The 57,671-nt window shown below is 35.5% G+C and carries 53 protein-coding genes and 16 tRNA genes (1 of these 69 running past the window's edge); 13 read left to right on the forward strand and 56 right to left on the reverse strand.

Annotated elements, in window-relative coordinates:
* Nucleotides 1-645: 645 nt before the first annotated feature.
* The gene (locus tag RAH34_RS17000) at nt 646-867 is read right to left on the reverse strand and encodes a phosphate ABC transporter substrate-binding protein (RefSeq protein ID WP_306596911.1); all 222 of its coding nucleotides are present in this window, start codon (nt 865-867) and stop codon (nt 646-648) included.
* 769 nt (nt 868-1,636) lie between these two features.
* A complete protein-coding gene (locus RAH34_RS17005; RefSeq protein WP_306596912.1) occupies nt 1,637-3,154 on the reverse strand; it encodes a TROVE domain-containing protein in 1,518 nt (505 codons plus the stop codon).
* 435 nt (nt 3,155-3,589) lie between these two features.
* On the opposite strand from RAH34_RS17005, the gene RAH34_RS17010 reads away from it, so the two are divergent.
* On the forward strand, nt 3,590-4,042 hold the full coding sequence (locus tag RAH34_RS17010; protein WP_306596913.1) for a VOC family protein: 453 nt from the start codon (nt 3,590-3,592) through the stop codon (nt 4,040-4,042).
* Between the two features lie 83 nt (nt 4,043-4,125).
* Here RAH34_RS17010 and RAH34_RS17015 read toward each other — a convergent pair whose 3' ends face one another.
* Genes RAH34_RS17015 through RAH34_RS17025 form a run of 3 tightly spaced genes read right to left on the reverse strand, consistent with a single transcriptional unit; the run spans nt 4,126 to nt 8,468 of the window.
* Nucleotides 4,126-5,469, reverse strand: coding sequence for an SWIM zinc finger family protein (locus tag RAH34_RS17015; protein ID WP_306596914.1), 1,344 nt, complete (start codon nt 5,467-5,469; stop codon nt 4,126-4,128).
* Nucleotides 5,470-5,472: 3 nt separating this feature from the next.
* Entirely contained in the window at nt 5,473-8,169 is a 2,697-nt protein-coding gene (locus tag RAH34_RS17020; RefSeq protein WP_306596915.1) for a DUF6493 family protein, read from the reverse strand.
* Between the two features lie 5 nt (nt 8,170-8,174).
* Nucleotides 8,175-8,468: a hypothetical protein gene (locus RAH34_RS17025; protein ID WP_306596916.1), complete on the reverse strand. Its 294-nt coding sequence runs from the start codon at nt 8,466-8,468 to the stop codon at nt 8,175-8,177.
* 824 nt (nt 8,469-9,292) lie between these two features.
* Here RAH34_RS17025 and RAH34_RS17030 point away from each other — a divergent pair.
* From RAH34_RS17030 to RAH34_RS17045, 4 genes are read left to right on the forward strand one after another with little or no spacing between them, the layout of a single operon-like run.
* Nucleotides 9,293-9,718: a MarR family winged helix-turn-helix transcriptional regulator gene (locus RAH34_RS17030; protein ID WP_114820866.1), complete on the forward strand. Its 426-nt coding sequence runs from the start codon at nt 9,293-9,295 to the stop codon at nt 9,716-9,718.
* Between the two features lie 7 nt (nt 9,719-9,725).
* Entirely contained in the window at nt 9,726-10,064 is a 339-nt protein-coding gene (locus RAH34_RS17035) for a GIY-YIG nuclease family protein (RefSeq protein WP_306596917.1), read from the forward strand.
* A 4-nt stretch (nt 10,065-10,068) separates the two neighbouring features.
* Nucleotides 10,069-10,506, forward strand: a complete 438-nt coding sequence (locus RAH34_RS17040; protein WP_306596918.1) for a DUF1330 domain-containing protein — start codon at nt 10,069-10,071, stop codon at nt 10,504-10,506.
* On the forward strand, nt 10,507-11,391 hold the full coding sequence (locus RAH34_RS17045; RefSeq protein WP_306596919.1) for an alpha/beta fold hydrolase: 885 nt from the start codon (nt 10,507-10,509) through the stop codon (nt 11,389-11,391).
* Nucleotides 11,392-11,456: 65 nt separating this feature from the next.
* Here the strand turns inward: RAH34_RS17045 and RAH34_RS17050 are convergent, their stop codons facing one another.
* The 32 genes from RAH34_RS17050 to RAH34_RS17205 form a co-directional block, all read right to left on the reverse strand.
* Nucleotides 11,457-12,008, reverse strand: coding sequence for a 3'-5' exonuclease (locus RAH34_RS17050; protein ID WP_114820870.1), 552 nt, complete (start codon nt 12,006-12,008; stop codon nt 11,457-11,459).
* A gap of 109 nt (nt 12,009-12,117) precedes the next feature.
* The gene (locus RAH34_RS17055; protein WP_306596920.1) at nt 12,118-12,660 is read right to left on the reverse strand and encodes a 3'-5' exonuclease; all 543 of its coding nucleotides are present in this window, start codon (nt 12,658-12,660) and stop codon (nt 12,118-12,120) included.
* Between the two features lie 80 nt (nt 12,661-12,740).
* Nucleotides 12,741-13,304: a metallophosphoesterase family protein gene (locus tag RAH34_RS17060; RefSeq protein ID WP_306596921.1), complete on the reverse strand. Its 564-nt coding sequence runs from the start codon at nt 13,302-13,304 to the stop codon at nt 12,741-12,743.
* Between the two features lie 188 nt (nt 13,305-13,492).
* Nucleotides 13,493-14,509, reverse strand: coding sequence for an RNA ligase, Rnl2 family (locus RAH34_RS17065; RefSeq protein ID WP_306596922.1), 1,017 nt, complete (start codon nt 14,507-14,509; stop codon nt 13,493-13,495).
* Nucleotides 14,510-14,524: 15 nt separating this feature from the next.
* Nucleotides 14,525-14,896 (reverse strand): cyclic-phosphate processing receiver domain-containing protein, encoded by a 372-nt coding sequence (locus RAH34_RS17070; protein ID WP_114820874.1) that lies wholly within the window; start codon nt 14,894-14,896, stop codon nt 14,525-14,527.
* 50 nt (nt 14,897-14,946) lie between these two features.
* A complete protein-coding gene (locus RAH34_RS17075) occupies nt 14,947-15,432 on the reverse strand; it encodes a ribonuclease H-like YkuK family protein (protein ID WP_114820875.1) in 486 nt (161 codons plus the stop codon).
* A 78-nt stretch (nt 15,433-15,510) separates the two neighbouring features.
* Nucleotides 15,511-15,581: transfer RNA gene (locus RAH34_RS17080), tRNA-Trp, on the reverse strand.
* A gap of 8 nt (nt 15,582-15,589) precedes the next feature.
* Nucleotides 15,590-15,661: transfer RNA gene (locus RAH34_RS17085), tRNA-Gln, on the reverse strand.
* A gap of 97 nt (nt 15,662-15,758) precedes the next feature.
* A tRNA-Phe gene (locus tag RAH34_RS17090) sits at nt 15,759-15,831 on the reverse strand.
* A gap of 85 nt (nt 15,832-15,916) precedes the next feature.
* Nucleotides 15,917-15,992 (reverse strand) — tRNA-Leu (locus RAH34_RS17095).
* Between the two features lie 98 nt (nt 15,993-16,090).
* Nucleotides 16,091-16,164: transfer RNA gene (locus RAH34_RS17100), tRNA-Leu, on the reverse strand.
* Nucleotides 16,165-16,552: 388 nt separating this feature from the next.
* Nucleotides 16,553-16,624 (reverse strand) — tRNA-Glu (locus RAH34_RS17105).
* Between the two features lie 77 nt (nt 16,625-16,701).
* Nucleotides 16,702-16,788: transfer RNA gene (locus tag RAH34_RS17110), tRNA-Tyr, on the reverse strand.
* Between the two features lie 196 nt (nt 16,789-16,984).
* Nucleotides 16,985-17,066, reverse strand: a tRNA-Cys gene (locus tag RAH34_RS17115).
* 217 nt (nt 17,067-17,283) lie between these two features.
* Nucleotides 17,284-17,355 (reverse strand) — tRNA-Asn (locus RAH34_RS17120).
* A gap of 4 nt (nt 17,356-17,359) precedes the next feature.
* A tRNA-Ile gene (locus RAH34_RS17125) sits at nt 17,360-17,433 on the reverse strand.
* A gap of 5 nt (nt 17,434-17,438) precedes the next feature.
* Nucleotides 17,439-17,510 (reverse strand) — tRNA-Glu (locus RAH34_RS17130).
* Between the two features lie 6 nt (nt 17,511-17,516).
* A tRNA-Pro gene (locus tag RAH34_RS17135) sits at nt 17,517-17,588 on the reverse strand.
* A 68-nt stretch (nt 17,589-17,656) separates the two neighbouring features.
* Nucleotides 17,657-17,730: transfer RNA gene (locus RAH34_RS17140), tRNA-Arg, on the reverse strand.
* 7 nt (nt 17,731-17,737) lie between these two features.
* Nucleotides 17,738-17,811 (reverse strand) — tRNA-Lys (locus RAH34_RS17145).
* Between the two features lie 68 nt (nt 17,812-17,879).
* Nucleotides 17,880-17,953, reverse strand: a tRNA-Arg gene (locus RAH34_RS17150).
* Nucleotides 17,954-17,961: 8 nt separating this feature from the next.
* Nucleotides 17,962-18,029: transfer RNA gene (locus RAH34_RS17155), tRNA-His, on the reverse strand.
* A gap of 62 nt (nt 18,030-18,091) precedes the next feature.
* Nucleotides 18,092-18,217, reverse strand: a complete 126-nt coding sequence (locus tag RAH34_RS17160) for a hypothetical protein (protein WP_262510849.1) — start codon at nt 18,215-18,217, stop codon at nt 18,092-18,094.
* A gap of 387 nt (nt 18,218-18,604) precedes the next feature.
* On the reverse strand, nt 18,605-18,733 hold the full coding sequence (locus RAH34_RS17165; RefSeq protein ID WP_047428305.1) for a hypothetical protein: 129 nt from the start codon (nt 18,731-18,733) through the stop codon (nt 18,605-18,607).
* A gap of 493 nt (nt 18,734-19,226) precedes the next feature.
* Nucleotides 19,227-20,249, reverse strand: coding sequence for a hypothetical protein (locus RAH34_RS17170; protein ID WP_114820971.1), 1,023 nt, complete (start codon nt 20,247-20,249; stop codon nt 19,227-19,229).
* On the reverse strand, nt 20,242-21,939 hold the full coding sequence (locus RAH34_RS17175) for an APC family permease (protein WP_306596923.1): 1,698 nt from the start codon (nt 21,937-21,939) through the stop codon (nt 20,242-20,244). Before RAH34_RS17175 ends, RAH34_RS17170 begins: the two co-directional genes overlap by 8 nt.
* Complete coding sequence (locus tag RAH34_RS17180; RefSeq protein ID WP_306596924.1) at nt 21,929-24,307, reverse strand: hypothetical protein; 2,379 nt, start codon at nt 24,305-24,307, stop codon at nt 21,929-21,931. The genes RAH34_RS17175 and RAH34_RS17180 overlap by 11 nt, the downstream gene beginning before the upstream one ends.
* The gene (locus RAH34_RS17185; RefSeq protein WP_114820880.1) at nt 24,298-25,041 is read right to left on the reverse strand and encodes a hypothetical protein; all 744 of its coding nucleotides are present in this window, start codon (nt 25,039-25,041) and stop codon (nt 24,298-24,300) included. Before RAH34_RS17185 ends, RAH34_RS17180 begins: the two co-directional genes overlap by 10 nt.
* Nucleotides 25,014-26,147, reverse strand: coding sequence for an AAA family ATPase (locus tag RAH34_RS17190; protein WP_306596925.1), 1,134 nt, complete (start codon nt 26,145-26,147; stop codon nt 25,014-25,016). The genes RAH34_RS17185 and RAH34_RS17190 overlap by 28 nt, the downstream gene beginning before the upstream one ends.
* A gap of 12 nt (nt 26,148-26,159) precedes the next feature.
* Entirely contained in the window at nt 26,160-26,741 is a 582-nt protein-coding gene (locus tag RAH34_RS17195; RefSeq protein WP_306596926.1) for a DUF4919 domain-containing protein, read from the reverse strand.
* On the reverse strand, nt 26,728-27,363 hold the full coding sequence (locus RAH34_RS17200; protein WP_306596927.1) for a hypothetical protein: 636 nt from the start codon (nt 27,361-27,363) through the stop codon (nt 26,728-26,730). The genes RAH34_RS17195 and RAH34_RS17200 overlap by 14 nt, the downstream gene beginning before the upstream one ends.
* Before the next feature lie 263 nt (nt 27,364-27,626).
* Nucleotides 27,627-28,019 (reverse strand): VOC family protein, encoded by a 393-nt coding sequence (locus tag RAH34_RS17205; RefSeq protein WP_114820883.1) that lies wholly within the window; start codon nt 28,017-28,019, stop codon nt 27,627-27,629.
* A gap of 253 nt (nt 28,020-28,272) precedes the next feature.
* On the opposite strand from RAH34_RS17205, the gene deoD reads away from it, so the two are divergent.
* Entirely contained in the window at nt 28,273-28,983 is a 711-nt protein-coding gene (gene deoD, locus RAH34_RS17210; protein WP_306596928.1) for a purine-nucleoside phosphorylase, read from the forward strand.
* A gap of 52 nt (nt 28,984-29,035) precedes the next feature.
* On the opposite strand, the gene RAH34_RS17215 is transcribed toward deoD, so the two are convergent.
* From RAH34_RS17215 to RAH34_RS17225, 3 genes are all read right to left on the reverse strand, one after another.
* On the reverse strand, nt 29,036-29,821 hold the full coding sequence (locus tag RAH34_RS17215) for a TatD family hydrolase (RefSeq protein WP_306596929.1): 786 nt from the start codon (nt 29,819-29,821) through the stop codon (nt 29,036-29,038).
* A gap of 274 nt (nt 29,822-30,095) precedes the next feature.
* Nucleotides 30,096-30,746 (reverse strand): hypothetical protein, encoded by a 651-nt coding sequence (locus tag RAH34_RS17220; RefSeq protein WP_306596930.1) that lies wholly within the window; start codon nt 30,744-30,746, stop codon nt 30,096-30,098.
* 3 nt (nt 30,747-30,749) lie between these two features.
* Entirely contained in the window at nt 30,750-31,463 is a 714-nt protein-coding gene (locus RAH34_RS17225; RefSeq protein WP_306596931.1) for a DUF434 domain-containing protein, read from the reverse strand.
* 268 nt (nt 31,464-31,731) lie between these two features.
* Here RAH34_RS17225 and RAH34_RS17230 point away from each other — a divergent pair, with 268 nt between their 5' ends.
* Entirely contained in the window at nt 31,732-32,571 is an 840-nt protein-coding gene (locus RAH34_RS17230; protein ID WP_306596932.1) for a DUF4822 domain-containing protein, read from the forward strand.
* 93 nt (nt 32,572-32,664) lie between these two features.
* On the opposite strand, the gene RAH34_RS17235 is transcribed toward RAH34_RS17230, so the two are convergent.
* The 11 genes from RAH34_RS17235 to RAH34_RS17285 form a co-directional block, all read right to left on the reverse strand.
* On the reverse strand, nt 32,665-33,714 hold the full coding sequence (locus RAH34_RS17235; RefSeq protein WP_114820887.1) for an MBL fold metallo-hydrolase: 1,050 nt from the start codon (nt 33,712-33,714) through the stop codon (nt 32,665-32,667).
* Between the two features lie 163 nt (nt 33,715-33,877).
* Nucleotides 33,878-34,516 (reverse strand): hypothetical protein, encoded by a 639-nt coding sequence (locus RAH34_RS17240; RefSeq protein WP_306596933.1) that lies wholly within the window; start codon nt 34,514-34,516, stop codon nt 33,878-33,880.
* Nucleotides 34,517-34,827: 311 nt separating this feature from the next.
* Nucleotides 34,828-36,579 (reverse strand): alkaline phosphatase, encoded by a 1,752-nt coding sequence (locus RAH34_RS17245; RefSeq protein ID WP_373427993.1) that lies wholly within the window; start codon nt 36,577-36,579, stop codon nt 34,828-34,830.
* Between the two features lie 237 nt (nt 36,580-36,816).
* A complete protein-coding gene (locus RAH34_RS17250; RefSeq protein WP_306596935.1) occupies nt 36,817-39,003 on the reverse strand; it encodes a peptidase domain-containing ABC transporter in 2,187 nt (728 codons plus the stop codon).
* A 9-nt stretch (nt 39,004-39,012) separates the two neighbouring features.
* Entirely contained in the window at nt 39,013-39,930 is a 918-nt protein-coding gene (locus RAH34_RS17255) for a hypothetical protein (protein ID WP_114820891.1), read from the reverse strand.
* A 10-nt stretch (nt 39,931-39,940) separates the two neighbouring features.
* Entirely contained in the window at nt 39,941-41,296 is a 1,356-nt protein-coding gene (locus RAH34_RS17260; protein WP_114820892.1) for a radical SAM/SPASM domain-containing protein, read from the reverse strand.
* 56 nt (nt 41,297-41,352) lie between these two features.
* On the reverse strand, nt 41,353-41,493 hold the full coding sequence (locus tag RAH34_RS17265; RefSeq protein WP_306596936.1) for a hypothetical protein: 141 nt from the start codon (nt 41,491-41,493) through the stop codon (nt 41,353-41,355).
* A gap of 146 nt (nt 41,494-41,639) precedes the next feature.
* On the reverse strand, nt 41,640-41,840 hold the full coding sequence (locus RAH34_RS17270) for an ecotin (protein ID WP_114820894.1): 201 nt from the start codon (nt 41,838-41,840) through the stop codon (nt 41,640-41,642).
* 339 nt (nt 41,841-42,179) lie between these two features.
* Nucleotides 42,180-42,413 (reverse strand): ecotin, encoded by a 234-nt coding sequence (locus RAH34_RS17275; protein ID WP_306596937.1) that lies wholly within the window; start codon nt 42,411-42,413, stop codon nt 42,180-42,182.
* Between the two features lie 55 nt (nt 42,414-42,468).
* Nucleotides 42,469-42,660: an ecotin gene (locus tag RAH34_RS17280; protein WP_162800910.1), complete on the reverse strand. Its 192-nt coding sequence runs from the start codon at nt 42,658-42,660 to the stop codon at nt 42,469-42,471.
* Nucleotides 42,661-42,710: 50 nt separating this feature from the next.
* Nucleotides 42,711-44,837 carry an outer membrane beta-barrel family protein gene (locus RAH34_RS17285; RefSeq protein WP_306596938.1) on the reverse strand — a complete coding sequence of 709 codons (2,127 nt, stop codon included), beginning with the start codon at nt 44,835-44,837 and terminating at the stop codon, nt 42,711-42,713.
* Nucleotides 44,838-45,047: 210 nt separating this feature from the next.
* On the opposite strand from RAH34_RS17285, the gene RAH34_RS17290 reads away from it, so the two are divergent.
* From RAH34_RS17290 to RAH34_RS17315, 6 genes are all read left to right on the forward strand, one after another.
* A complete protein-coding gene (locus RAH34_RS17290; RefSeq protein ID WP_306596939.1) occupies nt 45,048-46,778 on the forward strand; it encodes an AraC family transcriptional regulator in 1,731 nt (576 codons plus the stop codon).
* Nucleotides 46,779-46,978: 200 nt separating this feature from the next.
* A complete protein-coding gene (locus RAH34_RS17295; RefSeq protein WP_162800912.1) occupies nt 46,979-47,122 on the forward strand; it encodes a hypothetical protein in 144 nt (47 codons plus the stop codon).
* Nucleotides 47,123-47,297: 175 nt separating this feature from the next.
* A complete protein-coding gene (locus tag RAH34_RS17300; protein WP_306596940.1) occupies nt 47,298-49,412 on the forward strand; it encodes a CocE/NonD family hydrolase in 2,115 nt (704 codons plus the stop codon).
* The gene (locus RAH34_RS17305) at nt 49,412-51,607 is read left to right on the forward strand and encodes a lantibiotic dehydratase family protein (RefSeq protein ID WP_306596941.1); all 2,196 of its coding nucleotides are present in this window, start codon (nt 49,412-49,414) and stop codon (nt 51,605-51,607) included. Before RAH34_RS17300 ends, RAH34_RS17305 begins: the two co-directional genes overlap by 1 nt.
* 5 nt (nt 51,608-51,612) lie before the next feature.
* Nucleotides 51,613-52,470 carry a thiopeptide-type bacteriocin biosynthesis protein gene (locus RAH34_RS17310; protein WP_306596942.1) on the forward strand — a complete coding sequence of 286 codons (858 nt, stop codon included), beginning with the start codon at nt 51,613-51,615 and terminating at the stop codon, nt 52,468-52,470.
* A 270-nt stretch (nt 52,471-52,740) separates the two neighbouring features.
* A complete protein-coding gene (locus RAH34_RS17315) occupies nt 52,741-52,815 on the forward strand; it encodes a hypothetical protein (protein WP_306597012.1) in 75 nt (24 codons plus the stop codon).
* 82 nt (nt 52,816-52,897) lie between these two features.
* On the opposite strand, the gene RAH34_RS17320 is transcribed toward RAH34_RS17315, so the two are convergent.
* The 5 genes from RAH34_RS17320 to RAH34_RS17340 all read right to left on the reverse strand — a co-directional run.
* On the reverse strand, nt 52,898-54,073 hold the full coding sequence (locus tag RAH34_RS17320; protein ID WP_114820974.1) for an MFS transporter: 1,176 nt from the start codon (nt 54,071-54,073) through the stop codon (nt 52,898-52,900).
* Between the two features lie 222 nt (nt 54,074-54,295).
* The gene (locus RAH34_RS17325; protein ID WP_306596943.1) at nt 54,296-54,943 is read right to left on the reverse strand and encodes a 4'-phosphopantetheinyl transferase superfamily protein; all 648 of its coding nucleotides are present in this window, start codon (nt 54,941-54,943) and stop codon (nt 54,296-54,298) included.
* Between the two features lie 67 nt (nt 54,944-55,010).
* The gene (locus tag RAH34_RS17330) at nt 55,011-55,739 is read right to left on the reverse strand and encodes a thioesterase II family protein (RefSeq protein WP_306596944.1); all 729 of its coding nucleotides are present in this window, start codon (nt 55,737-55,739) and stop codon (nt 55,011-55,013) included.
* 10 nt (nt 55,740-55,749) lie between these two features.
* Complete coding sequence (gene serS / locus RAH34_RS17335; RefSeq protein WP_306596945.1) at nt 55,750-57,006, reverse strand: serine--tRNA ligase; 1,257 nt, start codon at nt 57,004-57,006, stop codon at nt 55,750-55,752.
* Nucleotides 57,007-57,030: 24 nt separating this feature from the next.
* Nucleotides 57,031-57,671, reverse strand: partial view of an SDR family oxidoreductase gene (locus tag RAH34_RS17340; protein ID WP_306596946.1) — the final stretch only. The gene runs 3,559 nt beyond the window's last position; only the last 641 of its 4,200 coding nucleotides appear in the window; its start codon lies beyond the right edge, outside the window; it ends in the stop codon at nt 57,031-57,033.

Here is a 57,671-nt window from a genome sequence, read left to right on the forward strand (position 1 = left end):
TCGAGTCGAACCAATATTATACCGAAGGAGGTCTTTCTAACGGCACCAGTATTATTAACACTGCAAAATTATATTGTGAGTACGCATTCTTTTTACGTAGTTGATTTTTATTTGAATATTTGTTCGTTTTGCCTTGAAGCAAAAGAACCAAAAGTTCAAGACCTGGAAACTCCGGCTAAAAATAACCTACACTCTCTAAAAATTCTAAAACTTGCGCGAATCTAATGTTACTTTTTCGTTTCACTTTCTGTCTCGCGCTTCAAACAGTAGAATTTTCTTAACGTTCGTATAGCTTATTTTCTTAACGCCTCCATTTCCTATGTCATATTTCCATAGCTGCCATTGATGGAAATTTCAACCTTTTATTATTGTTTTTTCATTGATGTGATTTAAATAAAAGAGGCTAGATTCAAAAAGACTTGTACAAGATCATTTTCATGATCTGTTATGGAGTCGAACCAATATTATACCGAAGCAAGCCTTCTCTACGGCACTCTTTTATAGCATCAGGGTAAAAGCGGCGGAATCTTTTCTATGCCATCTACTCTGCCATTTGAGCTACATTCCGTTTACAACAGGAATGGCAGGAATTGAACCTGCATCTGACGGGGAACTCGAAGTATGATTCCAAAACGACACCTGATTTTAATTTTTCCATTGTTTCTTTCTGTATTTCTTCCAGTTTCGCTGGAACTTTGTATACCTTGCGTTCACCACTTCAAAACCGTGTGGAAAACAATATGAACACCCCATATCATCTCCATGCATCAATCTTGAGATTTGTACGCCTGAAATTTTCTTTGGAAAGTCGATTAATCCATATTCATTGAATCCGAATTTTTGTCTTAACGTTTTAGCTTTTTTCATAAGTATTGAGTATTAACCTCAATACACCGCTTCTTTTAGATCTGGTTTATAATTATTCATCGTTATTAGTTTTCTTTTTACAAAATTATATTCTTATTGCGCATTCTATTTACGCAGTTGTTTTTTATTAAAAAAAAACCAAGCAATGAATCATAAGAGTAATTGATGTTCAATTGGAAGTTGACGATGAAACTCTTATCAACGGCATTGGTTTGCTACCGGGCAATCTGGTGAAAGACTCTGTCAGTTTGGAATCGAAGGAGGTCTTTCTAACGGCACCAGTATTATTAACACTGCAAAATTATATTGTGAGTACGCAATCTTTTTACGTAGATGATTTTTATTTGAATATTTGTTCGTTTTGCCTTGAAGCAAAAGAACCAAAAATTCAAGACCTGGAAACTCCAGCTAAAAATAACCTACACTCTCGCGCTTCAAACAGTAGAATTTTCTTAACGTTCGTATAGCTTATTTTCTTAACGCCTCCATTTCCTATGTCATATTTCCAGAGTTGTTATCACAGGAGATTTCGACTTTTTATTATTCTTTTTCACATACATTCTGTTAAGTTTTACAAAGAGCTATTATCCATAATAAAGAAGAATTCATAATTCATAACTTATAATTATCATTCCTAGCCCCGATTGCAACGGCATCCTTTTTCTTAATGGCTTGAAAAAAGCTTTTGGCGAAAAAGATAAAGTGGAAAGCGGGAGTAAGCTCCTGAATATATTGATTGTTTTTTTCTATATTTTAAAAGCAGTGCCTGTTACAGCACTACTTTTTGAATCATTTTCACTGCAGATTTTTTGTCTTCCAAAGCATTCAGTACATCGAAAATTTTGTCTGACCAACCTGCAATAAGATGTACATCATCCTTTCTGATATCAAGCGGCTGTGTACCATAACCTGCAAGGTCAAAAATATACAGCTTTGCATGAGGCGCGATGGCTTTGTATTTTTTCCACACGTCTTCAAAGGAGTTTCTGTTTCCTGTGCTATCCCACATCTGAGTATCGGTGAACAGCATTACTTTATCTGCCTGCTCTCTTCTTTTGATAAGATCTTCAATAACCAGATAACCATTGGTGGAATATCCTACTTCACCTTCACGTTTGTAGAATGCATCTACGTTCCTTAAAATACCGTTTTTCGGCATTGGAACCCTCAGCCAACGGTCACCGAAGATCCCTGTCACCACATTTTTACACTGTGATTGGAGGATCATAGACATCAGCAAACCAATATCATACAGTAAAATTTTACTTTTGCTGGAAACTGCTTTCTGCATAGAACCTGACACGTCGGCAGCGATCACCACTGATGTCTCAAAACCAAAGCCTTTGATGTTTCTGGCACTTACCACAACAGCATTTTCTAACGCTTCCAGTACTGAGGACAAATACGGAGAATCAAAGTTTTTTAATTCTCTGTAAGCCGCCAGGAATCGGAATGGGAGCTGTTTTGAATTGGTTACGGCTCTCTCATCGGAAAGATATCTGCACACTTTGTTCATCGCATCAGAAGATACTTTAGCTTCCAGAATATTCCTCAGGTTTCTCATGGTTGCCATATAGCCCAGTTTGTTGCTGAAGATCAATTCTTCCCATTTATTTTTGACAGCCAGTTTTCTTTCTGCATCATTTGCAAATTTCGTCTGACCCAAAACGGAAAGCTCCACTTCCCATGTATAAGGAGTTTCCAGGGTATTGTTAGCAATTTTGTTGAAAACTGCCTGCTGGTTGTCATCTTTAGCTTTCGGGTGAACCAGGAATAATGCATCTTTCAGCGTTACTTCTGATTTTCTGTTGTATTTGGCAAACTGGTATTCATCAAACTTATTGAATGATTTCACCAGACCTTTCTGAATCTGTTTGGACAGTTTGTTCAGTTTCTTGGTATCTGTTCTTTGATTGGCAAGCTGGTAGTAAGCCAATAATTCTGTGATTTCATCTGCTCTCTGAACGACTCCATCTACTGTTTTGCTTACAAGGTCTGTACCTGAAGTCTGCTTTGCCAATTCAGTTGTCAAAACCAATGGGATAGATCTCAGATACATATCTTTTCTTGCATATACGGCCAGCTTTGCCACAAATTCGGGATCATTTTTTTTGATCAGAGACTGGATTCTTCCTAATCTGTCATTTCCTTTTTCATAGCTGGCATCTGACAGTCCTGTTGTAACAACAGCACTATACAATTCTTCTGCAGGCGTCATGGCATAAGCTTTTGCACCTTCGTAGTTCTGTACTACTTTATTTTCTTTTTTTAAAAAATTAAATTTCATGGTTACTGTTTTTATTGTTAAACATGGGAAGGATTGATACTTCCTCTCTGATTTCTGATGCAAAGTAAAAACAGTATTGCGCAACCTTTTTGCGTAGTTTATTTTTCTTTGATTTTTTTTTATTTTTTAAAATGATTCTCGCAGATTATGCAGGATTACGCAGATTTTAAGTTTTGGCTGAAGCCGAATGAAAGGTGCTCTATTTGAAAGGCGGGCTAAAGCCCACCGCTATTGAACAGTATTGATTTATAGAATTTATTTTAACCACAGATTAGCATAGATGTTGTGGCGATATAATTGAATTCATCATTCATCATTTATAATTCATCATTCATCATTATAAAATCCTTCTATCATTCATTTTCATTAAAGAAATCGCGTATAGAGCGTTTCCAGATGAGAGTTTTCTAGCTTTGTTCTTATTAAAATTAAGCTATGATTAAAGGAATATATGAGACTCATGTTCAGGTGAGCAATCTGGAAAATGCAATACAATTTTACACAGATATATTAGGACTGAAGCTCGCTCACAGGGATGAAACCAGACCTATTGCTTTTTTATGGGTGGGAGAAGGAAAAGAGTTTATGCTGGGGCTTTGGGAGCAGAAGGAGAATCTTCAGACCAGACATTTTGCTTTTTCCAGCAGTAAGGAGGATATTTTGAATTATTCTGTGGAGTTTCTTGAAAAGAAGGATTTAAAACCTTACAATTTTCTGAAAAACGGAACTGTAGAGCCTATGGTATTTTCGTGGATGCCTGCATTGGCTATTTATTTTAATGATCCAGATGGAAACCAGCTTGAATTTATTTCTATTCTGGAGGGTGAAGGCAGACCGGAACTGGGAGTACTGAGCTATGAGGAATGGATGAAGCAGACTGGTCATTAATAAGACACTCATACAACACAGTGGCGCAAGATGTTGCGCCTTTGTATTGCTCAACAAAATGATCAGATGAGCATCAGCAGTATTTAAACATTAACCAGTTTTTTCACTGCCAATACATGTTTACAAGGGCCTCTTTCCCTTTGATACTTACTGAACCACTCGCAGGTGCATCGTTCTCTTTCTTCCTGAATGATTACTGTATGATGCACACCAGTTCCTTTTACTCTGGCTTCTGTTCTTTCTTTATTACTATTTAAGATTTCTACTTTTCCGTCTTCAATCAGTTTTTCTGCATTTTTTATGCGGGGATTAAGCCCGATAATACGGCTTAATTTAAAAGGAAGTCTACGATAGAAAAATTCTCTGTCATTAAGATCGTAACCAAGTAATCCCATTGCAGCGAGTCTGCCAGTACTATTTTCAATTTTGTCAAAACTGATATGCTCTTCCAAAGCAATTCTGCCAGGATTAAAAGACTGATTGGCATAGGCGTATTTATCCAATGCATCAATCCACTCATCAGGGACATCTGAAATCAGGCTATCCAATACTGCACCTTCACCTGAAAAACCTCTCCAGCATTCTCGTGATAAAGAAAAACTGATCCGGATATTTCCCATAGTGAGCTGCCATGTGGTAGACTGCATATGAGCATGTGCGAAAACCTGCAACCCATCAATATAAGGAAGAAGAGGCTCTAATAAGCGCAGTCTGTGAAGTCCTCCTATACAAACAGAATCTGCAGATTTTACCGGAGAAAAAACAGGTTTATTTCCTCTCACGATTAAATAATAATCTGACTTCACCACTCCTTTCGGCATTCCTCTGAACAATTGCTGTGTCTGGATTTTGTTGAAGGTATGACGCTTTTCGGATTCTGATAAATACACCTGAACAGTTCCCAGTCCTTTGATCCATTTAGCAGGCAATGGTACTTTTCTTTCTATTATTTTGCTTTCCTCCTTATATAGCCCTACTTCTTTTTGCCCTACAGAAAGCATAATTTTTTCATTCGGACGTATGCTTCCTAAAGCTGTTATCATAGGCTGATTGAAATCCACATTCGTAGTTCCGTTTTCAAGAAACTCCCCATCTAAGCCTTCAGGCAGCACATCTACTCTTGCATACACTCCCGCACAATGAGAAAAACCTTCAAACCTTACTCTTTCATTTCCTGCTGTCACTATAGGATCTTTAAGAAGCGACATCTGAAAAGGCGACAGGTTAAAACTGGATTTCACGATGTTGGAAAGTGTGATCAGACATCGGGCCAAAATAAAGGGTTGCCTTACATCTCCCCAGAAAAAGCATGGAACATCAGTATTTTTATCAATCTCACTGTATTGGGCAAGAAATAGTTCTTCAAGTGCACCTCTCCTGACTAAAGAGGATGTTCCTGAATAGTTATAACTAAGTATATCTTCCATGATCTATTTTTTCAGAAGAAGATTACATATTTTTTTAAGACTTGAGTTTTCTTTCCAGTTGTTTAATTTTTCAACGACTTCCTGATGTACTGAGGAATGATTCAAAGCCAATACTTCATGGTAGATTTCCAGAATTCTTTTCAGATTGGTAACCGGTTCTTCCATTTGGAGTAAAATATTGAAAATCAATTCTTCGAGCGCTGCATTATGATTTTTACTTACATTAAGCATGTGGTGCTGCATCAGATCGGTTAATCTTTTCACCGGTGCCCATTCTAATTTTTCGTGCAGACCAATCACTCTTCCCAGTCTTGCATTATCCATCATCTGACCAGAAACATGTTCAAGCCAGATTTCAGCAGCTGTTCCACGAATAGTTTTGTCACTGTCCAGGAAAATAGTCCCAAGAAACAGATACCCAATTTCATCCAGAGGTTTTTTGATCTGATACAACGTATTGGCTGTATTCAGAACAAGGCTTCTTTCAAAAACTTCTGCAATTCCTGAATAGAAAAGGCAATATTTAATTACTTTCGCTAACGCATTTGCAGGTGTATTGGGGAAGCAAAGCATCAGCGCAGGAATTTCATTAAGCTCTTTCTGCTCGGCAACAAAATATTCCATGAACAAAGGTTCTGTTCTTTTTTCAAGATGATATTTTGGAATTGTAATGTTCAGCTCTACCGGATAATATGAATTTTTCTTATTGTCAATAGTTTTCCATTGATAATCCCCTGAAAAGAATTCTGTGGGAATATTATCATATCCGAAATTTTTAAATTCCTCAAAAACAGCTTCCGGTGAACGGGTAATTCCAGCTGTCATCCACCATGAAGGGTGTATAAACTTACCTTCCGGCTTTTCATTTTTTCCAAAGAAGAAAAGCAGTAATTCTTTATACTCACCTTTTAATCTTTTCTCTGTTTCTTCAATAGCTTTTGAAGTATCATCTAAAGCACAACGTTGCAGGGCCAGCTGAATATCCAGATGGTGAGGCTCTGCATTATTATTCTGATAACTCTCCAATCTCTCAACCAGCGTTACAGGAGAAATCCAGCATGGTGCATGGGTGATTGGGAATAACAACGGAAGTTTGTCTCCTGATTTTATTTTTTCAATTGCATAGATAGCAATCTCCTTAAAAGCTTGTCGTGCAGGGCAATCTGCTCCTACATCTTCTATCGGACCTAATTTTTTCTGATAATTGGAGTAAGACTCTCTCGTAGCTTCCTCCTCTTTGGTTTTCTGGTATATTTTTTCCAGACTCTTTAGCTGAATCGGATATTTTTCCATTAAAGCCAGCCCATAATTGATGATTGCATTGCATAATAAAACATTCAGATAAGGAACTTCCCATTTTGCAATGGTTTTACAGGCTTTCAAAAACACAGGTTCCATCAGTTTTACAGATTCTTCATCCACGTCTCCGGCAAACCTGATAAATCCTGTCAAAGCAATATCACAATGGTAGCTATACGGATCGTCCATTGCTAAAGGCAGATAGAACATGAGATCTTCAAAGTTCTGAAGTATCTGCACTGCATTTTCATTTGAAGTCAGCAATAATTTTTCTGATGCTATCGCCTCAAGTTCCGGCTGTTTCTCTTCAATATATTTTACCAGAAGAGGACGTACATTGGTTAATATATTATCTGAATAATGAGAAAGGGCGACTATCATATTTTCTGAAGCCGGAATGTATTTCAGGATGATCTTCGCTGCTTTTGATTGGATCCCATCATCTTTACTGACAAATGCTGTACTTAAAGCCATCCCAAGCATATCCGGATCCATTTTCTTTCTCTGGAATATTTTTTCCGTAAGCCCCAGACTGGAAACCACTACTGTTTTTACCTCAGAGCTTAGAAGATTCGGAAGATAATGTGAAAATTCTTCATTCTTAAATTCTGAAGTTCCCACAATTTTTTTCAAGTGGGATAATATTGTATTCACGGCTTTTGACTGTGAAGAAACAAGCCCTGCAAGAAGCTCATCCTGCAGATCAGATAATTCTTCTTCCGTTGGTTTTAATGACGTAAACGCATCCATAAACCAACCTGTGACATTTTTATTAAAATTCCTGTTGGCAGCCAGAAGGCACTCTTTCAGAAATCTTTTTCTTTCAATTTTCTTATCTGTAATAAGTTTTTGAACAATAGGAAACCATTCTTTGCGGAAAGGTAAAGATTTGGAAGGAAATTCGCACAAATACCAAAAATGAGTATTGAGTGTTTCAGGATGGCGGTCAAGATCTGCCGGATAATTGCTCAGATGATGTCCCAACAATTCTGGTTTGGGCTGTACATATCCTTTCTCCGTCCATCCTAAAATATCTTTATAATTAAATGCTGTAAATTCAGCTTCAACAGATTCATTGATAAAGTCTGAAAACCAATCCGGACATCCCCATTCCAGGATCTGATCAGTCTGTTCTACATTGCGGAAAAGACTCCAGTAGTTTTTACCAAAATTCTTTTTGTCCATGCAGACAAATGAAGCAATATCTATAATGGAATGCTGATTTACAGATCCTGCCGTATGGTAGGAGTTTTTAGTCATTACAATTTTACTGATCTCACGGTCCATTTTCTTGATAGACGGTACCAAGGTTTTCCTCTCTTCAATACTAAGCTCTTTTAGAAAGGGAATAATCTCATGTATTTTTTCCTCATTAAGGATCTCATAAAGTCTTTCTTTCATGTGCTTTAATTTGATGTATAAATTTGTTTCAGGTTATTCATTTTATGCCATTCTTTACTCTGCATGACACGATTTTTTTTCATCCCGGCATCATTTTGTTTGATCCGTTCATAATCAGTTTCAAAGAACCTTATAGGATTCTGAACTGTTTTTTCAACTGTTGAAAGAATGGATATCAGCAGTTTTCCGAAAGCAATATAGCAACTGGTAATCAGAATGATAGGTTTTGGAATTTCATGCATAAATCCTTTTATCTGATTCCGTTTAAAACTTAATTTTTTACCGGTTATTGTTCCCACTTCATTTCTTTAAAATTATTTAAAATCATCCTGGTTTTAGGGCTTCAAAAGCCGTACCACATAGCGTTTGATAATATTAAACAGTCCCGAAAAAAAGATTGCATAAAGCCTTTTCAGGAAAGGGTGCTCTGTTTCATTAAAATATTCAGAAACATAATTCCCGTTCAAGTAAAATACTTATACTCAAAACCTTACAAGATTTTATATTTTTCACCTGTCAAAGCAGAGTCTGAAAAAACAGGAAATTCTATACAAATTCTATTCAGCTGGTTATCATAAACACCTTGAAAAAATGGAATGAATTATAAAAAAAAGAAGCACTTTCAGGATATAAAGATCAAAGAATGTACTTACAATATCAACTGATGTTTTATCATATCCGTAATCTTATTCTTTGTACCCTTTTCCTCTTTTGCCATAAGCCAACAGTTTAAGTTTTTCACCTGAAAACCTTTACCAATAAGCATAAATTCATTCTTATCGGCTAAAATAAAAAAAATTGACTGAGAGACAGTAAATTATCCCTTAAAAGTGATTTTTTTAACAAATATTAAGTTAATGAAACAATCACTAATAAAGCATTTAACAGGATAAAAATAAATCCCTGTTTAAAGATATATCAATAGAAAAGTAGCTAAATGCTGTCTAGGATGATATTTACACAACATTTGGTGTCTTATTTTCAGGATTTGTGATCGCCCACAACACAATCAATTTACCACACGGATACGTTAATTTTTTTTAAAATAATAAATGTAGGATTGTAATTCGTTAAATTTTATATATTTGCAGAACAAAATACTTGACAACTCAAATACTTTTCAATGATTAGCACGGAATTATTATTTTTGATCAACATCAATAAACTACAGTCTGTAATTACCAGAAAATTTGATTCTCTGAGTGTTCACGGACTGGGATTCAATGACTTTGTGATTCTTTATGTACTCTATTCTTCCTCTGAGAGCAGAATGAGAAGAATAGATCTGGCTGAAAAAATAGGTCTGACCGCATCGGGAGTCACCCGTTTATTGAATCCATTGGAAAAAATCGGGCTGGTAGCCAGAGAAACCAACGAAAGAGATGCCCGGGTAAGTTATGTGGTCATCACTCCTAATGGTAAAAAGATATTTGAAGAAGCTAGGCTAAGCGCTGAAAATAGTACTAAAGAAATCCTTTCATCCAAAAAAAATAAATCGCTGCGCATGGTCAATGAGTTTTTATTTGATTTAGGAGGAAATATACAATAATGAAAAGATGAAAAATGCATTAAAGAAACAGCTACGAGAAAAGGCAAAAGCCCATACAACAACAATGGGAGTACTTGCTGTTACCAACACTTTAAACGGGAAAAAATATGTTCAGGCTTCTTTAAACCTGGAAGCACTGGTGAACAAGATGAAATTTCTTTTAAACGGAGGATTATTTACCCATCTACAATTGCAAAAGGAGTGGACTGAGTTGGGAAGTGATTCTTTTACTTTTGAGTTTGCAGTCGTTGTTCCTGATCAGAACAATGAATTTATCAACTATCGTAAAGAGATTCAAAAGGCTGAGCAGTTTTATATTTCCGGACTAACTACAGAATTGTATTAAAGTGATGGCAAAAAAATATCTATCTCCTACTTTTGAGGCAGGAAAGCATCTGTTTACAAAAAATATACAAGGAGCCATTATTAATCTTAATCTCATCAGATTAAAGAAGGAAGCAGATTATTCTGAATATCCGGATTTGAAACCTCACGAGAAAACAAGCGGCAGGGATGCCTATCTTACTTATATCAGGGAAACGGAACCCTATTTAAAGGAAAGCGGTGGAGAAATTCTATTTATTGGAAAAGGAGATCAGTTTCTGATAGGTCCTGAAAGTGAATATTGGGATTTGTGCCTCTTAATCAAACAAAAAAGTGTCAATGATTTTTTCGGTTTCGAAAAAAATGAAGATTATATGAAGATTATGGGTCATAGAATGGCTGCAGTAGAGGATTCAAGGCTTTTACCATTGGAAGAAATAGTATTAAATATACAAAGAGATTAAATGAAAACAGTCAAAATGAATGAGGCGGAATTATGCTATGAGGAATTTGGCGAGAAAAATTCTGATACCATTGTATTAATTTCCGGATTAGGAAGCCAGATGATCCGTTGGGATATTACATTCTGTGATCTGTTGGTTGAAAAAGGATTCAGGGTGATTCGGTTTGATAACAGAGATTCGGGAGTTTCTGTTTTTAATGCAAAAAGAGAAATTCCTGCTGGTAAAAGCATTGAAGAGGTTTTCGGGAATCTCAGTAACGAAGGGATTCCTTATTCTTTAATGGATATGGCGAATGATGTTATTGGTCTTCTTAATTATTTAAATATTGAAAAAGCTCATATTGCAGGGCGTTCCATGGGAGGAATTATTGCACAGCTTTTAGGTTCCTGTTATCCTGAAAGAGTTTTATCATTGACGATCATCATGTCAACATCCTTAAATCCTTCCCTTCCCAAACCTGATCCGGAAGTGATGGCTATGATGACACAGGTGTCCGCTGATCCTGTTCTTCAGAAAGAAAAGTATTTGAAGGAAAAGATCCGTTTTGCAAAAAAAATATCGGGTTCGGGATATATTTTTGATTCGAATCTGGAAAAAGCTTTGCTTGAAGAGGAACTTATACGTTCCAGAACCAAAAACGGAATCATCCGGCAGCTTTTAGCCATTGGTTCCTTTCAATATAACCCTGAAGTGCTGAAGAAAATATCGGCTCCAACTTTAATCATTCACGGAACAGACGATCTGATCTTTCATCCTGATTGCGGAAAAGATATTGCGGATTCTATTCCGGGTGCCGAATGGCTGCTTATTGAAGGAATGGGACATTCTATTCCTATTGAGCTTTACAGTTTTATTAGTGACAGGATATCTGATTTAACAAAATAAAAAAAGGCTGCCTCAACATTTGAGACAGTCTTCATTTTTAAATATCTGTTTCTATTTCAGAGTATTTAATAATTCTTAAGACACCAATGCAGAATCTTTGCAATGTTTTTGGCGTCATCTACACCTCTGTGGTGGGTACCTTCTAAAGTCATACCCAATTCACCCAAAGCTCTGTTCATCCCGACACTTTTCCTGATTGTAGGATGAATTTCACCGAATAATGTCTTCACATTAATGTGGTCATCACTCATGGGATAATCTGTGTAGAATCTTCTTGCCTGGTTTTGAAGCATATTCAGATCGTAGTTTCCGTAGCTTGCCCATGTCAGTTCTTCCGAATCATATTCTGCTCTCAGGATATCGAAAGCATCATCCAGCATAATGCCTTCATGATCCAGCATATTTTGGGTAATAGTAGTCAACTCTGTACAGAACGAACTTACTTTTGAATACTGGGGTTTTACTAAAATTCCTTCATTTTTAGAGATCTTACCTGTTTTTGCATTCATAATGCATACCCCGATTTCAATGATTTCGCTTTCCTGACCTCTTGGCGGGCGGTTTTCCCAACACGTTGCTTCGAGGTCTACTATTAATATATTGTCTGTTGTTTTCACTTGTTTAAAATTTAATTGTTAAAGCATGGATGATGTGGGATTGAAGAAGTTTTTATAACGTCTCATTTACTTCCAGCCTCCAGCATCAGTCTTCCAGCCTATTGATTATTTACAGAATCTTACTTAAAATTCTGGCTGTATTATAAGCATCGTCTGCTCCGCTGTGATGGGTGCCTTCAAAATCCATATTCAAATAATGTAAAGCTCTTTTAAGCCCTATTTGTTTATGCAATTTGAAATGTCTTTTAAATTCATGCATCACATTCATATAGTTTTCTGAAAAAGGATTGGTTATCCCGAGCCAGTCACATTGTTCTATGATCTGCTCTCCGTCGAAGTTTCCATATCCTGCCCAGGTAAGCGGTTCTGAATGGTATTGATCCCTGATTATTTCACAGGCTTCTTCGAAATAAATTCCTTTTTCTTCTATCAGTTGTGGCGTAATTCCGGTCAATTGTGTACAGAATCTGTTGATTTCTGAACGTTCCGGAATAACATAAATGCTTTGTTTCTGGGAAATTGCCTTTGATGTTAAGTTTAATTTGCAAATTCCTATTTCTATAATATCGACCTGTTGCCCAATGGGAATTCTGTCGTTTTCCCAGCATGTGGCTTCCAGATCGATGATGATCATCTCATTGGTTGTTTTCATGATTTTTTTAGAATTAGAAGCTAGAGGTTAGTTCGGTTTATACTTCTCATATCCTCAAGCTTCATTTTCATCGTTAATTGTTAATTTCTGGGAGCAAATGGAGGCGTCCATTTTTTCCTCTTCATTATTTCTTTGACTTCCTCGTAGGAAACCGGATAAAAATTGTGGCAGTCTACTCCAACATCAAAACTCAGTGCCATCTCATCATCCGGCAAGGTTCCGTGTGAGTGGCCGTATAATTGCCAGACTCCACGGTGTGAGCCATTCCAGGTACGCATGGCGTAATGGAAAAGAATGATTTTTTGTTTGCCATTACTTTGATCCGGTTCATCAATTCTGAGTTCGTGGTAATCTCTGATGGAAGCAAATCGTTTGGGATACGTTAAAGCAACTCCTTCATGATTGCCTTTGATCAGATGAATATTGCCATGTAACTGGTCTAAAATCTCCTTTGTAAAATCCGGTTTTCCTAAACTCATGTCTCCTAAGTGGTATACCGTATCACCGGGCTCAACTTTCTCGTTCCATCTTTTAATGAGCTCTTCATTCATATGGTCCAGAGATTCAAAAGGCCGCTCTGAAAATTTTATAATATTCTCATGACCAAAATGATGGTCTGCTGTAAAAAATATATTGGGTTTCATTTTTTTAATTTTTTTTTTAAAATCACCCCGTCAAAAATTTTTTGAATTTTCGCCACCCCTCCAAAGGATGGGAATTGTCACACTTTCAGTAGTTCTATTTCTCTTAAATACAATGAAGTGTTTTCGTTATTCTGACTTTGATGGTTACTTGTTATACATAAAAAAGTTTCGGTAAAAAATTACCGAAACTATACTTTGAGCGTCATTAACTCTTCTTTTATAAAATCAATGACTAGAGAATTCAACTTTTTGTTGATCCTTTTCTGCTCTTCTTTTTCAATAGCTGCAAAAGCTGCCGGGAAGTCTTTCTGGAAATCCTCTAAAATATCCTGTGAAAAAAGACCAATGACCTTACCTATCATTTTAGGTTCGAATTCGCCAATTTTGCTCACCACATTATTCAATCTGTTGGCTGTAGCATATTTTTGGATTTCTTCCCAGATCTCCTGCGCTTTTTCGCTGAAGTGAATCTGTTTTTGAACAGTTTTACCCTCTTTTTTAACCATTTTGGACTTTTCGACCCATTTTTCATTCTTATTTTTCAGAATAATTCTGGCACCGTTACCAAAATATCTGGTTTTCAAAGTTTTTACGATGGTACCTTCACACCTATTGTCTTCCAATTCAGGTAATCCAAGCCAAACCGGAATTTTTGAATTGAAAACATTAGGGAATTTCAAAGCTTCCTCAAGAGTTCCCTGAAACAAAATTTTTGCATAGAAAAATCCTGTCTCTTCAAAAATCTGATTGACCACTTCTGTATCCAAATAGGTAATTCCATTCAGTTTAATATCGAAAGCGTAAAATTCGTTGTAAGGTGCATATTCAATACCTTTCTGTACTTTCACAGCATCTTTTACGGGCTCTACTTCTTTATGTTTGTAACCACCACCGAACAATTCACCGTAGAACACTACAGTTTCTACATCCGGGTAAATGGTTTTCACTTTTTGAAACACTTCTATTACATTTTTTCTGTAGCGTTCCAATATCTGATGGGCATTGAAAAATTTCTCATCTTTTTCGATAAAAGCAGTTCTCTTCGCGATTTTAATTTCCTTTCCGTCGGTAAAGAAAGAGAAATTAGCTCCGTGAACTTTTTCCTGTACGATGAAAACCTCATCCCCAAAACCCTGCATCCTGATCTGTTCGATCACGCGGGCCTGGTAAGCATTTTCTATAGCGTTATATGTTTTGAAAATCATTTTGTTTTAGTTTTTTTAATTGTTTCTAAAATTTTTTAAAAGGTTTAGAATATTTTCCTTTCCTACCGGATTCATGGAATGGCAATAGAATTCAGGAAGGCCCAGATCATTGTCCATGCAATATTCTATCAGCCATTTGGCACAGTCATATCCTGTTTTTTCAACAAATTCCTGAGAATCCTGTTTCAGATAGTGTTCATCCGCCAGATCATGGTCAAAAGAGATCATTTCCGGAAGTCCTTTTTCCAAAATCCTGTTGACAAACTGTTCGTAATTCCGAGCAATGTGCCAGTCGCTTCTGAGGAAAATATCCTGTTTTGTATAATGATAAGCCTCAATCGGGTATCTTATATCATCCAGAAATAGTAATCTTTTTGTTTTTTCCATGAGTTAATTTTTATAATTTTTAAGCTTCCTGCATCTTGCTTCCAGCTTTATTACACCATCATATCAGCACAGTTGGAACTGGCGAAAGCGTAAGGCTTTGCTTTAAACACATATCCCATTCCCAGAATATATCCCATAGCATCTTTCAGTGCAACATTGGATTTAAAATCCGGGTCGGTATTAATGTCTGCGTGTACCTCCATTTCCACACCATAAGCATCCAACACAGAGCAGATTGCGTATGCAATTTCAACAGATTTGTTGACTTCATTCAGCATTCGCTCCTTGATACTGATACTCTGTATTTCTCTTTCTTTTCTGATAAAGGTAAACGCTCCTTTTCCCTCACGAATAAATACTACTGCCGTAGCATAGTTGATGGCATCTCCGTATACATGGGAGTCTGATCCCACACATACTTTCAGACGGTGTCCGTTGGCCTGTTCGCGGAGGATGGCTTCTTCTACCAGCTGTGTGATAGAGTGTTGGAAAATTTTCCCATTCATATTCTGCCATGTTTGTTGTTGCGTTTCCATTTTTTCTACATGTTTTAAATTTATAAATGATTGTTGATAATTGATAAATGATAACTGTCTATTGGTTGCCATTTTGAGCACTCCGAACCGGACTCGAACCGATACCATCAGTTTTGGAGACTGAGATGCTGCCATTACACCATCAGAGTAAATGCTGTTGATTCATTAGGACTCGAACCTAAACTCCAAGAATCAAAATCTTGTGTGCTGCCAATTACACTATGAATCAATTTCATGAGCAATAAGTAATTGGTAATGAGTAATATCAGAAATCAGTCGGGTATCAATGATTGTTCATTGCTTATTACTTATCATTCATGTTTTTGTGGAACAGACAGGAATTGAACCTGTACCTTTAGTTTTTCAGACTAACGTGCAGACCTTCTACACCACTCTTCCGGATTTTATAAGTAATGAGTAATTGGTAATGAGTAATTTTCACACTACAACATTACTTATTGCTCATTGCTTATCATTTATGTTTTGGTACGGGAAGAGGGATTCGAACCCCCAAAAGCTTGATCCTAAATCAAGAGTGTCTGCCATTCCACCATTCCCGCAGGTTTTTTATAAGTAATGAGTAATTGGTAATGAGTAATATTTTCTATTTTCATTATTACTCATTGCTCATTGCTCATTGCTTATTACTCATATTCTGTACCTCTCCCCAGATTCGAACTGGGACTTTACGGGGTTTAAAGCCGTTTTCTCTGCCAATTGGAATAGAGAGGCGTAATTTATTAGTAATGAGTAATCGGTAATGAGTAATTTGAAAATCTATGGTTATTACTTATTGCTCATTGCTTATTACTTATTGCTCATTGCTTATTACTTATGTCATGCTAGGTTTGAGAAAGCTCTGTCTGTTGATAAACTATGCCTGTTAGTGTTTGTAAAGATCTTCTGCGCTTGACAAACCTTTCTCGTTTCCTAATTGTATTTTGTTTTAAAAAAGTAAAAGGCTGTCTGTTTTTATTGACTAAAGATCTTCTGCGCTCGACAGTCCTTTTTTCTCTTTTCTTCATTTTTTGTGTGAATGGTAACTGGTCAATTTTTAAAAAAAATCTGAACTTTCATGGTATTATTATCAATTCAATATTGACCAGCTATTCACATCCAGTACTCTATAAGGGAATCGAACCCTTGTTTTCTGCTCGAAAGGCAGGCGTCCTCACCGTTAGACGAATAGAGCATTAAGCCGCTGACCAGGAATCGAACCTAAACAACAAGAGTACATTTCCTGCATGCTGCCATTACATTATCAGCGGTTGGTGGAAGTAGTAGGATTCGAACCTACTCAGCAATGAAGCAACAGATTTACAGTCTGCCCCGACTCTCCAACTTCGGCGTACTTCCGGATTTTTTTGAGTAATTAATAAGTAATTCCTCATTTTTCCTTTTAAAAAGAAAAGGTCTGTCTTTATTGAATGTTTGATTAAAGATCTTCTGCGCTCGACAGCCTTTTTCTTTTATTAATAAAGGATATTCTTTGCTATAGATGATAAAAGATCATTGATAAAAGATTCTTATATTTCCTATAGTTTTTACTTTGAGATGGCTATGGGATTCAAACCCACTCAGTTTACACAACGGTTTTGCAGACCGCCCCGACTCTTCCACTTCGGCGAACCATCAGATTAAAAAATAAAGTCTGTCTTCATTTGTTTGATATAAGAACTTCTACGCTTGACAAACTTTATTTTACCTAAAAATTTATAAATGATATTCCTACTTTTAATTCATCCGGAGAGAAGAAAAGCCTGTCTCTATTTTTCGTGTTTAGCGTAAAGATCTTCTGCTCTCGACAAACTTTTGCTTTTTCTCCTGAAACAATTAACAATTAGTTACCTGCGATTCTGGAAAGACTCGAACTTTCAACTTCCGGTTTAACAGACCGGTGCTCTGCCATTGAGCTACAAAATCATTGTAATTCCGGAAGGACTCGAACCTTCAACCTTCGGTGTATCAGACCGACACTCTAACCACTTGAGCTACGAAATCATTTGTATTCCATAAGGGGATCGAACCCTTGTCGTCCGGTAGAAAGCCGGATGCACTTGCCACTATGCTAATGGAACCAATTGTCTGGAAAGCAAGATTCGAACTTGCGACCTCCCGCGTCCAAGACGGGTAAACAACCACCGTTATCTTTCCAGCTTTGGGGTTCACTTCTGTTTCTTTTCCGGGAGACAGCCGGATGGGAAAGTTTCCATGAACCTTTTTGTGATTCCGAGAGGATTCGAACCTCTAACCCTGGGTTTAGAAAACCCATGCTCTATCCAGTTGAGCCACGGAACCGCTTTTGTAACCCCAGAAAGATTTGAACTTTCAACCCCCGGTTTAAAAGACCGGTGCTCTAACCATTTGAGCTATGAGATTGTTTTGGTTTTGTGAATCATCAATAATCAATTTGCTTGACTTGCTAATTTTAAAATTCACATTCTTTGTAATCTCAGAAGGACTCGAACCTTCAACCTTCGGTGTCGTAAACCGACGCTCTATCCAATTGAGCCATGAGATTTTCTCCTTTGGGTATCTCCGGGGATCGAACCCTGTTCTCCGGTTCCACAGACCGGCGCTTTACCAAATAAGCTAAAGAAACCATAAAAAAAGCGCCTCTTTTCGGGAGGCGCTTCATCTATTTAAACGTAAGAGATCATTAAATGACCCACGTATATAAGCACCTTTTATCCACAATTCCACTTTCAAGAATACACGCAACACCTGTCGGCTCCTGTCCGAATAGTCTTGAATATTGATTGAATATGTTGTGTAACTGTTTCATTTTATTTTTGTTTGTTTCTAAATTATTTTTAAATGAATCCTGAAAACCTGTTGCTTTCAATTTTCGGTTGCAAAGTAAATATGAATTTTTCGAATCTGCAAATAAATTTTCAAATTAAAACCTTGAAAATCAGTTAATTACGCATTAAATTTAGAATAGAGAATTTCCGTCCGCAATATTTTGCAGATATCTTAATTACCTAAATGACTGTCTCTCACCGGGTTGCTTATCACTCTATTTTATCGTATTAAAGTTTCATTGTTGATTAAAAATTTTTCATGTTTATGGTTATTTTTTTTCATTCTAAATAATTTCTGACCTAAAAAACAAAAAACGCCTCGGTTTTCCGAGGCGTTTCTGTTGTATTTTGATTAATTTTTTACAGGTTTATAGTAAATAATTTCCAAAGTCAGCACATTTCGCCTCATTCCATATCACCTCATCATATCCGAATAATCCTTTATTAGAAGGACTTTCGAATAGTTCTGCATTGATATGTGCTCTTTGTATTGTCATAATTTTCTGGTGCAAAGATAAATCTTTTTTAATATTATTTTATAATATTCACAATCTCGGGAAGGTTTTCAGCATGCAAAGGCGCAATATGACATCAAAAAAATGGTTATAAGGCGCAAGGATTTTAATTGCGATAAAATTAAATACTTTTTATTTTTTATGACAACTAATACAAATTTACACCATTGTCATTCTGACGAAGGAAGAATCCCATGTAAAGCTTAGATTCTTCATTTCACTGCGTTACATTCAGAATGACAGAGGATAGCAGGATTAATGTAAATTGTATATAAATAACTTTTTTATTATATACTTACTGAAAATCTTTGCGACTTTGCAATTTTCCAACAAAACAAAATTATTATGTTATCTTCAACGCAAAGTTTTAATTTCAGGAGTTTCTTATTTTAGGGAGCTAAGAAGAATCAATTACGAATTGATTTGATGAAGCAGACGTTTTATTTAATTTTTAAATTATTCAATCTTTACATATTTAATTTCTAAACATTTTATTTCTTCCTGTCTTAAATCTTGAAATATCTTTCAAAATCACTGCGTCATCAGGATTAAAAAATTTCAGTTCGTTTACAATTTCAGAATGGGTGTTTACTTTTTCTGCAATGATTTCGTAGGCTATTTTTCTGGTTGCTGCATGCAGCTTCGGATCTTTTTTAAATTCATATTTTATCGCTTCCAGAAAAGTAATCTTTTTATAAGCTGGAGTGTTTTCATATAAATTCAGAATTTCAGATTCTAATTTTTTAATGTCAAAGATATTGGCAAAGTAGTTATTCAAACAATTGAAAGCATCTTTATCTTCTTCCCATCCTTTCATTAGAACCTTCTGAGCATCTTTTGGCTGCTCCATTTTTTTACGGTACACCAAAGAAGCTTTTACCATCTGGTTGTTTTTCACATAATCGTCCGCTACTATCTGATAATAATAATGGGCATTTTTAAGATCGTTGATTTCTTTATAAAGATCTCCTACCTTTTCTTTCTGTTCCATTTCTTTGTAAAGGTCAATGGCTTTCTTATGTTGTTTTGCTTTTTCATAGCAGGCTGCAGCATCGGATTTATTATTGAGTTTTTTAAGGTATACAACTGCTGCTTCATTGTAGAATCCCCCATTTTCCAGGGTCTTTGCTCCTCTGTAGTTGTCATGCAGAAGATTCATATAGACTCTCGCTGCTTTTTTATAGTCTTTTTCGGCAATGTATTTTTCGGCAAGTTCTTCATATTTGCTCCGGATCCTGTCGAAAAGTGAATTTTCCAGATAAAAACTGCTGCTTCCCCGGCCTTTTTTTCCGGCTGAATTTCTGTCGTTTTGTTCTTTGTCTTTTAAAGAAGTAATCACAAGGAGAATGATAAAAGCCACAATTAAGAAAACTCCTAATGTTCCGATAACACTCCAGAAACTTTCATGGAATAACTGGGCTACAATTCCGACAATCTTAAACATGGCCAACAGCACGAATGCCGCCATGAATTTGTCTATAAATTTCTGTTTATTCATCATCATCTGAGTTTAAAATGGTTTTATCTTCTCTAAACAGACGATAAAGGAGTAACAGTACACAAATTACCAGAATCCATACAAACCAGTTGTATCCAAACATTTCTACCAGCGGGTAAAATAAATATACCAGCATCGCTACAAGAATGGTTATTAAAATAAATTTCACCCAGCCAGGTACATAATCACCGCCAAGGTTTAATGATTTATTTTTAAACAGAAATGAATACAATCCTACTCCGGCAATCATCAGAATTACCATATACAGAATATCGGAAACCGGGGCCTTTTTTTCTAAAGAAGTTCCGTCTGTACCCAAACCTTTTACTTTCGATTTGTCAATGGACGCAGAAGAAGGATCTACGATATCCAGCGTACCGTAAAGTTTTCCTAATGAATCCGCCATCAGGGCTTTCTTCTTTTTCAGAAGATATTTTACAACATCACCATTCACTGGTTTCCCTTTAGTGTATTGCTTTAAAGAATCTGAAATTTTACGTTTCAGATTTTCATTTTTCTGTTCAAGATGTTTTGTAATTTTTTTAGTATAAATACTTTTTAGGGAATCTCTGCTCTGTTTTTCTTTATTAACAAGATTCTCTATGTCTCTTCCTATTTCACTTACGTTTCTTCCTCCCGTTTTTTTATAGTTCTCATTATCTTCTTTTGTTTTGAATTTTGAGATTCGCCCCTTAACAACCTCTTTGGATAATGCTTTTCTCTGCTGATGGTACATTGAATCTATCTTAAGGTCAATTTCCGAAGTTCCGGACTGGAAAGCTATCATATCCGAAGACTCTTTTATGGCATTGTCTACAATAGTTCCAGATGAACTCGTGTTTGATTCCTGTTCTGAACTACTATTATCTGCAGGTAATGCTATCTTTAAAACAATGGCCGCAACAATGATCCCCCAAAATACTCTGCGAAAATTTCTGGTTCCTGCACTTTCTTTTTTCCCTCCTGTGCCACCACCAAACAGTCCTTCAAGCCATGTAAATTTACCAAAACCATCTCCTCTGGAAGTTCCCATTACATCCAGGGAAACACCTAATTCAACAGCTCTTTCGGGGTATTTTTCTATATATTTTAAGTATTTTTCTATTTCCTTTTTATTTCCTGACATTACTTTTTTAAGATCAAATGGCAGATCTTTCATCCATTCTTCTTCGGTTTGTTTGGGCTGTAATGCTTCCAATACTTTTTCATCATCTATTTCCACCGTATAGCTTTCTATTTTTTGAGGAATTGAAACGCCATTCAGTGGTTTACGGATACTTTCAGTTATCGATCCCGGCTGTTGAATCAATGCGGTCCAGTCGATTTCATCAGACAGTTTTACCCATCCGAATTCGGGATGCATAATCAGAAAACGGCAATCAAGTTGTGTCCAGTCTTCAGGATTTATTTTGGGATAGAAGGTTGTATTTTCAGGAATAAAAAGCCTGTCGTCCACACTTTGAAAGTAAGCATTTCTGCCTATTTCATGCGGAGCATGATCATTAAAAATGAGAAAGCAACCGTACAGCACATGGGGATGATCTGCCGGAATCGCAAAAGATTTTACCTGACTTAAGCTGATCCCAAGCATTTCCATTTCCTGAAGCCATACCACAGGTGAAGATCCCCTGATTAAAAGTCCTTTTTGGGGATAAGTATTTTTCGGGAAAGGTTTTATTCTAAGCTCCATAATCCAAAATCTGTTCTATAAAAGGTTTTAAAAACCTGTCATACATATCATCCATTGTTTTTACTTTCAACAGGGCGTGTTCCGGAAGATAATATTCTGATCCTCCAAATTCCGTATAGGTAGCCAACGAGAGAAAACCACCCAGTGTGGACGGAATAAAGAACTCCTCAATACTCTTGTTGCTGCTTCTGAAAGTCAGCATTCCCCTTGAATCAGTAATAATCTCACTTCCATCAGGAAATGTGAATTTATTTTTATTCTGTTCTGCGGAAACTCTGATATCATATTTGTTTTTAGAAAAATTAAGTGTGTTTTCGGAGGCACTGTACAGCTCACTCCCGGAAACAACAAGGTTTTCATTCTGGTTAATTCCTATTTTATTGAAATTATTGATTATCCTCAATCCGCTTTTTTTCAGCTTGGCGACCTCAGCTTCGGCTTTTATGATATTTTTTTCAAATCTTTCTTCTTTTCCGGTCGTAGGCTGCACAGAAATATTCCCGTCAATATTGATTTTGTAATGGGTAACATTGTCCGGATGATACAGATAAAAGCTCCGGCCAAAATAAATCAACCGGTAATATTCGGGAATATTCATTCCTGTAAGGTTCTGCTCAGAATATTCTCCGGTGTTAAGATTAATCTTTGAAACTAATTTCTGAACAGACTGATACTGACACAGAATAAAATGCTGCTGTCTGTTTTTTGCAAGAGCAAACTGTCCTTTCGGCTTTATAGAGATCTTATCAAAGAGCACTTCACAGCCATGATGGGTTTTATAATAATCATAGGAGTGTCTGTCATAATAATTATCGGAAAGATACGTTTTCAGCAATTGTTTTTTTGAACTCAGAATAAAAAATTCTCCATCATATAAAAATTTAGCAATCTTATTAACAGGTGTTGGGAATAAAATCGGATAGTTTTGCGGAAGATCAGTTTTCTTTCCGTTGAAGTTCTGAGTGGATTGTTTTTGCTGGGGCGGATTGGCCCACAGCTCCTGCAGTGGAAGTTTTATTTTCTGGATATGCTTTCTTGCTCCTTTATGGTGTTTGTAAAAATTGATCTCCCCATCGGAAGCCGTTGTTACTAAAAATTTCAGCTGATTCCTGTTCTGATGTACAACCCTCTGAATTTCCTCATCAGCCATATTATCCTGATGGGTAATGAAGAAAACTTCAATATCTTTTTCTGAACGGTATTCATTAAAAAACTTTTCCAGTGCGTCCGAAACTTCCAGAACGGCACTTACCTGATTAAGATTTTCCACCACATCTTCCACTTTGTTCAGCGCAATAGGAGTCGCCGCCTGTCCCAAAGCAAGAACTTTACATTCTGAATGGGCTTTTGGATGTTTAATAACAGCTATTGCAGAAGCATAAGCCAATACTTTTGGTGTCCCCCAGTTTCTAAGGGAGGTATCTATTAAGATAATTCTTTCAAAAATATTCTCTTCAGGCGGAATTTCTCTTTGAATATAAAGTGCTTCGTTGTTGACTACTCGATTCATAAAAACCTCATCTTCACTTGCAAATTCGGAAATAAGCATCCTGTGAAAATCGCCTTTGTTAGTTATATCAGAAATTCCTCCGATAGGCTGTTCACCTGGTGAGAGATGACGCATTGGAATTTTAAGACCGCTCCAGATTCTTTTGATCAGGCTTCCTACCTGAAAAGTCTTGGGTTCATCCTCTAATTCTTTGATAAAATCTTTAGTGGAATCTGCCGTTGTTTCTTCTTCTACGACCTCATCATATAGCTCTGGCTCATGCATCAATCCTTTCATGGCTTCAATGATGGCTTGTACCGTAGGGAACTTTTCGTTCAGGTTCAAAGCACTTAAATCTTTGTTTAAAGCTGATGACCCATCATCATGTTTTTCTGCACTGGAAGCAAGTTCATGCGGTCTTTTATAATAGAATCTCAGGAAACCATCGGAAAGGCTTGGGGACAATCTGTTGTGCCCGTTTTCAAAAAGAGTCTGCAGCAGTACAATTCTGTTCTGTCTCTGTTTATAGGCTTTGGGAAGTTCTTTAATTTTTTCAAGAAATTCAATTTGTTTTTCCACATTGAATTCAAAATCTTCTCCACTATAAAACTCTGCTGTACGTCTTAACGGGCCCGCAAAATCAGTATAGCCGTCCTGCATTGCATACAAAACCATAAGCAATGCCCCGAAAGGAGGCCATCCTACGGGCTGAAGATAATTTAAAATCTCCATGACATAGGGTCTGTAAGCAATGGCACCTACTCCCGGTACCGAGAGGAGATTATGATCATGATAACCGGAATCTCCGGGAACATCTTCATCTGTTTTCCATTCCCAAAAGTAATTTTCGTAGGATTGGAAGTAAGTATTTAGTTCCATTCTCTTGATTTTTCGGTAAGGCGGAATGAGCTTACGGACAAAGCACGGAAATCGGCATTTTTTATTAAAATACAGTTCCCATTTTCATCCCATAACAGCCACCCTTCCTGCTCTTTATTATATTTCTGCTGCAACAGTGGGCTTACATTTTTAAATTCAAAATCCAGACCTGCAGGCAGCAAATGTCTGTCTTTAGTCCAATAGGTTTTTCCGGGTAAGCTTAGCAGGGGAACACCTACAAACAGGGCTTTATCTCCCAGCAAAGTCCATTGTATATTTTCAAGTTTAAATTTGGGCAGTGCCACAATATTTTCTTTAATATCATCAATATTGCTAAGTAAGGCAATCACCGGCTGTTCTTCATTACTTTCTTTTAGTTGTATCTGAACCTGTTCCTGAATTCCAAAATAATTTTGGTTCGAAGGAGGCAGGCTAAGCTGCAATGCTTTGTTGATAGGAATCCAGAGTAATGCTGTTCTCATTTTTTTATGGGGAACCAAGGCCTCTTTTCTGAATAAAAGCCCATCACGAAGTTCGTATAAAATAAAATCCGGCAACTGTTGTAATTCTGAGGCAGCGGCCTGTTCTTCAGTAAAGCCTTTCAGCCAGATTGTATCATCATCTACAGCAAACTGAATATTTTGCCAGTCTCTGATTGAGCCCAGAAAATCTTCATCATTACGGGGAATTTCCGCCCGAAATTCTTTTAAACGCTTTGAAGGATCTTCTGCCATAAGCTTTCAATTTCTTGCTGGATATACTGCTTCTGTTCCGTATTCCTGATCCAGTCGCAACGCGTCTGCAGGTATCTCAGTTTATCTTTAATTACATTCTGTTCTTCAAAGCTCAGTGTTCCTTCATTCCATTTTTCCACAAGAATTTTCACGTCTTTCATGACTTCTTCGGGATTGGGAGTTTTGTTTTGCATAGCCTGTGGATGAGAAGCCGGATGATCATCTTTCTCGATCGTTCTGTTGATAATTCCTTCCAGAATTTCAATCTGTTCTTCTGTATCCCAGATATGTTTCAAAACCCACAAATCAGAAAGTACAGCTTCTTTTCTTCCGCAGATCAGAGCGCTTGCAGCAATCAGGTTCTGAAGTTTCACCGCTCTACGGTCTGAAATGGCAATCCCGGTATTTCTGAGGCTGATGATGGTATTCAGATAGACTTCATAAATGGGTTTAAGATCTATTGTTTTGCACAAGCTCTGAAGCTGTCTGATTTCGTCAGCATGGATTTCCGGAATGTTCGTTTCCTCCTGGATTTCCAGTTTTCTTCCTGCCAAAAGTACCTGTTGTAAGAGTTCAGGATTCACGTAATTTACATTAATTCTTACCAGAAAACGGTCAAATAAGGCGTTCAATGCTTCATCTTCCGGAAGAACATTACTAGCTCCTACAAACATCAGTGCAGGAAGATGTTTGGTTTCTTTACCTCTTTTAAATATTTTTTCGTTGAGAGCTGTCAGAAGTGAATTTAAAATAGCTGAGTTGGCATTGAAGATCTCATCAAAAAAGACCATAGAGGCTTCAGGCATCATTCCTTCTGTATTGGTAAGGAGCTCACCTTCTTTCAGTTTTCTTATATCAAAAGGTCCGAAAATTTCGTTCGGTTCTGTAAAGCGGGTTAATAAATATTCAAAATTATTTCCGTCTTTCACTGTTTTAGCCAGCGTTCTGACAATTGCAGATTTTGCAGTGCCCGGGGGTCCGTACAAAAAGGCATTTTCTCTTGCCAGCAGGCATATTCCCAACAGATCTATGACATCATTTTTACCTACAAAAGTATCTTTCACATAGGTAAGGACTGTATTAAGCTGATTGATATTCTGGTTCATTGATTTAAAAAATTAAAATTTCCACCACTTTTTCTTCAGGATTTTCTCTTCTTCTTTACTTTCTGCCTGTCCATTTCTTTTATTAAATGAAAAAGCCAGTCTCTGATAAGGTACTCTGATATCGAAATACAGCTGTGTTCCGTCATCCAGTGTGAGTGCATCCATAATTCGATCTCCATCTTTGATCAGACTTTGTGATACATCCTGTTTATTGAAGTGATGCCTGATCAGATCTCTTTCATCGGAAATTCTTGTGATCATATAAGGAGAATCTTTGGTTCCGTCTCCAGTTTTTTCAAGGCATTCAAAAATAAGCTGTGCTATGGTCATTTCAATATTCCTTCCTTTGTCGTCCCCCAATTCTTTGTAAGCAAAATATTTACAGATATGCGCTCTGGGACTCAGTAGAATGTTGACATTAACATATTGTATAACCTCTTCAAATTTTCCTTCATTTAATAAATCCTGCATGTTTTCAATATCTTCCGAATAGGGATCATATTGCGGATTATGAATCACCAGTTCACGGCATTTCAGGAATGTTTCTTTTGTAGGGTCAGTTAAAAATTCAAATACTTTCTCATATGCTTTCATTGTGGTCTTCGGTTATAGTTTTTAGTTCCCGCCAGAATGCCTCTTTGTGCATTCCGAATTCGGCTATTAGTATTTTATTGATAAACGGAATTTCCGCCAGTTTATAATCTCTTTTTTCAACAATTCTTTCCAGGTAGAGTTTTCTGTACGTGTTGTCATTCAGTTCTTCCTGCCAGTTCACATTCCTCAAGTCAAGATCGTATCCTATTCCGGAATAGTGAAACTGCATCAGAATATTTTCCAGCATAGCAATCAGTGGATCTTCAGGATCAATTGTATGTAATGCAACGATGACCTGTGGTAAAAATCTCAGTGATAAGTCAGCAGATAAGATAGAAGGAATATCCCGGATTCCTTTGAATCCGGGAACAAGATTTTCAATATTTTTTTCTGTATTTTCTCTGATGAGGTAGAGTTGTGCGCTATGGTAGAGCACTTTGGCAGCCCAAACAGCAGTTTCTTTGCTGCAAGTAAATTGATCAGACAAAAACTCAAGTCGTTCTTTTTCAAATTCTGTTTCAAAATAATCTCCTGCTTCCGCCTCTTCCTGAGGGGAAATTTGCTGTAAGTTTGAAAAAAGAGTAATACATTCTTCCTTACGAAGCAAAAAGATTGTGTCCAAAAACGGTGACTTGGTTTCCATGATCTAACAAAAATAAAATTATTTCGCTGAGAATAAAATTTTTGTGAGGAAGATTCTTGTTAAATATGGAATTAAAGTGTTGGAAAACGCAAAGATGCAAAGGTTATAAGTATTATGCCGTTTTTACGGTGCAAGAAAATCTTACAATCTAAACCTTATAGGTTTTAAAAACCTATAAGGTTTGAAATTACGTATTCATTACTACTAAAGATCGCCTCGGCGCTAAAGCTCCTCGCAATGACTTACTGGGATACGATTTCGATGATATTATTTTCAGGATCAAGAATCACGCTTTCGTAATAGCCATCTCCCGTAGTACGGGGTTCGCCGGCTACTTTATATCCGTCTTTTCTCAATATTTCTGTAAGTTCATCTACTTTTTGTTTGTTATCCACAGAGAATGCAAGATGAATAATTCCATACTGCTGGGATTCATAAGAGTTTTCGCTTTCTTTGATATCCGGTCTGGTCATGATTTCAAGACGGCAGCCATTTTCAAAACTTAAAAAATAGGATTGAAAATTTTTAACAGGATTATGGTATTTTTCATTAGAAACCGCTCCGAAATATTTCTGATAAAATGCTCTGGATTTTTCAAGATCTTTCACCCAGATGGCAATATGTTCGATTTTCATTTTAAGATTTTTACTTCTGCAAAAGTAGCCGGACTGCTTTCACTATACCCGCTCTATTTTATTATTTTGTTGTTCTGTATTTACAAGGTGAGGTTTTGGATTATACAAAGGACTTTATTAAAAATATTATTTAAAGCACTTATTAATAACATCTTATATATTTTATTAATAAGAGGTCGTTTCATTGTTTCCATTTTCGTAATTAGAGAAACAAACTAAAAGTTATTATCTTTGTCGCATTCAAAAAAACATTATGAGTATTCACATCAGTGCAAAAAAAGGAGAAATTGCTAAAGTAGTATTGCAGCCGGGGGATCCGCTTCGTGCACAGTATATTGCTGAAAATTATTTAGAAAATGCTAAACTGGTAAGCAAAACCAGAGGTATTTTTTATTATACAGGACTTTATAAAGGGAAAGAAATCACTGTAGGAGCAAGTGGTATGGGTTTTCCAAGTATCGGAATTTATTCTTTTGAGTTATTTACAGAATATGAAGTAGATACGATCATCAGAATCGGAACTTGTGGTGCTTACAATACAGATCTTCAACTTTTTGATATTTTAAATATTGATAAAGCAGCCAGCGAAAGTACGTACGCTAAATATGCATGGGGAATTGAAGAAGAAATCCTTTCTCACCAGGGGAATATCTTTAACACCATTAATGAAACGGCTAAAGATTTATCTTTGAATGCTAAAGCCATCAATATCCACAGTAGTGATATTTTCTACAGAAAAGATCCTAACACTCCGGAAATTGCTACCAAATATAACTGTCCTGCAGTAGAAATGGAAGCTTTTGGTTTATTTGCCAATGCCCAGCATTTAGGAAAAAATGCAGCAACTATTCTTACGGTAACGGATATTATTCCTACCCACGAAAAAATCTCTGCCGATGAAAGAGAAACAGCTTTGAATCCTATGATGGAACTGGCTTTGGAATCGGCTATAAAAAGTTTGTAAGAACTCAATTCATTATAAAAAAAGAGCTTTACTTCATCAGTAGAGCTCTTTTTTATAGTCTGAAAAAATTTCTGGCAGTTTCTGTAGTCTCATCTGCCACTTCAGAAATGCTGATCTTCTTCAGATGGGCAACGGTTTGTGCTACATAAGGTAAGAATGAAGGTTCATTTCGTCTGTTATGTATTCTCGGCATATTCTTCGGAAGCATAAAAGGGGCGTCTGTTTCAATCATCATCCGGTCAAGAGGTGTATATTTTATAACGTCTTCAAGGTGTTTAAATCTTTTCTCATCACTGATAGCGCCTGTAAATCCTAAATAAAATCCTTTATCCAGATAGGTCTTTGCCTCATTCAAGGTTCCGGTAAAGCAGTGTACAACGGCTTCAGGTAGCTTTGAAAGATAGTTATCTGTGATTTCATTAAACCTTTTAAATGCGGATCTTTCATGAAGAAAAAGGGGTTTATTTGTTTCTACGGCGAGTTCCAGCTGTGCCTGATAACATTTTTCCTGCAGAGATCTCGGGGAGAAATCACGGTCAAAGTCAAGACCGCACTCTCCTACGGAAATCACATGATCCTGCTTTAATAGTTTTCTGAGCTCATCAATACTTTGTTCATTAAAAGATTTGGCATCATGGGGATGAATTCCGGCTGTTGAAAATAAAATTTCGGGATATTCTTCTGCAATTTCCGCCGACTCTCTGCTTCCACGTATACTGGTTCCGGTGAGAATCATATGTTCAACACCCTCGTCCAAAGCGCGGTTAATAATTTCTTCGTGTTCGTTATAGAACTGTTTATTGGTCAGATTAATGCCAATATCAATATAAGTGTTCATATATTTTTTACTTTTTATTCGATGTTAATTTCTGAATATAAAATGGAAACTGGCAGAATTCTGTTAGAAAATTTTTGTTCTGATTGATTCATAGCTTCTGTTTCTTGTCTGCAAAACTAGAAGCATGGTGCGCAATGTTTTTACGCAGTTAAAAAGAAGAAAAGTAAAAAGACAAAATACTTTTAAGATTAAAAAATCTGCATAATCTGCATAATCTGCGAGCGTTTTTATTTTCCCACGGATTTCACAGATGGCGCAGATGTTTGTGGATAACTTATTCGTTGATAAATTTTTCGAGAAAACCGATCAGCTTTGTTCCTCCGTGGCTCCAGCGGATTCCATGGCCTTCTTTTTCCCGAACTTCAAAAACCAACCCATGCTTGTAATGGAAGAAAACATTCCACCAGGTTTTATGATCAAAAATATCATTGATTTTTGCCATTACTTTTTCCTGCTTCTGTTGGTTATTTCCTTTTATTTCTCCCCAGAAATCATCATCCATTCTTCCAATATGCTTTTCCCAGGCTCTTTGTGCAATGGTAATTTCATTGTTGAATGGTTCTTTACAGGCATTGATCAGTATTGCTTTCAATGGCGGAACAGCATTTTCATCACGGATGCTGGCAGAGGTAAGTCTTTGTCCCAAAACATTCAGCCAATGCTCAAAAGGAATTGCTTCCAGAAGTTGAACTTTTACCTCATCTGAATCATTATCATCAAGAATTTTCAAGAATTTTTCAAAGCTTTCCTGTCTGTTGATCTTTATTTCTTCATTAAAATAGGGAAAATCCCAATCTAAGATTCCTTCTTTAAATCTGTGAATATTTTTCTCCAGGTTTTCGAGATGTTCTTTTGCTAAAAGAGCTTTGTATTGATCTTTCCATGGTTCGGAAAACAGGGCAATATAAGGTTCGAACATATTCATATTTTACGTCATTTTGATCAGATTAGCAGGAAGTCGTTCTTCTGTGATCAGGTAGCTGATCAGATTAAACCATTCTTTACAATGATCCAGAATCCAGGCATCTGAGGAAATAACGGTTGCAGAACTTTCTGCCAGGAATTTATCCGGATTGTATTGCAGATCTGCCTCCCAGTTAAGATGATATTCTTCGGCAAATTCCAGAATAATCTGTTTGATTCTTCCACTGTTGGAAACCGGTTTATCAAATATCCATACCAGTTGATCAATCTGATTTTTCCTGTAAAAAGAGGCTACCAATTCGACTGCTCTTAAGGTTTGATTCACTCTTTTATAAGTTCCATGTACACCTGAAAGATCTCGGATGCAGCCATCCAATCCTTCAAAAACATAAGCTTCTGAAAGCAGACTTTCCAGTAAGATAAGAACATTGAACCCATCAAGATATACCGTTTTATCTTTTAAATCTGAAGCATCAACATGCTTTAACTGTCTGTTATGAAGCTGTTGAATAGATGCTGATGCTCCCCGAAGAGCTTGTATCTGGCGGGTTTTCAATCTATATCTGTTACCCACAAGATCTGAAGCCGCTTTTTCCGGATACTCTCTGCTTAACAGGTACTGCATGTCTTCAACAGCCATTTTCAGCTTACTGATCTGTTTTTCTGAGCCAAATAAGGTGTCATCACCTGTATTTTTTCCACGGTTTCTGTTATTCATACTCAAAAATAGAGTTTTTGGTGAATTTTTATGGTAAGAAATTGATTTTAATAGGTAATGCTAAAAACCACCCCGTCAAAAATTCTTTGAATTTTCGCCACCCCTCCAGAGGATGGGAATCGGGTACTTTTGATGCAAATTTTGCCCATAATATTATTTTTCTCATTCTGAATTGGGATCTGTTATGTTTTCTACAACAAAAGAGATATTTCGTACAACATATTGATGTTTATTAGAAATAAGTTTGCAAAGACTTAAAAATACCCTTATGAATACACTGAAAAAATTATGCTACCTGTCTGCTGCTATACTGTTATCAGCATCTTTTGTTTCATGCTCAAATGATGATAATGAAATAAGTATTGAACAACAGACCCCCTCACAGGTATTGTCTTCTACTCCATGGGAAACTACAGGAGCCAGAGATAAAAGTGGAAACAATGTAGCCCTTACTGATGCCAGCGTGGCAGGATATGTAGGTTTTGCTTATTTCAAAGCAGATGGAAAGTTTGCGATTTATAATCTGACTGACGTATTAAGATCCATGGGAACATGGTCTGTAGATGCTCAGGGAAAGACCAGAACTATTGCAGCATTAAACCCGGATGGGACAACTATTTTTACCCGTGATGTTGAAATTCTTGTTTTGAACAAAAATGAGTTCACTTACAGAATTCGTCCTAATTCCAGTGATCAGTCAGTTTATTATGATATCATCCACACAAGAACCACTCATGCAGAGCCAGCCAATGGGCAGCTTACTTTGGCTTCTACTCCATGGGAAACTACTGGTGCTAAGGATAAAAGTGGGAATAATGTTGCGTTAAATGATGCGAGTGTAGCCGGATTTGTGGGATATTCTTACTTCAAAGCCAACGGTACTTTTAAAATTTTCGGTTTAAATGATGTGTTAAGATCCGAAGGAACGTGGTCTATCTCTCCGGATGGAAAGAAGAGAACCCTTACCACTCCTACTTTTACACGCGTTGTCGATATTCTGGTTCTGAACGAAACGACATTTACTTACAGAATTACGCCTGATGCTGGTAACCCATCTGTGTTTTACGATATTATTCATACTAAGGTTAACCATAAGGAGCCTTTGTAGTGATTATTTTTTGATAAGAAGGAAGAAACCTGCTCAATGATGGGCAGGTCTTTATATTTTAAAATTAAAAAGGATGTATTATTGGTAAGTTATTTATCTGTATTCTTCCCACCATTTTTTCCAGATTGTAGTTCCCAGTTGATCCAGATTGACTTTTTCTCCCATCATCGGAAGGGTTATTGGTACCTTATTTTCTTCTGCATGTTTTGAAGCCAACTCTAAAGGTTCGTACCATGTATGCTGAGCCAGCCTGAATTTGGAATGGTGTACCGGGATAAAGTTTTGGGCTTTCAGTTCTTTTATTTCGGTCATCAATTGCTCCGGTAATGTATGGATATAAGGCCACTTTTCGTTATACTGTCCATTTTCCATTACGGCTAAATCAAATGGTCCGTATTTTTCTCCAATTTCTGCAAAATGGTTTCCATAGCCGCTGTCACCTCCTAAAAACAGATTTTTAGTCGGAGTTTTTAAAACAAAAGAAGTCCATAGTGAGATATTGCGGTTCAGCAATCTTCCGGAAAAATGTCTTGCGGGAGTGAGTGTAACCCTGAAGCCTTCTGCAATGTCTATACTTTCCCACCAGTTTTTTTCAATAATGGTATCAAAGCTCCAGCCCCAATATTCAAAATGCTGTCCGGTTCCCAGGCCACAAATAACTTTACCTACTTTATCTTTTAATTCCTGAACGGTTTTATAATCAAGATGATCCCAATGGTCATGGGAGATGAGCAGAAAATCTATATCCGGCATATGTTCCGGTTTGTAATAATCTGCCCCCTGAAAAGCTTTTATAGAACCGGGCATCGGGGATGCATTACCACTGAAAACCGGGTCTATCAGGAATTTCTTTCCGTCAACCTGTATGAAATAGGAGCTGTGTCCGAACCATACCAACACATTTTCATCCGGCTGAAGATTCTTAAGATCAGTCACTACATACGGAAGAGCTGTTTTCGGTGATGTATTTTCTATTTTGCACAGGCTTTTAAGAAGCAATTTGGTCATGCTTTCTCCTTCTAACAGTGCCGGGGTTGTTAATATATTCTGAAATCGTCCGTTGAGATAATTGGGCAGTGTACTGAAATATTCTTTTCTTTTCTCATCGGGAAACTGTCCCAGCTGTTTTTTTAAACTTTTCATTCATTTAATTTTAAATCCAGCCATAGCTTTTAGAGAAATACACTCTATTTTATTGACCGGCAAATCTTACTATAAAATAAATATAAGCATAAGATTTTGAGATGTAAAAATAAAATTTAAAAGGATATGAAATTTAAATTATTCATTAATCAATGACAGATTCTTAAAAAAGCCATTTAAACAATCCGATCATGATGGTTCCTAATACTAAACAGAATAGTATCATTACCGCAAAAATCTTCCCAAATTCTGTCCAAAACTTTTTATGATCAAAAGTAAAATCAACAGGGTTAATATAATAGACCTCGTAAACCAAAGGATTTATACGTAAATCTGGTCGAAAATGCACAATTCCCTGGATATATCTTCTTCGTAATGCTCTCAGATTTCCAATATAAGTACTGTAACCTGCATCCATTCCATTAAAATCAACTTCTGTTACCGAGCCATTATTATTTACTTTCAATATATAAGTTTTGTGCCTTGGACTCACACTCACATCATATTCATCAGAAAAGGAATATTTTTTCAGGTTATTGAACAAAATCTCATCTATCGTGCCATCGGCTCTTTCGTAGTGAATTCCCCTATCATCAACCTCTATCGTTCTGACTATTCTTTTTCTGATTCTCCGCTGGTAAAGAAAAAAACGGTATAAACCGAAAGCAAGCGCCGGATAGTATAGTATGGCTACAATAATAAATATGATTAGTTTATCGCTCATCACAACAGGTAATCCTGCTATGATCATAAACGCTGCCAACAATAAAAGTATTCCAAAAGTCCTGGTTATCCAGGTCATGAACCACCATGTTTTAGATGTTAATGGCAAAAAATCTTTTCTTATATCCTCTTGCATCTGTTCAAGATACGAAAAAATTAAGTAAACTCTGGTAAAAATGGAAGCCGGAAGAGGGAGGCTGGAGGTTACTGTTAGTCTGATAATTACTACGATTTTTCTCTAAAAAGATGATATATTTTTGAGAGTCTCTTTTGTTATGATTTCAATACCTTCCCTCCTCCGGCTTCCGGCTTCCCAACTATAGTACAAAAGAGCCACAGCAGCACCATGACTCTTTTTACCAAATTGAAAATAAGATATAATTATTGAAACTACGAAATCGTATAGGTCTTTTCTGTTGTGGTATTGTAGGTATCGGAAATCACATTGTCTACAAACCTCCATTCTGCAGTAGAACTTCCGGTGGTAAATTTCACATGGAGATAGCCTCTTTTATAAAGATTGGCATAATCCAGATCATCAATCAGTAGTGAAAATGCCTGGGCCAGTTCTATTGCTTTTGTTGGATCTGAAGTAATCCCCAGATATCCTTCCAGGCCAGGAGAAGAAACTGAACTGCAGGCAAGCTCTGTCCCTATAAATTTACCCTGTGCATCGGTTAGTTTTCCCAGCCATGCATTATGGGTATCTCCTGCTAATACCACTACATTTTTGCCTGCAAGAAGGGAATAAAGCTGTTCTCTTTCCATGAAATATCCATCCCATGCATCCAGATTGTAGGGTAAAGTAGTTGTGATTCTTGCAATTTCCTGCGGAGTCAGTGTTGGATCCTGCTGCTGGTGTCTTGTTTTAAGAATAATCAGTTGAGTGATGGTATTCTGAAGAGCCTGCATGGTAGCTGGCTGTGCGCTTCCATGTTGTTTAATTTCTGCCAGAATCTGATTCAACAGCATCAATAACTCTGCTGGAACCATCATTTTAGTCATTAAAATCTGCTGCCCCAATACCTTCCATTTTGCAGTATCGCTGTTGATCTGAGAGTCCAGCCATGCCATTTGCTCATTACCGATCAGTCTTCTGTTAGTACTTAAAAAATCTGTTTTAAACTGTATCTGATTAAAATTTCCTGTGCTATCAATATAATCGGAATATTCCATTTGCTTATCTCTGGCAATCACCCTTGTATCCATCATGTAAAGGGAAACGATATTTCCGAAGTTAAAGCTTCTGTAAATTCTCATATCTTTCCCCGTTTTAAGAGGAATATATTCGCTGTAAGCCTGAAAAGCTGCCATTTTTCTTGCCTGAAAATCTCCTTCGTTAGGCTGATGGTTTTCTGCTCCGGATTTATAGGTATCATTGGCAAATTCATGGTCATCCCAAACACAGATGAACGGTTTTTTCTGATGAAGAAGCTGAAGATTCTTATCTCCTCTGTATTGTCTGTAGCGTTCTCTGTAATCGCTGAGGTTAAGAATTTCTTTCGCCGGCTGATGGGCTCTTCCCAACTGATTGGTGTAAGGGTTTGTCCCGTATTGTCCGGGCGCATATTCATAAATATAATCTCCAAGGTGTACTACAACATCTGCTTCAGATTTTGCAATTGCGCCGTACACATTGAAAAGTCCTGCAGGAAAGTTGGAACAAGATACCACTGCCATTTTCACTTCACTTACAGCATCTGATTTTGAAGGTAAAGTAAGGGTTTCTCCTGTTACGCTGACTTCCTTGGTTTTACCGTTATAAAATCTATAGTAATATTTTGTATTGGAAGAGATATTCTGAACATCTACTGCTACAGTAAAATCGTTGACAACTGTGGCATTTGCCTGCCCTCTTCTTACCACTTCTGAAAAGTTACTGTTCTTACTGATTTCCCACGTAATCTCGGCATCCGTTCCTTTTGAGTACCGGGTCCAGATAATAATTCCTGTTGCGCTGGGATCAAAACTTGCTACCCCGGATTCAAAACCTCCGTTTTTAAGATCATCGGGAGCATTTCCATTTTCAGTAAAATCGTCACTGCAGCTTTCAATGAGAGGAGCGAGAAAAATTCCTCCGGCTGCCAATAGTGAATTTTTAAGAAATCTTCTTCTGTTGAATTGGTGGTTGTTTTCCATCATTACTTTTTTTGCAAAGCAACGGTATCTGGGAAAGAAGCTTGTTAACTGAATCTTAAATGTATTTTATGATTTTTTAAACAAATGTTTAATGTTATGCATAGTAAATTACATTTGCCATATACTGCTGTAATGGGCATAGACAAAAGGAAACCGACAAAGGTTTCCTTTTGTCTGAAAGTTTCACAGGAGAAACTTTATTTTCATCAAATATATGATTTAAGGTCTCTAATTTTTCTTTTATTCTCCCAATTCCAGCTGGTTTCTGACCAAATTAAAATATTCTCCTTTTTTAGATACTAATTCCTGATGGTTACCTTGCTCTACAACTTCACCCTTTTTCAAAACGATAATATTGTCTGCACTCTTTACGGTGGATAAACGGTGTGCAATGATAACTACGGTTCTTCCTTTGAAAAACTCCTGCAAATTGTCGTGTATAATTTTTTCATTTTCCGCATCCAGTGCAGAAGTAGCTTCGTCAAAGAAAATAAAATCAGGATTTTTATATACGGCTCTGGCAATGAGAATACGTTGTTTCTGCCCGCCACTTAAATCATCGCCTGCTGCACCTATCTTGGTATTAAAACCCAGAGGAAGGCTTTGAATCATTTCGTAGATATTGGCAAGTTTGCATGCACTGATCAATAGTTCTTCATCTACATCTCCCTGCATTGCAATGTTCTCCTGTATTGTTCCGCTGAAAATGTAAGAATCCTGAAGCACAACGCCACAATTGTCCCGCCACCAATCATGATTTATACGAAACAGCTCTTCATTTCCTATTTTTAATTCTCCGTCTGAAGAGGGATAAAAGCCCAGCAACAGTTTAGATAAAGTGGTCTTTCCGCTACCACTTTCCCCAACGATTGCTACTACTTTCCCATTAGGAATTTGAAAATTAATATTTTTTAAAACATAGGGCTGATGTCCTCCGGGATATTTGAACCACAAATTATTTAAGCTGATATCCTGACGCAGAAGGGTATGATTTCCGTCTTTTAAATTTATATTTTCGTCAGTTTGCTGCAGTATTTCCTGCACTCTTTTATACACCAAACTTGAATCCTGAAATGAGCGAAAAAAAGCTACCAGGTTTTCTATGGGAGCTGATGCAATACCTATTATATAGCCTATACTCAGCATCTCTCCAACAGTCATTTTCCCAAGTGACACCCAATAAACACACAAGAAAGTAGTTGAAAATATAAATAATTGCTTAATTATACTGGTAACATTTGTCTGGTAAATATCCAGAGTAAGACTTTTTACTTTAGTCTTGTATATTTTTTTCTGAAGCTCCTCCCACTTTGATATTTTAGAAATGTGAGCATTACTGATTTTAACAGAAACCATTCCGGTAATCATCTCTACAAGATGATTTTTATTTTCTGAATTGAGTTTAAAGGCATAATAATCTATAATTCTCCTCTTATTATTGAACAGGTAAATCCAAACGGTGGAAAAAACAGCGAGCCCAATAAATCCCAATGCGATATAATGATTGTATAGTAAAAGCCTTATAACCAATACAACCAGTAAAAATACTGATAAAACGTTAGACAGCAGCTGCCGGGTCAGTAACTGTTCTATTTTGACCTGTTCTTCTATTTTTTGTAACAAATCTGTATATAATCTGTTTTCAAAAAAAGATATAGGAAGCCTGACCGTCTTTTGCAGCAGATCATTCAACATTTTGATACTTACCTGCGAGCTGAAATGTACACCCACAAAGTTCTGAAGAATAGTGATGAGTATTTGTCCGCCATATAAAAGCATTTGAAAGCCAAAGATTCCAACAATAATTTTTCCTTCTTTTGACTTCATGCCTTCATCAAACATTTTTTGGATCAGCTGAGGAAAAATATACGAAATAACGGAACTGATTGTGATTAAAAAAATCAAGAAACCTATTTTGAAGTTTTGTTTTTCTAACACAGAATGAATATAGCTTTTAAAGATCTTTAAATCTTTTTGTTCAAACGGAGGTTGAAATTCAACAAATTCTTCTGTTGGAATCAATTGTAATCCTATTCCTTCCTGATCAGATGAAGAGATCCAAAGTTTAGTAAACTGCTCTTTTTTAAGTCTTAATCTTCCGTATTTGGGGTCTGAAATATAATAAAAATCATTTTTGATCTTATAAAGTACAACAAAATGTTCCTGCTCCCAATGTAAGATGCATGGCAGATGCACATCTTCGTTCAGCGTAGATAAATCTACCTTAAAAGGAGTGGTATGGAAATAAAGTTTTCTCCCGGCATCATTAATATCTGCCAAAGTAACACCGGAACGCGTTACTTCGGTAAGATTTCTCAGAAATACCAGATCGCAGTTTTTGCCATAGTATTTTAAAATAATCTTCAGGCAAACCGGACCGCAATCCATCTGTTCTATTTGGGAATAAAAGGGAAATTTGTTGAACACAATAATAAGTTAAATTGTTATGCCTAGTGTTTTTAGCTTTTTAGTAAATTCTTCATCATTTACCAACTGCTCGTTATTGGATATTTTATCTAAATAATTTTCAATTATAATTTTCACTAATTTCTGAGGAGAACTTTTAATATGAGAAAAATTTTCGTTCAGATACTCTAAAAAGTCTTCATCATCAATTTTATCAATGCAGCACATGGCAGCCAGTAAATTTTCCTGATCTCCGGAATATTCATTTGATTTTACAAGCGAATGAAATATTTGCTGAAATATCCTTGCTGTTTTTTGATCATCCTGTATTGATTTCTGAATTGCAACATAAGAATTGTTAATGATATGCTTTAGCATTCCCTGCTTATCAATCAATGGCAAATCTTCAGCAATTTTTTGATAATGGGTATTTTCATGTTTGTTAAACATGAAAAAAGCAATGATTTTCAAAACTTCTTCCTTATAACGCTCCTGATCTTTTACGCGTGCATAAATTCTGATTTTATTGAGTGACTGCTCGCCAATAATGATAGCAAAATAAGGAAACGTTTTACTTTGAATTAAAGCACTTTCAATAGCCCTGTTAATATTTTCTTCTGCCAGTTCAAAATCATTTTCTACATAATTTTTATAAGCAAGCAAAGCATAATCTAAACTAATCATCCCATGTTCTATAGGATCGATGAAGTAACTCTGCAGATTCTGCATTTTTAAATAATGGTAGTTTCCTAAAGTAGCATTCCCCACACGAAAAGCAGAGAGTGATTTTTCAGACAGGTTCATATAGTAAAACAACCCAGCCTGGATATCTTCCGGAATATCTTTTCTAAATTCCTCAATCAGATTTTCGAAAATATGTCTTGGCTTTTTCACCTCATATTCCCGGAATTCTACTGTTTTTATTTTGTCTAGAATTATTGTTTCCATACATTATTTGTTAAGAAAGCACAGCCTGTTCATTAATATATCTCTGAAGAAGAATTCTATCATCAATATTAAATTTGAAGGAAGGACACGCAGGAATATTATCGTACCAGTTTTTCGGACATGCTCCACCGCATAAAGGAAGAAATTTACAGCTCTTGCACCATGAGTTATTATCTGGAATTTCATTAAACCAGTTTCTCATTACAATATTTTTACTGTCAACGTCTTTATCTTTCACGATATTACCTGCGTAGAACTCAGAGTTGTCATATTTTGGAGTGTACGGAATTTCCCAGCATGTAGAGACATTTCCGAAAGCATCAAATACTTCTGAAGTCTGGCTCACTACCATACATGGCTTTGTAACCCTTTCAGGAATGATCTGGGTTTTAAACTTTGCTTTTGATTGTAAAAGTTTCATATAAACTTCTATTTCAAGCTCTGCAAATTCTTCTTTTGAAACTCCTTTGATGGTTGCCTTATTATCACCCCAGTCGTGAATTGGTGCCAGGTAGAAACTTACATGTTCCAAAATACCTTCAGCTTCTAAATAATCAATAAAGTCTATTACATTGTAGCTGTTTTCTTTATCTACATTACATCTAATATTGAAGCTGGCTTCTTTTTGATACAATTCAGAATTGACAATTTCTTTTATATTCTTAATAATGATATCAAAACTGTTTGAACCGTTTTTCAGATATCTTCTCTTATCATGGAATTCCTGAGTTCCATCCACAGTGATCTGATATTCTGTAATTCTGTAGTTTTTTACCAGTTTCTCAAAAAGTGAGTATTTAAGACTTAAAGCATTGGTGATAATTCTGGAAGAATATTTTAAGTTTTTTTCTTCACACAAACTGATCAAACGGGTTGACAAATTAGAAATTGCTGATAAGCCTGTTAAAGGTTCCCCTCCGTACCAGGTAATGCTTAAATGTTCAAGATCACCCGATAAGTCCTCCATTTTATTAATGATTCTATCATAAGTAAGATCTAAAACTTCTTTAGACATACTTTTGTTGGTATGGAGCTGTCCACAATAGTGACATCCCAGCTGGCAGTTTCCGGATGGCTGAATCACATAAGAAAGTGTTTTAAGATCCTGATGATCTACAGACATGATATTGTCTGAAAGGATTTCTCTTAATTCATCTTCAAACTCAGGTACGTAAAATTCATTTTTTATAAGGTTGATAAAAATTTCTTCAGGAATTTCTGTGGTTTCAAGATTACATATTTTTTCGTATAATCCTTTTTTCACTTCAATAGATGTTCCGGAACGGGTAGAAAAAAGAATGATGTGATCATCTAAAATCTCTTCGTTTTCTATGGTATGGATATATCTTGATAATTTGTATTTCATAATTATTTTTTTTTAACATTAAATAGAGTAGCACGAATGCTACTCTACTTTTTACTTTAGTTGTAACTCCAACAGTCGTTACCACTGCAAGTTTGTGTACCTCCGAATCCCCAGCAGTCATTCTGGCTTGTGCAGGTTGCCGCTAATTCTAAAGGTAACTTACCTCCCTTGATTGTCTTTACTGAATTTTCGCTCATTCCCTGTAGCTTGTTTTCAGTGATTTTTTTAGACAATTCAAACAATTTTTTGTTTTTCATAACAATAAATCTTAGGTTAATTTTTTTTCTTGTAAAGTTTTAATTCCACACAAGACCCTGCAGAACGTAATTGATGGAATCAGAGTTTAGTTATAACTCCAGCAGCTGTTACCACTGCAAGTAGCTGTACCTCCAAATCCCCAGCAGCTGTTCTGGCTTGTGCAGTCTGCAGCTAGTTCTAGAGGCAGTTTACCTCCTTTGATTGTCTTTACTGAATTTTCGCTCATTCCCTGTAGCTTGTTTTCAGTGATTTTTTTAGACAATTCAAACAATTTTTTGTTTTTCATTACAATAAATTTTCATGGTTATCATTTCCCTGAACAGTTTTAATTCCACACAGGGCTATACAGAACACAAATTTCTTTATGAAAAGATCCAGCAATTAGGATCTGTGTGCAGATCCGGCCTGCACCCACTACAGGTACATTGGCTACAATGGTAAGCGAATAAGCCACCGGTAATAAATACCAGGCCTTCTTTCTGCAGTTTTTTCATTTTGACATTTGTGATTTTTTTAGAAATCGTTTCAAGCTTTTTGTTTTTCATAGAAATAAGTTTTTTATGTTTATTACGAGTCTTACCTCTATAAAAATTACTCAAGCTTAATAGATTATGATTTTAAAGAACTAATTTTCTTTTGTCATAAAATACCAGCACTCATTCTTGGAACAATCGCCAGCAGTACCTCCATATCCCCAGCATTCGTTCTCACGGCCGCATTCATTGGGTAATAATTCGAGAGATATGTTTCCCCCGGTAATAGTTCTTATTGAGTTGGCATCAGCTCCTAATAACTTGTTTTGCGTTATTTTTTTGGATAATTCATGTAATTTTTTATTCTTCATCCTGATAAGTTTCATGGTTAATAGTTTTTCCTGAAAAGTTCTGGCTTCAGAGAAGGCTCAATAAAAATCTTTATGAAAAGCTCCAGCAATCATTCGACGAGCAAACAAACGGACCACAGTAGGAATTACAATCAGGATGTCCGTAACAATCTCCAGTAATATTCTTTCCTGCATAGATTGTTAAAACTTCATGTTTTTCTAATTTTTTGATCTTACCAAGGGTTACCTTTTTGGATAACTCCACAAGTTTTTTGTTTTTCATGGTTATTAGTTTTTATTCTTAGTGTATTAGTTTTGTAGTAAAAAAAAGGATTATAGCCGCGGATTTTCGTTTTGAGTTCTACCCTTGTCTATATCGCCGGTATTCACCTTTTTTACTTTGTTGTTTCCAAATGTTTTGGATATGCTGAGTGATATGGATCTTAAATTGGATTGTGAAAGCGTTTCAATATATCCGTCATTATTATATTGCGTATTGCGGGAATTGGAAAGATTCAACAGATCTTTAACTGAAAGCTTGAATTTAAAATCTTTATAATTCTTTGAAATCTCAATCTGATTATTGATAAAATATCCATTCCTCTTATTAACCAGTGTATATGGAGAGGTGTAACCGAAGTTGTAGCTTATGTTCCATCCTTTATTCCATAGGTTGTTTCCACTAATCGTGACGGAAGAGTTATTATACCATGAACTCGGATGAACATCATAGATATCTGCATTATTGATATAATACATTCCTGTAGACAGATTGAACATCCATTTGTTTTCAAACAGTGGTTTGTTATAGTTCAATCCTACATAAAGACGTTTTACATTTCCTTCAAAGTTTTTGGGTCTTGTAATAGAAACATTATCTACGACCTCTGTATAAGGAAGAATAGGATTTTTTACAATTCCGAAATTACTTACAAACACCCAAGTTCTTTTGATGCTGTAGCTGGCATTAAACAAATACATCTTTGCCACATTCAGATCCGGGTTTCCTGTTTCCCACCAGGTTTCATTATTTTTATAAATAAATGGATTCAAATCATCTACATAAGGTCTCCATAATGCGGTTCTGTATCCAAGTGAAACTCTGTTATTTTTATTGATGGTATAGGACAAGTTGATGCTGGGTACAATATTATTGTAACTTCTGGAGAAATTCTCGCTAACTGTATTTTGTTTTGCGTTGATGTTTGTATTTTCATAACGCAGCCCCAGGTTTACATCCAACACCGAAAACAGTTTTTTCTTAACGTTGGTATATAACGCGTTGATATTTTCATGATACGTGAAATTATTAGAAAATATGGAGTTCAATGTACCGTCTGCATTGTAGTAAGCATAGGGGTTATCTGTAGAAAGCCAATTAAGCTTCCCTCCTGCTTCGAAACTAAGTTTTAATTTTTCAAAGGTCTTGGAGTAATCTACTCTTACCGTATAATTGTCCTTCTGATAATCGTTATATATTACATTAGAATATGGATTTGTCAAATTGAAAAACTCTGTCGTATTGTCTCTGTGATGAGTATAATAATCAAAGTTGATATCAAGTCTTTTGGATTTTTTATCATCATTAAAGCTGTAATAAACATTTCCTCCGAAAAGATTCAGCTTATCATTTTGTGTATTTACCGTTCTGTTTTCAAAAATTCCTCCTGTAGTATCATAATAGATATTCCTGTTTTCAAGGGAAGATTCCGGCGTTTTGTGGTAATATTCCAGAATACCGCCTATGCTGCTTTTCTCATTAAGCTCATAATCAAAACCTGTATTGCCTCCAAAATTGGTTTCCTTCATCAGTGTATTTCCTATAATCTGATTTCTGCTGGATTTTGAGCTGTAATTATCAATGCTGTTTCTTTGCAGGTCATTATTATTTTCAAAAAACAACATGGTATTATTTGAAAATCTGTTTTTATGATAATTTAAAGCAATATTTGCCTGCTGGCTGTTTTTTCTGTTTTGTTTATCTGTAATGGTAAAACTTCCTTTCAGTCCATCTGTTTCCAGTTTCTTCAGCTTCAGATTAATAATCATGGCATCCTCCAAATCATATTTTGAGGAAGGATTGGTAATCAGCTCTATCTTTACAAGATTAGAAGCCGGCATAGCATTAAGATATTGTATTAAATCTTTTCCTTTTAGAATTGATTTTCTGTCATTGATATAAACAGAGGCGTTCGTTCCCAAAAGAGTTATTTTATTATCATCTACTTTTAACAATGGTGTTTGAGAAAGAACTTCAGATATGTGATTCCCTACAACTAAGTCACTGTTTTCAACATTAAAAACAAAGCGGTCATCTTTTTGCTCAAAAAAAGGTTTCTTTCCGCTAACTTTTATTTCTGCGATCTGTTTTTCGATGACTTTATTAATAGAGTCTTTCTTTTCCTGCGAGAAGGCAAACAAAGGCAGCAGAACACTCACACATATTAATATTTTCCTCATGGATATTTAAATATTTCTAATGCAAACATCATAATTTTAGAAAAAATCTGCAAGATTAATAACCCTAGATTGATAAATCCCGGCATATCCGGATACTAAAATTTATAAATTCACGATATTCAGCAGGAAATACATTTTGATTATCAACAACTTAGTTATTCAGCTATAAAATCCGGTGATATTTTATAAATTTGCATGTTATTTAGAAATATGAAGAAGATTCATTTGATAGTATTGGCAGTTTTCCCTGTTTTTTTCTTTTCCCAGAGTATAAGAGGATTGAATATTCCCGACTCATTAAAGAATAAAAGCGATAAATATTTTGATGATGCTTATAATAAGGTATTCCAAATTGATAATGACAAAGCAGAGCATTTGGCCAACTATATTTTAATAAAGGGAAAAAATGAGAATAATAAAAAGATTATCTTCGAAGGCTACTACAATATTGCCCGTGTAAAAAATCTCAAAAATGAGAACGGGCATCCCTTTGCAGATTCCCTCATCACTGCCACCAAGAATTTTAGTAACGCTGAATATCCTGCCAAATCTCATATTCTGAAGGGAATTCTGTTTAATAATGAGGGGAAATATAAAGAAGCTTTAAATGAATATACTGTAGCCCTCAATCTGAATAAGGCTGAAAACAAGGAACAATTTTATTACGTAAGCAAGCTTATTGCTATATTAAAAACTGCGACAGAGGAATATGAGGAAGCTTTGCCGCTTTTTATAAAATATTACGATTATGAAAGGGATAAAGTTAAAAATACAAACCTTGATGCTAAAAACTATATTTCGTCCATTTTTTCTCTAGCCAACATCTACACAAAATGCAAGGATTATAAAAAAAGTATCCAGTTTGCAGATCTCGGATTGACAGAATGTAAAAAGTATAATGATTACTCCAATTACAATTATCTCCTGATGATAAAAGGAATCAGCCTTTTTTATTTAAAGGATTTTTCGTCATCTGGTGTCATTTTATCCAACATTGAAAAAGGATTAATCAATAGTAAGGACTATATTAATTTAGGTATTCTATACTATTATCTGGGAAAAATCGAATATGAAAATCACAAAGAAGAAGAAGCTGTAGAGTACTTCAAAAAAGCAGATTCTATTTCCTTTAATTTTAACGGCTTCGAGGCCATAAAGAGAGATGGATATGAAATTTTAATTGATTTTTATAAAAAGAAAGGAGACTTAAATAATCAGCTAAGGTACATTAATAACCTGATGTATAGTGACAGTATAATAGCTGTGAACCGAAAAAATCTTTCAAAAGAGATTCTGAAAAAGTATGATACCCCTTTACTTATGAAAGAAAAGTTAAATATAATTGATAAACTGAACCATCAGAATATATGGTTAATAGTTTCTCTGTTATGTATTACTTTACTTTTCATATTTATTATCCGAAAAAACAGAAAAAAGATAAAAGAATACGAAAAACAGGCTAAAATACTGTTAGAAAAACCTGTAATAGCTCCTGCTCATGTATTTGCAGAAGAAATAAAACCAGAAAGTAATACAGCTCCCTCTGCTTCCGTTGAACGAAAAGAAAAGACCACCAAAAATGATCTCACTTCCAATTCAAAATTTAAAATATTAATTGACAAAATTGAGGAATTTGAGAAGACGAACAGCTTCCTTGCGAAGAACATTACATTAGACTCTCTTTCAAAAGAATTCGACACCAACAGAGACTACCTTTCTAAGCTCGTGAATGAATTAAAAGGTAAAAACTTTTCACAATATCTGAACGAACTTAGAATTAATTATATCGTTGAAGAATTAAAATCGAACGAGAAAATTAGAAAACATACCATTGCCGCCATTGCAAATGATATAGGCTACAACAACGCTGAATCTTTTACCAATGCTTTCAAAAAAATAACGGGGACTCTTCCTTCTTACTACATAAAAGCACTCAGCTAAACACAAATAACAACACACTAATTAACAATACGTTACAACCTCACCTTATCGAAATTTATCAATTCCGGTATATATATTTTCGTTCTTAGCAAGATTAGAACTTTATTTGTACATCAATTTATTAAATCAATTTTAAATCATTTTTACTAGTGAAAAAGCTTAAGAAAACAGAAAAAAAATTATCATTAAACAAACTTCAAATGTCTAAAATAACACGCGGGCTGAATTCCATCAGGGGAGGTTTAGGTATGGATAACCTGGGTTTTGCAGGAGATAATGGAGCGAACGACACAGTTGTAAATAAAACACTTGATACGATCGATATCCAAACAGGAACAAACTAAAAAATTAATAACCACTTCAACATTTTATCAGTAATTTTGGAAAAAATTACTGATTTTTCATTCTATGAAATACATACTAATTGTACCTTTCTTTTTATCGTTTACTATTATTTTTTCTCAAAAAATAAGCATTAAACAATTTAACGAATACAATATTGAAAAGATAGAACCTTTAATGTCATATTTAAGTTCTGAAATACAAAAAAAGTATGAAGAAAAAGATAAGGCCGCAAAGTATGATAATCTTTTCAGGGTAAATATGGCCGGAAAAAACTATGACGTTGCTTTAAGCCAGCTGGATTCTGTACGAAGTGTGTACAAAAAAAGTAATCCCTCTATTGCTAACGCAATGGGAACGCAGTATGAAATCTTCATAAAAGCCAAAAAAAATAAAAATTCTCAAACAGACTTTCAACAGGCATATAAGGAAGAATTCAAAAAAAAATATGAAAGTTTGCCTGTAAAGTCTCAGATTATACTTACCCGCTATTTTAGTGGTGATACGGAAAAAACAAAAAAAGATCTTCTGGCTTCTCTTAAAAATGATGTGCAAAACAAAGACAGCATCGATTTAAAAAAAGCTATATTGCTGTGCAGAAGCTATAACGCCTACATAGCAGGACCTACTTTTGATATAGCCCTAAAATACTTAAAAGATTTAGACTCCCGAAACTTTGAGGTAATGGACAGCTTACTGATCGACAACCAAATAAGTATAAGAGTTGTTTTAAATAAAAAAATTACCCACCCCGAATCTACCATTTTAACCAATTCTATCTATCCTGATAATGAGGATGTAAATGACCAGAAGCAGCAGGCAAGTTATGGATATCATTCCGTATATATCTATCCGCGGGGGAAATATACCAGCAACTCTGCAATAGAACCTTTTGAGCATGAGCAGGAAGATATAAATAAGGTTATAGACTGGGTGATAAAACAGCCATGGAGTAATGGTAAAACTGGAATGATCGGGGGAAGCTATCTGGGATTCAGCCAATGGGCTGCCGCTAAAAATATTCACCCAGCCCTGAAAACTATCATTCCGCAAGCTTCAGTGGGAATCGGAACAGTAGATTTCCCCATGAACAACAACATCTTCGCATCTTACTGTCTTCGCTGGATTAATTATGTTACCAATAACAAAATGCTCGATCAAGGCTTTGTGGATGAAGATAAATGGCATTCGGTTTTTAAAAAATGGTATGAAAGCGGTGAAGCATTCAACAGATTAGATTCTATTGCCGGTAAAAAGAGTGAAATTTTTCAACGCTGGCTAAAACATCCTTCATTTGATAATTACTGGCAAAAAATGATTCCTTATAAACGGGAGTATTCAAACATCAATATCCCCGTTTTAACTATTACAGGATACTATGATTCTGATCAGCTTGGAGCATTATATTATTTAAGAAACCATTTTAAATATAACAAAAATGCCGATCATTATGTCATTATTGGCCCCTATGATCATTCAGGAGCACAAGGTTATATTAAAAGTAATGTAAAAGGGTATGCTATTGATCCTGCAGCCAATATTGATCTTGGAAATATGACAATGGAGTGGTTTGATTATATTCTGAAAGGTAAAGCAAAGCCATCTTTTCTTAAAGATAAAATTAATTACCAGGTAATGGGAACCAATGAATGGAAAAGTACTTCCAACATTGATGATTTTGATAAAAATAAATTAAAATTCTATATCACAAGCCAGCATCAGCTTTCCTTACAAAAAGAAGCTCATAAGGATTTCACATCGATAAAAGTAGATTTAAAACAACGTTCCAATGCAGCTGAGCTTTTAAAACAGAATGATAATGTGATAGATACTCAAATAAATCATCCTGATGCAGTGGTATTTTCATCAGATCCATTTGACAAACCTTTTGAATATTCTGGAAATTTCAGGGGCCGTTTAAAACTGTCTGTTAATAAAAAAGATGTCGATGTATACATGAAATTGTATGAGAAAACCCAGGAAGGTAAATATTTTTTACTGTCTACTTACTATGGAAGAGCAAGCTATGCTAAAAGTTCAGAGAAAAGAAAATTGCTGCGTGAAAACAAAGAAACGGATATAACTGCTGTCAACAACGAATTTGTAAGTAAAAAAGTAGCAAAAGGCAGTACGCTTGTCTTGGTGCTGGGAGTTATAAAAAATCCACTTATGCAGATCAACTATGGAACTGGAAAAGATGTGAGCGAAGAAACCATCAAGGATGCTGCAGTTCCTGTAGAAATAAAATTTTACAACAACAGTTTTATAGAAATCCCTATTTCACTTAAATAATGCCACGTTTTCCATTTCAGTTTTTTGACACATTTGTTGTGAGATCGCCGATTTTTTCCTACAAAGAATTTCAGGATAATTTCTCTGGTGAAAACATCACTAAGGGATCTTTAGAGAAATATTGCAACCATACAATTTTTAGAGAAGCCATTTATTTAGCTTCTCTTTCCTTATATGATGAGATAGAGAAATTGACGGATCGTGATCATACAACGTCTTATTTGCCCAATGAAAAAACAAAGATTTCATTATTAAAATATTATAACCGTACAAGTACCCGTTCCACTCCATTTGGTTTATTTTCAGGAGTAAGCATCGGCCGATTTGAAAAGGAAAATACATTTCCGGTATTTTCAGAGGGCGTAAAAATACGAGATACAAAGCTTGACATGCATTTTCTGGTCGCTCTCTCCGAGCAGCTTATCTTCATTCCCCACATTAAAAACAGCCTTTTATTTTTCCCTAACAACAGTATTCATCAGGTCGGAAGCAAAATCCGCTATATGGAATATGAAAATAATAATGGAAAAAGAGATTATGTAGTGTCTTCTGCACCTTTGTCTAAAGAATTAGAACACATTATACACTTTTGTAAGGCTGGTAAAACGATAGACCAGATTGCTTCTGTTCTTATTGATGAAGAAATATCTCTGGAAGAAGCAAAAGAATTTATTGATGAGCTCATTGAAAACCAGGTTTTAATCAGTGAACTTAATCCAACCGTTTCAGGAGATGATTTCCTGGAACTTATCATTTCCGTTCTCAAAAGAATCGGAGCTCACGATGAAAAAGAAATCTTGTCTGCTATAAAGAGTAAAATTAATGAACTGGACTTACATTTTGGAAATACCGCTGAAGCATATTCTGAAATTGAGGCACTCATCAAAAAACTGAATGTACAATATGAAAAAAAATACCTTTTTCAGACAGATCTTTATTTTGCCAGTGAAACGGATTTATCTTATCAATGGAAAAAAGGGCTGAAGAAAGGAATTTCTTTTTTGAATAAAATTGCCGATCCTCACAAAGAAACTGCTTTAGAAAAATTTAAAAAAGCTTTTCATGAAAGATTTGAACACGAAGAAGTTCCATTATCTTATGCTTTAGATCCGGAAATAGGAATTGGTTATTTACAAAATATCCCTGCAAAAGGAGTTCATCCCTATATTGAAGATTTAATTCTGCCGTATTCCCGTCAGCAAAAAGAAATTCACATTAAGCTTAATCCATTACAGGTTATCCTGAATCAAAAGCTGCAAAAAGCACTCTGGAATAAAGATGCCGTAATTCATTTAACTGATCAGGACTTCAATGGTTTTGAAGAAGACTGGAAAAACGTTCCGGACACTTTATCTGTAATGGCAGAAATCGTGTCAGAAGGCCAGCAGGAAAAATTATTGCTCAAATCCATCAGTGGAAATGCCGGAAAATTATTGGGCAGATTCTGTTCAGAAAAATCATCCATAAAAGATTTAGTGAAAACCATTGCTGAAAAAGAGCAGGAACTTAATATGGATAAAATCCTGGCAGAGATTTTACATTTGCCTGAATCCCGAATCGGAAATGTAATCAGAAGACCATCAATAAGAGCATATGAAATTCCATATTTGGCCAGTTCGGCGTTAAAAACAGAAAATCAGCTTCCTATAGACGATTTGTACTTGTCAATAAGAAATAATCAATTATTTTTAAGGTCAAAAAAGTATAACAAGGAAGTTATTCCTCATTTAACAAACGCTCATAATTATTCACATAATTCGTTGCCTATATACCATTTTTTATGTGATTATAATAACCAGAATGTGAAACCTTATTTATCATTTAGCTGGGGCGGTTTATCGCAAATTTATGAATGCCTTCCCAGAGTAGAATATCAAAATATAATTCTGTCTAAGGCGCAGTGGAAGATTGATTCCGAACAGATTCATTATTTTGATTCTATTCTTCAATCCGGTCAAAAAGATCTTCTGTTTCAAAAGATTGAAGAGTGGAGACAATTAAAAAGGATCCCGCAATGGATACAGTGGGTAAAGGGAGATAATACACTGGCAATCAATTTGAAAAATTACGATTTAATTCAAATATTTTTATCATCCGTAAAAAATGAGAAAACAATTTTTATTGAGGAGTTCCTGTGTAATGATCAGTCAGATTATATTCATCAATTCGTTTTCTCTCTTTATAAAGATCTATAAATAAGATGATAACCAGAAAATTTCATCCGGGAAGCAAGTGGCTTTATTTTAAAGTCTATACTGGAGTTAAAACTTCAGATATTATTTTACAGGAAGTTTTGGAACCCATCGTTGAGCAATTAAAGGATCAAAACATCATTGAAAAATGGTTTTTTATACGTTATAATGATCCTAAGCCTCATTTACGGATTAGATTTGCCCTCAGGAACCTTAATGACCATCACCATGTTCTGCAAATGTTTAACTCAGTATCTCAGAATTATCTGGAATCTGGGGAAATTTCTGCCTTCATCATAGAAAGCTACTCCAGAGAACTTGAACGGTATGGAGAAAATACTATAGAATATGCAGAAGACCTTTTTTTTAAAAGCAGTGAATTGATTTTAAACTTTCTGGAATACAGCGACGAAGAAAAAATCATCGCATCTCTCTTTTATATCGATCATATTTTTACAGTACTCCATCTATCTGCAGAAGAAAAAACAGAATATATAAAAGGTTATGAGAATGCTTTCAAAATAGAATTCAGGGCAGATAAACACTTAAATCAGCAGTTGAAAAGAAAATATAATGAATTTTCTCCCGGATACTTCGAATTCATTACTTCCAGCGAATATGAAGAAATAAGGGATTTAATACTGAATACTATTTCCGAAAGTAATGTACCACTTCAAGAAATTCTTAGACTAAGAAAAGAAAGTCTGCTAAAAGTTTCTGTAAAAGATTTCTTCCAAAGTATTTTTCATATGCATATTAACAGGCTGTTTGTTTCCCATCAAAGATTATTTGAAATGGTGATATATGATTATTTACTCCGTTTCTATAAGGCAACAACAATTATCGGAAATCCCGATACACAATAAAAAAACCGCTCACATTACGTAAGCGGATGATTTTCTGTAGTCCCGCCTGGGCTCGAATATTTTTTATTTTTCCTTTATTTATGGTACACTCAAGCAACTGTATTTACAAAGGGGAAAATATAGAGAAAATTTATTCATTTAAGTCTGTAAAAGAGATTTAAGTTTTTTCAACTATATTTATAGTAGTAAGAACTTTTGCAGACAAGAGGATAGCAGGATAAGCTTCTGGAATGTGTATAACCTTTTACCCAAGCTAATAAATCCTCTTCTATAGATACTTTCCTAGATAGAAATCTGAATGCCCTTGAATTTTACAAAAGGGATTCAGAAAACGTTCAAGGATAATTCTGATTACTGTTGGTTTTTGAGCCAGATAAAATACATTGGGGATGTTTTTTACATCAGTTCATTATTTTTGAATTTTATATTAGGTCACAACGTCTTTTGTATTTTCCTTAGACAGCATCCACGGTATTATAAAATAAAAGGCTATCGCAATAAGAGTTGCGCAGCAACCTGTACCAATCCATAGTACCTTAAACCCAAATCTTTCGGCAATTAAGGTTCCTATAAAAGGGGTAACAATAAAGGCTAAGGAAAAAGAAATACCATTCAGCCCCATGTAAGCTCCTTTATTATTAGCATCGGCTCGTAAAGCTGTAATGGTAGACATAAAAGGGAGTGTCCATATTTCACCGATACAAAGTATGCTCATTGAGATAATCAAAGTAATAATACTATAATCAAATGCAAGCATTGCATAAGAGAACCCGCACAGGAATGTTCCTAAAAACATTATCGTTTTCAATTTAAAATATTTCTCCGCAATTTGGACAAGTGACATTTCTAATAATACAATCAAAATACCATTGTATCCTAAAAGATAACCAATGTTTTGCTGGCTAAGATGTGCTGTATCTTTATAAAAAATGGTTAGTGTATTTAAAAGCTGAAAAAAACATATCATAAAAAGCATACAAAAAATACAAAAGATTAAGAATTTTCGATCCCTGTAAGGAGAGCTTTTATTGATGGTAATGGTTTTCTGTATTTTTTTAGGATTTTCCGCCAAGAGCTTATCTCGTTTTCTAAAGAATACTATATATATTATCCCGGCCAAGAGTGCTCCCAAAGCATTACTATAAAAAAGAAATTCATAAGAAATAGCAGACAGAACCCCTCCTAAAGTTGGACCGATAGAAAATCCTAAATTCACAGCCATCCTATTCAACGAAAATGCTCTTGTAATATTTCCCGGTTTTGTATATTTAGTGACTGCCACTGAGTTTGCGGGACGAAAAGTCTCACTTACAGTGCTCTGTACCAGAATAATACCAGCCAATCCTATTTCTGTTGTGAAAAGGGGAATCATACAAAACAAAGGCACACTTAGCAACAAACTAATACTCTGCACTTTATATTCACCAATTTTGTCGGTAACAATTCCACCCAACCAGGAGCCGATCACAGATCCTATTCCAAAAAAACTCAGAATAATTCCCGAATTCTCAATGTTGAAATGCAAATGAGTTGTCATATATACTCCTAAAAACGGGAGTACCATAGATCCTGAACGATTGATGAGCATCACCAATGCCAACATCCAGCTTTCCTGAGAAAGTCCTTTAAATGAGTTCGTATAATTTTTAATTAATTTCACGGAAATAATTCGTTTTAATAAAGTACAGACTATCAAAATAATAAGACAGAAACTTATTTTTCAAAATTAAGTGTACTATGAGGTTACTATTATTCTTATAGGCCTGAAGTTTTTTGATCTTCCTTCAGCATTTTGAATACATAATATTACACAATGATTATTGGATCATAATTTATTTAGCTTTACATGTTCCAAATGAATATTCTTCCCCTGGATATCCATTCCAGAAGCTGCAACATTACAGCTATATTCATCATTAATAAAAACTTCTTGCACACAGTAACTCTCATTACCGATCATACTCCTATTTTCTAAAATTTCAAAAGATGTCAAAGGAATTGATAAACCCTTACCATGAGCTTTGACTACAGCTTCTTTTTCTGTCCAATAGGTAAAGAATTCTTTGACAGTGTTTTCAGAGGTGTGTAATCTGTTTAATTCATTCTCAGTCATTTGAGTTTCAAAATCCATATAATTGATTTTATGATCAATATATTCTACATCAATTCCAATAACCGATTTACTAATACAGCATACTACTAGGCTTCCTGAATGTGAAATATTAAAATGTACATTATGGTCTGTTAAAATAGGTTTATTGTTCTGTGTACAGATTAGTTTAAAATTCTGAATATCAAGATAACCATTTAAACCGTATTTTAAAAGGACTCTTCCAAGTAAAGATAGTTGGGCATCCTGCCATCTTCTGTATTTCTGAATTTTCGTACTTAAATCAGTGGAAAAAGCATGTAAATATTTATCTAATAAATACTGATGGTTTTCTTCTTCTATAAATGCATATAAAATAATCATTAGGACAGGAATATATTCATAAATAATTCTTACTTATCATTCGATTTTACAGTAAACAAAATTGTTATTACTCGGCAATTGGAACAGAGACACTATGTATATTTCCAAATGCTTTTTTAATTTGTGCTGCCAGCTCTACCGGATGATTATAAATAAAGAAATGATCTCCTTCCAAAAGTAATTTTGTGAAAGATTGACTTGTATAATTTCTCCAATTGTCGATATTTTCGGCATTCTCTTCACCTGTTCCCATTAAAGCTATAATTGATGTAGATTTTAATGCTGAGGGGATCTGTTCATCTTTTATATCAACAATTTCAAAATCAGCTCTTAGAATGGGTTCCAAAAACATATAGAGTTCCTCGTTTTCAAGCAGTTCACTGCTAATACCTCCAAGGTTTTCTAGTTCTTTTTTAAATTCTTCATCAGGTAGTAAATACATTTTTTTTTCTCTGTAGACTCGGGGCCCGGCATTTCCTGAAACAACCAAAGTCTGCGCGGGATCTCCAGATTCTTCCAGCTGTTTTGCAATATCCAAGCCCAGGCCCGCCCCCATACTATGACCATAAAGAATAAATGGGACATTAGTATTTCTCCGTGTTCTCACTTGCCAGACCAGATCGGAGATTACCTGAGATCTGGTCTTTAGTAAAGGTTCGGACATCCGTTTTCCCCTGCCTGGTAATTCCAGCGGTATAAAGTCAAAACATTCTTCTAAATATTCTTTCAAAAATGAATATGAATAGCAGTTTCCACCTGCGAAATGGAAAAGAAAAAGTTGTGGTTTGATGTTCATGTATTATTTTTTAAACAGAAATAACTTTAAAGTTTACATATTTTTGTAAACAATCAGGAACTGCAACAGATCCATCTGCTTGCTGGTAATTCTCAAGTATAGCTATCATAACTCTCGGAATGCCAAAAGCACTTCCGTTTAAAGTATGTGCATAGACATTCTTTTTACTATTTTCATCTTTAATTCTAACCTTGGATCTACGTCCCTGAAAGTCACCACAATTGCTAATGGAGCTTACTTCCAGCCATTCCTGGCTTCCGGCTGCCCAAAGTTCAACATCATAGGTCTTCATGGCTGCAAATCCGATATCACCTGAGCATAACAGCTTTATTCTATACGGAATCTTTAACTGTTTGCAAATTGAAACTATATGTTCAAGCATTTTCTCATGCTCTGTTTTGGATTCATCAGGATGGCAGATCTTATACAGTTCCACTTTATCAAACTGATGACCTCTTTTTATTCCTCTTACATCTCTTCCGGCACTCATTTTTTCTCTTCTAAAACAAGGAGAATAGCTGCAATAGTTTATAGTAGAAAAATTAGAAGCAAATAACTCATTTGCATGAAGATACGTAATGGAAACTTCAGAAGTTGGGATAAGCCAGAAGTCTTCCTTATGATCATGATACAGGTTCTCTTCGAACTTAGGGAGCTGGCCTGCCCCCAGAAGACACTTTTCCTGAACAATATAGGGTAAGTTCAATTCTGTATATCCTGATTCATTGTGTTTTTCCAATAAGAAATATATAAGAGCTCTCTGTAACTGAGCAAGCTTGTTTTTTAAAACATAAAACCGGGAACCACTTAATTTCACTCCTCTTTCAAAATCAATATCTCTCTTACAGACCTCTATATCCCAATGTTCTTTTCTTTTAAAATCTGATGCGTCAGGAACATTTTCAGAATACAAAATAACGTTTTCATCTTCGTCTTTTCCAACTGGAGTATCTTCATCCAGTACATTAGGTAACTGCATGATCAAATTGGAGTATTTGTTTTCCAGCTCTCGTTTTTCTTTTTCCAAAACGGAAAGACTGGATTTAATTTCCCTGACTTTTGCTATTTTATCATCATCTGATACAACTGAATTGCTTTGACTTAAAACGTTTCTTTCCTGTCTTAATTTTTCGTAGGCATGTTTTGACTCATTTAATGATTTGTAAACTTCTAAAATTTTATCCGTTATTGTACTGTCCTCACCTCTGTTTTCCAAAGATGCATCTACATATTCCTTTTGTTTTATTAATAAATCTATATTTATCATTTTTAAAATTATAATTAATATATATTAAATTAACTGTTTTTCAGGACTTTGCAAATATCCTGCATTAATCCCATCTTGTACGATTTTTTTTATCCATTTAGCATCTGGTTTCTTAAAATATAATCCTAGATTGGCCAGTTTATCATTAGTTACAGAGCTTAGGATATTGATATTTGAGTTCGAATCAAAGTATCTTTGTATCCAGTTTGCCATAAGCGTTACAGACTCATTATCTTCAAACAATTTTAAAGAATCATAATACACTGAATCATCTACGATTTCAATTTCATAGCCAAAATCAATTAAAATGTTGACGATTTTATGGACTTCAAAGTAATGAGGACTTTCCAGGTGAAAACAATGAGCATTTTCTTTAACAGTTGCCGTGATCCCAACTATAGATTTAACGATGACGTCTACATAGGAGAATGAAAATTTTTCGTTATATGATCTTGGAACTTTTTTCATTTCCATAATTCCTCTTAGGATCTGCATGATCCTGTTTGCGCCATAATTTCGTTGGAATTTGCCCGTCACGGAATTAGCTGCTATATGTCCCATCCTATAAATTTTCACATGACCGTTTTCTTCAGCATATATTCTTACTAAATGTTCTGCTTCATATTTCGTACGCTCATAATTGGAACGGAATTTTTGTCCGACCT

The sequence above is a fragment of the Chryseobacterium sp. WLY505 genome, assembly GCF_030846215.1.
Taxonomy (GTDB): Bacteria; Bacteroidota; Bacteroidia; order Flavobacteriales; family Weeksellaceae; genus Chryseobacterium.

Bases quoted from the DNA above. Each gene is read 5' to 3' on its own strand.
- RAH34_RS17325 (WP_306596943.1), bottom strand. From the start codon at position 54,943: ATGATTATTTTATATGCATTTATAGAAGAAGAAAACCATCAGTATTTA.
- RAH34_RS17285 (WP_306596938.1), bottom strand. From the start codon at position 44,837: ATGAGGAAAATATTAATATGTGTGAGTGTTCTGCTGCCTTTGTTTGCC.
- RAH34_RS17330 (WP_306596944.1), bottom strand. From the start codon at position 55,739: ATGAACATCAAACCACAACTTTTTCTTTTCCATTTCGCAGGTGGAAAC.
- RAH34_RS17230 (WP_306596932.1), top strand. From the start codon at position 31,732: ATGAATACACTGAAAAAATTATGCTACCTGTCTGCTGCTATACTGTTA.
- RAH34_RS17195 (WP_306596926.1), bottom strand. From the start codon at position 26,741: ATGAAAGCATATGAGAAAGTATTTGAATTTTTAACTGACCCTACAAAA.
- RAH34_RS17045 (WP_306596919.1), top strand. From the start codon at position 10,507: ATGAAAACAGTCAAAATGAATGAGGCGGAATTATGCTATGAGGAATTT.
- RAH34_RS17175 (WP_306596923.1), bottom strand. From the start codon at position 21,939: ATGGAGCTTAGAATAAAACCTTTCCCGAAAAATACTTATCCCCAAAAA.
- RAH34_RS17190 (WP_306596925.1), bottom strand. From the start codon at position 26,147: ATGAACCAGAATATCAATCAGCTTAATACAGTCCTTACCTATGTGAAA.
- RAH34_RS17225 (WP_306596931.1), bottom strand. From the start codon at position 31,463: ATGAATAACAGAAACCGTGGAAAAAATACAGGTGATGACACCTTATTT.
- RAH34_RS17000 (WP_306596911.1), bottom strand. From the start codon at position 867: ATGAAAAAAGCTAAAACGTTAAGACAAAAATTCGGATTCAATGAATAT.
- RAH34_RS17180 (WP_306596924.1), bottom strand. From the start codon at position 24,307: ATGGAACTAAATACTTACTTCCAATCCTACGAAAATTACTTTTGGGAA.
- RAH34_RS17305 (WP_306596941.1), top strand. From the start codon at position 49,412: ATGCCACGTTTTCCATTTCAGTTTTTTGACACATTTGTTGTGAGATCG.
- RAH34_RS17020 (WP_306596915.1), bottom strand. From the start codon at position 8,169: ATGAAAGAAAGACTTTATGAGATCCTTAATGAGGAAAAAATACATGAG.
- RAH34_RS17060 (WP_306596921.1), bottom strand. From the start codon at position 13,304: ATGAAACCCAATATATTTTTTACAGCAGACCATCATTTTGGTCATGAG.
- RAH34_RS17185 (WP_114820880.1), bottom strand. From the start codon at position 25,041: ATGGCAGAAGATCCTTCAAAGCGTTTAAAAGAATTTCGGGCGGAAATT.
- RAH34_RS17215 (WP_306596929.1), bottom strand. From the start codon at position 29,821: ATGAACACTTATATTGATATTGGCATTAATCTGACCAATAAACAGTTC.
- RAH34_RS17170 (WP_114820971.1), bottom strand. From the start codon at position 20,249: ATGAATAAACAGAAATTTATAGACAAATTCATGGCGGCATTCGTGCTG.
- RAH34_RS17310 (WP_306596942.1), top strand. From the start codon at position 51,613: ATGATAACCAGAAAATTTCATCCGGGAAGCAAGTGGCTTTATTTTAAA.
- RAH34_RS17160 (WP_262510849.1), bottom strand. From the start codon at position 18,217: ATGAAACAGTTACACAACATATTCAATCAATATTCAAGACTATTCGGA.
- RAH34_RS17320 (WP_114820974.1), bottom strand. From the start codon at position 54,073: ATGTTGGCATTGGTGATGCTCATCAATCGTTCAGGATCTATGGTACTC.
- RAH34_RS17265 (WP_306596936.1), bottom strand. From the start codon at position 41,493: ATGAGCGAAAATTCAGTAAAGACAATCAAGGGAGGTAAGTTACCTTTA.
- deoD (WP_306596928.1), top strand. From the start codon at position 28,273: ATGAGTATTCACATCAGTGCAAAAAAAGGAGAAATTGCTAAAGTAGTA.
- RAH34_RS17220 (WP_306596930.1), bottom strand. From the start codon at position 30,746: ATGAATATGTTCGAACCTTATATTGCCCTGTTTTCCGAACCATGGAAA.
- RAH34_RS17055 (WP_306596920.1), bottom strand. From the start codon at position 12,660: ATGAAAACAACCAATGAGATGATCATCATCGATCTGGAAGCCACATGC.
- RAH34_RS17005 (WP_306596912.1), bottom strand. From the start codon at position 3,154: ATGAAATTTAATTTTTTAAAAAAAGAAAATAAAGTAGTACAGAACTAC.
- RAH34_RS17290 (WP_306596939.1), top strand. From the start codon at position 45,048: ATGAAGAAGATTCATTTGATAGTATTGGCAGTTTTCCCTGTTTTTTTC.
- RAH34_RS17010 (WP_306596913.1), top strand. From the start codon at position 3,590: ATGATTAAAGGAATATATGAGACTCATGTTCAGGTGAGCAATCTGGAA.
- RAH34_RS17235 (WP_114820887.1), bottom strand. From the start codon at position 33,714: ATGAAAAGTTTAAAAAAACAGCTGGGACAGTTTCCCGATGAGAAAAGA.
- RAH34_RS17255 (WP_114820891.1), bottom strand. From the start codon at position 39,930: ATGGAAACAATAATTCTAGACAAAATAAAAACAGTAGAATTCCGGGAA.
- RAH34_RS17245 (WP_373427993.1), bottom strand. From the start codon at position 36,579: ATGATGGAAAACAACCACCAATTCAACAGAAGAAGATTTCTTAAAAAT.
- RAH34_RS17205 (WP_114820883.1), bottom strand. From the start codon at position 28,019: ATGAAAATCGAACATATTGCCATCTGGGTGAAAGATCTTGAAAAATCC.
- RAH34_RS17035 (WP_306596917.1), top strand. From the start codon at position 9,726: ATGAAAAATGCATTAAAGAAACAGCTACGAGAAAAGGCAAAAGCCCAT.
- RAH34_RS17065 (WP_306596922.1), bottom strand. From the start codon at position 14,509: ATGATTTTCAAAACATATAACGCTATAGAAAATGCTTACCAGGCCCGC.
- RAH34_RS17070 (WP_114820874.1), bottom strand. From the start codon at position 14,896: ATGGAAAAAACAAAAAGATTACTATTTCTGGATGATATAAGATACCCG.
- RAH34_RS17165 (WP_047428305.1), bottom strand. From the start codon at position 18,733: ATGACAATACAAAGAGCACATATCAATGCAGAACTATTCGAAAGTCCT.
- RAH34_RS17270 (WP_114820894.1), bottom strand. From the start codon at position 41,840: ATGAAAAACAAAAAATTGTTTGAATTGTCTAAAAAAATCACTGAAAAC.
- RAH34_RS17075 (WP_114820875.1), bottom strand. From the start codon at position 15,432: ATGGAAACGCAACAACAAACATGGCAGAATATGAATGGGAAAATTTTC.
- RAH34_RS17280 (WP_162800910.1), bottom strand. From the start codon at position 42,660: ATGAAAAACAAAAAACTTGTGGAGTTATCCAAAAAGGTAACCCTTGGT.
- RAH34_RS17030 (WP_114820866.1), top strand. From the start codon at position 9,293: ATGATTAGCACGGAATTATTATTTTTGATCAACATCAATAAACTACAG.
- RAH34_RS17300 (WP_306596940.1), top strand. From the start codon at position 47,298: ATGTCATATTTAAGTTCTGAAATACAAAAAAAGTATGAAGAAAAAGAT.
- RAH34_RS17260 (WP_114820892.1), bottom strand. From the start codon at position 41,296: ATGAAATACAAATTATCAAGATATATCCATACCATAGAAAACGAAGAG.
- RAH34_RS17275 (WP_306596937.1), bottom strand. From the start codon at position 42,413: ATGAAACTTATCAGGATGAAGAATAAAAAATTACATGAATTATCCAAA.
- RAH34_RS17240 (WP_306596933.1), bottom strand. From the start codon at position 34,516: ATGACCTGGATAACCAGGACTTTTGGAATACTTTTATTGTTGGCAGCG.
- RAH34_RS17040 (WP_306596918.1), top strand. From the start codon at position 10,069: ATGGCAAAAAAATATCTATCTCCTACTTTTGAGGCAGGAAAGCATCTG.
- RAH34_RS17295 (WP_162800912.1), top strand. From the start codon at position 46,979: ATGTCTAAAATAACACGCGGGCTGAATTCCATCAGGGGAGGTTTAGGT.
- RAH34_RS17015 (WP_306596914.1), bottom strand. From the start codon at position 5,469: ATGGAAGATATACTTAGTTATAACTATTCAGGAACATCCTCTTTAGTC.
- serS (WP_306596945.1), bottom strand. From the start codon at position 57,006: ATGATAAATATAGATTTATTAATAAAACAAAAGGAATATGTAGATGCA.